A 55010-nucleotide genomic window follows, 5' to 3' on the forward strand; every position below is an offset into this window, starting at 1 on the left:
TATCAAACTTGTATCCAGTAGAAATATCGCATTTAAATCATTTATTTATAAATGAAGACAATATAAAGATGCTCTGGCTTCTGGGTATACATGGGAAAACAACTTTTAAGGCTGATTCAAAAGTTTTAGGAGGGAATAGTGTAGCTGAATCATTAGATCCTTTAGAGGATCAATCATACATGATGTCTGCTGTAAGAACTGAGATTGGGAATAATAATAAAACCATAGGATTAAATCCTTTCAAATCGTCCGTCTGGAAAGGCCCATGTAAAGACTGGGATACGTTTGAAAAAAATGTTATCGAAATACTAGATATGTTGAATTCTAACAAGCAAAACAACACTACTCCAATTAGCATTCTTGCCAGCCCTATTAACGATCTTAATAATGTCCAAGACGCATATGATTTTTCTGTAATCGATCCAGATTTCGTCCCTTATGAAATGAGTTCCACAAAGGTAGATTTACTCAGAAAGATTGCTACTAAATATAGAATAGAGATTTCGCCAATAATGAACTCTGCTTTTTCTCTAAAAGTTTTTTATGAAAATGTTCATTGTGGAGAGATTAGTGTAAGACCAGTAATAAAAGATTACGAGATTAGTTTCGAAATTAATAACCAACAGCCAGTTTCACAAAAAAAAGACATTCTTAACAATTATGCGAAAATATTTAGATATCCAGAATTAATAAAGTGTTGGTATGAGTCAGGTCACGCAGTAGTGAACTCTTGGATATTTAAAACTGATTATAAAGATGTTACATATAATGGATTCATTTGGGCAGACTTTGAGAAATTTGATGTATGTAAAGAGAAACCACTTGTATCAGATAAACTTGATCTAACAAAAATTGGATCGCAAAACTCTCTTTTCTGTTGGATAAAAAATAGGTGGAATAGCCGTTGGGATTCTTCAGATAACTTTAATACAACTGAGAAACCTACGGGATGGCTCTACTGCGATGATGGAGCGGGTGAGAAAGCAGATTTTATTCATATTGATGATCATAATGATAAGACGATAATATCTCTTATTCATATCAAAGCAGCTAATAGCAGTAGTATAAGTAGAAGAATATCCGTGGGTGCACATGATATTGTTCTAAGCCAAGCAGTTAAAAACTTGAGATATTCTAACCGTAAAAACCTTATACAGGATCTGACAGAAAGAGCCTCTGTCTCTCAAAATAAAATGTGTTGGCATGAGAATAAGATGATAAAGCCCTCAGATTTTATATTACAACTTTCATCATTGAACTCCAACCCTAATAAAATAAAAACAAGGGTAATAGTAATACAACCTCATACAACAAAAAGTTATTATACAAAGTCGCAAAATAGTAATATCAAGCGTCAGTTAGATGTATTATTAGTTAGTTCGGATAACGCTATAAAATCCTCAGGAGCAGAGTTCCATATAATAGGTTTTAATGATGAATAAAATTACAAAAAATCTAACCATTAGGTTGGATTCCTTTGGACCTTAACGCCTCCCTCGCCAGTTCCTTCAACCAGCTGGCGAGACTAACCCCTTCCTCAGCCGCCACAGCATCCAACTGCTCCTTCAATGCCGGATCAATACGCATCTTAAACTGGGGAGACTGCCCACCGCCTTTTGGTTTTTTTTCGCGCGATATGATTGACATGAGGCCACCTATCCATCTACTCTGACACACATAGGAGGCCACCTAAACCTCCTGTTTTTGCAACGCCCCGATGTGCGGGAACACAACCGGAGCGTCTAACCTCACCAACTATCAAGGAGTTGATTATGGCTGATACGCATTCTACCCCAGACACCGACCAATCCGGAACCGAGCGTTCGTTAATTGTGGGATACCGCCCGAATGTTTTCGACAAATCGACACCGAAAATCATCCTGTCCGGAAAGTGGCTACGTGCGGCGGGGTTTGATACCGGGCATCAGGTTACGGTAAAAGTGATGAAAGGGTGTATCGTTCTGGTGGCCCATAGCGAGAACGAACAAAGACTCCTGGACGAGAACAAGCGGGTAAAGGAGAGACTGACTCAAATCGATCAGCAGCTGTTAAAGCTTAAATCAACTTTATAGACGCTCTTACCATACAATCCTCTGAACAAAGCGCCTCAAAAGGCGCTTTTTCCTTTCAATCGTATAGCCATTTCTCCGCTTTGACAGACTCGATGATCATCCCAACTGTCAGCGGTTTTATCACGGGTTCTGGGGACGGTTTCTTTTGCCAGAAGGGATATTCGTACTCAAAGTAGTTCCTGCCGTCAAAAGTGGAATAATCCACGCCGAAACGTTCAAAAACATCTACCAGAAAATCATGCGCATCTTCCGGAAGAAACTTAAAATCATCCTGTAGCGTCCATTCCTTGGTGACCTGTTTAACACCGGGCTTAAACCAGCGTTCTCTAATCGGATACTTTTCCATAATGTATCCGATAACCTAAGCTTCAATGTTTCTCATCAGAAGGATGTCCATTGAATACGGTCTTTTAGACTGGCAATGAGATTATATTTCTCTCGGGTACGCTTGCTGACCGTATAAATGATAGTGATTAGTTGAGCATAGCCAATAAAGGGAATCCAGCGTCCTATAAACGTAGCTATCTTAGTCGTTGGCACCATCTTCAACTTTGCAAATTTCCCATCGGGCAATTTGGTTTACCCGTCATATTATCGGAAGGGATGCTCAGATTATGGTGGAAGCCTTTAGACTCGATACTGTAGTCGCGGTCCTGGACATCGCAACCCCCTTTGATCAATGCACCACCATCATCGTAAAGCCACATGTTGCCTGGAATAGCCATTTATAAAACTCCGTTTCATTTGAAATCTTCCATGAATTGTAAGCAGATCGTTTGCGTTAGGGGAATATATACATATTTATAAATTCTGATAATTCAGTTAATTAGTTGAGATCAATCTTTATATTGCCGAAAAAAATTTGGATCCCTGCGCGAGTGTTTTCCATAAAGCTACCTCCAAATTCTTTCCGGCAGGGGATTGCAGGACGATTACAAATGGACGAAAACCAAACTCATTGAGATAGAGGACGCGCTTACAGCGATCCAAACTCAGCATCCTGGAAAGCGCCTCGCAAAATCAAATACAAACTACCTGGCATAGCGGTTGTTTCTGGCATACTACGCGCTTAAAACGTTAAACGCAGAGGATGTGGAGGCGACATGGCAGATAAAGGCGTAATCCAATCTCCGGCAGGGGAATTTATTATGTTTGCCAGCGGTGACGGAAGAGTACGTGTCGAATGTCGCTTCGAATCAGACACCCTCTGGTTATCTCAAGCAGCAATGGCCGAACTGTACGGTAAAGATGTTCGCACCATTAACGAGCATCTTATGAATATAATTTCCGATGGCGAAATCGATCAACACTCAACTATCCGGAAATTCCGGATAGTTCGTCAGGAAGGAAAACGTCAGGTTTCCAGAGAGATCGAGCACTACAATCTTGAAGCAATACTTGCCGTCGGCTACCGTGTCCGCTCGCCTCGCGGCGTCCAGTTCCGCCAGTGGGCTACCCAAACGCTTCAGGAATACCTGGTTAAAGGCTTCGTTATGGACGACGAACGCCTGAAAAATCCGCCTGTCGGATCTTCCGCCGTTCCCGACTATTTTGATGAAATGCTGGAACGCATTCGCGATATAAGGGCCAGCGAACGCCGGGTCTATCTCCGCGTGAGGGAGATTTTTGCACTCGCCGCCGACTATCAGCCATCGCTCAAAGAAACCACGCAATTCTTCCAGACCATCCAGAATAAACTCCATTTTGCCTGCACGGGCTACACCGCTGCCGAGTTGATTCACCAGCGCGCGGATGCCAGCCAACCGCATATGGGGCTGACGAGCTATAAAGGTGAAGACGTCCGCAAAAGCGATGTCACCACAGCAAAAAATTATCTGTCTCAGGATGAGGTGAGCGAGCTTAATCGCGTCGTTACTATGTGGTTAGATTTTGCCGAAGATCAGGCCAAACGCCGCAAGCAGGTATTTTTACGAGACTGGCAAACCAAGCTCGATCAATTCCTGCAATTTAACGACCGGGACGTTTTAGAAGGGGCTGGTAAAATCAGCAAGAAAGCGGCTGATGAAAAGGCATGCTCAGAATACATTGAGTTTGAAAAAAAACAGCGCCTGCTGAAAGAAGCCGAAGGTGAGAAAGATATCATCGGCTTAGTAAAATGGGATAGGCAGGCTAAGCGCTAATCCCGCAGCTTCATATGCAACAGCGGAAACGCATTCCCCTGCCCGTCCAGCTCGGAGCGCCCAACCTGCACAAACCCCATATGGCGATAAAACGCGACGCCCTGCGGGTTTTGCTCGTTGACGTCCACCTCGTTCGCGCCGCACTGATTAATCGCATAGTTCAGCAGGAGTTTCCCCACGCCTTTTCCCCGGCTGGCGTCATCAACAAACAGCATTTCAATCCGGTTTTCATCCACGCCTAAAAAGCCGTGAATGTTTCCCGCCCCATCGCGGGCGATTACAACCCTGAGGTTGGGCAAATAGGCGTTGAGCAGCAGCGGGCGCAGCGCCGCAATATCGCTTTCCTGCAGGAAATGGTGAGTCGCGCGAACGGCGGATTCCCAAATCGCGACGAGACGTTCAAACTGTTCAGGCACTGCGGTTTCAATTTTCATACGGGGATCATCTTCGGCTCGCCGCGATAAATCAACCACTTCTCCGCAGCCTCGCACTTAACTTTTCCCCCCTCCGTGTCGCTCTTGATCGTTAACGACACGGAGCGCCCCGATGAAAAAACTCACCCTACTGCTGTTAACCGCATGGATGCTGACCGGCTGCGCCGCTATCGTCGGCAGCAATGAAGAAACCGTCACCATCAGCAGCACGCCGGACAACGTCCCGTTTGCGGTTATCGACCGCACCGGCGCCATCACCGCCACCGGCGTCACGCCGCAAACCGTCACGCTGAAGAAATCCGACGGCAGCTATTTCGGCAAACGCGAGTATTCGCTCACGCTCAGGCAGCCGGGCTACTACTCCGCCAGCATGCCGCTGGCGTACCGCTTTAGCCGCTGGTACACGCTGGGGAACGTCATCTTCCTGGGCGTGCCGGGCTGGCTAATCGTCGATCCGTTCTTCGGCGGCATGTATACGCTGAAGGAGGATAAGGTCCACGTCATCCTGCGTCCCTGCCCGCGCGGACCGTTTAGCGACATGTGCAGCTAGCGCGCTACTGCTTCACCCACACCAGCTGATCGACGCGGAAGCCCAGCCCGCGCGCGGTGTTCAGGTAGTCCTGCTTCACCGCGTCCGGAATGGTTGGCGTGCGCGACAAGATCCACAGGTAGTCGCGGTTCGGGCCGCTCACCAGCGCGTACTGGTATTTGTCGTCCAGCCTGATCACGTTATAGCCGCCGTAGAACGGCCCGAAGAATGATACCTTCAGCGCGGCGGTCGTTGGCTCGCCGGTAAAGTAGGCTTTCCCCTCGCTCTCGCTCCACTTATTTTTCTTCGGATCGTAGCCGCGGTTAAGCACGCTAATGCCCCCGTCGCTGCGCTCGCCGTAGGTGGCGGTAACCTTCTCCAGCCCGCGCTCGAAGCGGTTTTCCAGACGGGCGACTTCATACCATTTGCCGAGATAGCGGCTGGCATCAAAGCCGGTGATAGGCTGCACGCCTTTCGGCGGCGTAGGCGATTTACAGGCAACCAGCGTCAGCGCAATAGCGACGCCGGTCACAACAGGCCATAGTTTCATGAGAGCTCCTTTCACTGTCGTTTGGTTTTTTAGTGTAGTGCACCCGGCAGATGCTTCATTCAGGCTGCGATAATTCGTAGTATATTGAGATTATTCCTCCTCACGGGCGCAGACATGGCTTACTCCATCGGCGAATTTGCAAGACTCAGCGGCATCACCGCCACCACGCTCCGCGCCTGGCAGCGTCGCTACGGCCTGCTCAAGCCCCAGCGCACGGACGGCGGCCACCGTCTCTACAGTGAGAACGATGTGCAGCAGGCGCTGAAAATCCTCGACTGGGTTAAAAAAGGCGTCCCCATCGGCCAGGTCAAATCCCTCCTGGAACGCCCGGAGCCGCGGCGCACCAACAACTGGCAGACGCTACAGGAAACCATGCTCGACCGCCTCAAGGCGGGAAAAATCGACGCCCTGCGCCAGATGATTTACGACGCAGGCCGCGAATACCCAAGGCCGGAGCTGGTCGCCCACGTGCTGCGCCCGCTGCGCGGCCAGGTGTCGGCCAACGTGCCCGCCGTGATGACCCTGCGCGAAATCCTCGACGGCATCATCATCGCCTACACCTCGTTTTGCCTTGAGGGTGACAAAAAAGCGCCGGGCGATAACCTTCTCCTGTGCGGCTGGCACCTGAGCGATCCGTGTGAAGTCTGGCTCGAAGCCCTGACGCGAACCGGTCAGGGACACCGCATCGACGTACTGCCAATCCCTCCCGCCGCGCTGGCGCCGGAAATTTTTCCCGATCGCAACTGGCTGCTGGTCACCAGCGGCAAGCTCAACGCCGCGCGCAAAAAGCAGCTCGAGCAATGGCAGGCCTTTATCTCCATTGACGTAATTATTCTCTAAAGCCTTACGCCGTCGCGAGTTATCACGAAAAATTGAAGTTTTTATCGCGACGCGAGTGCTAACGTTTTCCTGTGACTTAACGCCAAAAAGGAAAACACGATGAAAAAGACGTCCCCCCTGCTGCTCCTGGCCGCGATGGCCTTCGCCCCTGCCGCCTTTAGCGCTCCTGTCGGCACCCTGAGCGTGCACGTTCTCAACCAGCAAACCGGCCTTCCAGGCCAGGACGTGACCGTGATGCTGGAAAAACAGCAGCAGGATAAATGGACCCAGGTTGCCAGCGGCAAAACCGATCGCGACGGCCGCATCAAGTCTCTTTACCCGGAGAATCAGGATATGCAGCCGGGCGTGTACAAGGTGACGTTCAAAACCAGCGAATACTTCAAGGCCCAGAAGCAGGACTCCTTCTTCCCGGAAGTGCCGGTGCTGTTCACCGTTACCGCCACGAATGAAAAGCTGCACATCCCGCTGCTGCTGAGCCAGTACGGTTACTCAACCTATAAGGGCAGCTAAACCCGCTGATATCCTTAAACAAATAAAAATACCACCGCTAATACTTGGACAAAATAGTCATATTGTGTAAGTTTTAAAGGAGAGAAACGGGAGGTACACATCATGACAACCAAACCTGTGCTGGGTATTAGCGGATGTTTGACCGGCTCCGCCGTACGATTCGACGGCGGGCATAAACGCATGGGCTTTGTCATGGATGAGCTGGCCCAGTGGGTGAATTTCAGGCCCGTCTGCCCGGAAATGGCAATTGGCCTGCCGACGCCGCGCCCGGCCCTGCGCCTGGTTATGATGACCGACGGCGACACGCAGATGCGCTTCAGCAAGCCGCCGCACGAGGACGTTACGCAGAAAATGGCGGATTTCGCCGCCGATTATCTGCCGAAAATGGGCGATCTTGCCGGGTTTATCGTCTGCGCGAAATCGCCAAGCTGCGGGATGGAGCGCGTGCGCCTGTACGACGAAAACGGCAACCGGGGCCGCAAGGAGGGCGTCGGCCTGTTCACCGCTGCCCTTCTTAAATCCAGGCCGTGGCTGCCCGTCGAGGAGGATGGCCGCCTGCACGACCCGGTGCTGCGCGAAAACTTTATTGAGCGCGTGTTTGCCCTGCATGAGCTAAATACCCTGCGCGCCAGCGGCCTGACGCGCCGCAAGCTGCTGGATTTTCACAGCCGCTACAAGCTCCAGCTGCTGGCACACCACCAGGCAGGCTATCGCGAGATCGGCCCGTTCGTGGCCTCGCTGCACGAGTGGGAAGATCTGGACGCCTTCTTCGTCGCCTATCGCGAAAAGCTGATGACAATCCTGAAAAAACCGGCCTCGCGGAAAAACCACACCAACGTGCTGATGCATATTCAGGGCTATTTCCGCCCGCGCCTGAACAGCCGCCAGCGCGGCGAGCTGCGCGACGTGATCCTGCACTACCGCGACGGGCTACTGCCGATTCTCGCGCCGCTCACGCTGCTGAAGCACTATCTGGCGGAATACCCGGACCGTTATCTGCTGACGCAAAACTACTTCGATCCCTATCCCAATGATCTGGGACTCCGTCTGGCCGTAACCTGAGCCGTAAAATCGAAGGCCCTTAATCAAAAGAGGTCGAATGCAGTACCCCGTGTTTAGACGACGCCTCACTGTCGTCTTTTTTTTGCATTTCGCCCAAAAATACTGGCATTATATACAGGTCTTTTACTGCGCATTAGGCCTGCCAGATGATCAAAACGCTGCACATTGAAAATTATCGCTCCATTCGCCGGATGTCTTTGGATCTGGAGCAGCTGAATATCGTCTTCGGGCCGAACGGCACGGGTAAATCCAATATTTACAAGGCGATATACCTGATGCACAGCGCGGCGCAGGGGCAGTTTTCGCAGGCGCTGGCGAACGATGGCGGGATTTTAAAGGTCTTCTGGGCGGGCAAAACGCGAACCGACCAGCTGCGGCGCGTGAACCTGGCGGTGGAGACGGAAACGTACGAATACGAACTGCAGGTTGGGTTTGTTGAAAGGCTGCCTTACCCCTCGCAGTTTCAGCTCGATCCGGTGATTAAAGAGGAGAGCATCTGGCTCAGCGACCAGCACCGCCGTCCCTCTGCGCGCCTGATGCAGCGCAAAAACCAGACCGTATTTCTCAATAACATCCACCATGAGAAAGTAACGCACAGCGGCACGCTGTATGAGAACGAATCGGTGTTCGGACAGCTCGGCGAGCCGCATCTCTACCCGGAAGTCTCGCAAATGCGCGAATCCCTGCGCAACTGGCGTTTTTACCATGAATTCTCCGTGTCGTCGGGTTCCGCCATCCGCGCGCCGCAGGTGGGCTTCCGCTCCCCCGTGCTGACAAGCGACGGCGCAAACCTGGCGGCGGCATTTCAAACCATCGTTGAGATCGGCGACGAGATGCTGCTGATGCGCATCCTCGACCAGGCCTTCCCCGGCTGCGTGTTTTACAGCGACAATTCGGGCGGGCGCTTTCGGATGATGATGCAGCGCGAGGGCCTGGGCCGCCCGCTGGAACCGGCAGAGTTTTCGGACGGTACGCTGCGCTTTTTGTGCCTGGCGGTAGCGCTGCTCAGCCCGCGTCCGCCCGCTTTTATCGCGCTCAACGAACCCGAAAACAGCCTGCATCCGCAGATGCTGCCCGCGCTGGCAAGCCTGATCGCCGAGGCCAGCCGCTACACGCAGATCTGGCTCACCAGCCACTCGCCGGAGCTGGCGAACTTAATTGAAAAGCACCGCTCGTTTTCGCTCTACCAGCTGTCGATGGACGAGGGCGAGACGCGCATGGCGCGGCTGGGCTAGCGGCCTACCAGCCCGGCACCGCGCCGCCGTTGAAAAGAGTTTCCGCCGCTTTCGCCACTTCAGGCGACTGATAGGACTGAATAAATTCCTTCACGTTTTCGGCATCTTTGTTGTCTTCACGGGTGACGATAATGTTCACGTAGGGCGAGTTTTTGTCTTCGATAAACACGCTATCGTGCACCGGCGACAGCCCGGTTTGCTGAAGATAGGTGGTGCTGATGATCGCCACGTCGACCTTCGGGTCGTCCAGCACGCGCGGCAGCTGCGCGCCTTCCAGCTCCATAATCTTCAGGTTTTTAGGGTTGGCGGTGATATCCAGCGCGGTCGGCAGCAGCCCCACGTCCGGCTTGAGGGTAATCAGCTTCTCTTTTTGCAGCAGCAGCAGCGCGCGGCCAAGGTTAGTTGGATCGTTTGGAATGGCGACGGTTGCGCCGTCCTTCAGGTCAGAGACCGATTTCACCTTGCGGGAATAGCCTGCCATCGGGAAGACAAACGTATTGCCCACCGCGACCAGCTTATAGCCGTGCGCCTTGTTGTCCTCCGTCAGGAAGGGACGGTGCTGGAAGACGTTGGCATCCAGCTCGCCGCTGTTGGTAGCGTCGTTCGGCAGCAGCGAGCCGCTAAAGCCCACCAGCTCCACGTCCAGGCCATACTTCTCTTGCGCCACCTTTTTCGCGACTTCCGCCACCTCCTGCTCCGCGCCGTTAATCACGCCGACCTTAATGTGTTTGGCGTCTTTATCGCCCCGATCGCAGCCTGCCAGCAGCAGGCCAGCGAGAAGTAATGCGCTGAATTGACGTTTCACTGAGGTGTCCTTTTGAAAGATGTTTCAATGACTATATCCACAACGAGGCGGCGCGCTAAAAATCGAAAAGGAATCAATAAGAAGGATAGGTTATATGCCTTACAGCGCCTTCGTCAGATAATGCCGCTGCATCCCCCGATACGGATAGTCCTGTAGCGACATCTGCAGCCGATAGCCCTGCTTTTCATAGAACGGGCGCGCCTGAAAGCTCACGGTATCCACCAGCGCGTGCCTGCATCCTTTACGCCTGGCTTCCTCTTCTGCGGCGTTGATTATCCGGCTGCCCACGCCCGTGCCGCGCACGCTTTCGCTGACCCAGAGAAAATCGATGTTTAGCCAGTCGCCTTTGCGCACGCCGATTAACCCGCCGAGCATCTTCCCCTGTTCGTCCCGCACGTAAACGCCCACGTCGCCGCTAAAATTTGCCAGATCCAAAAATTGCGCGTTGTAGGCGCGCAGCCCGGTTAGCAGTTCGTCTTTCTCCTGCGGAGTGACGTTATCGGTAATATTCAGGTACATAGGGTTCTCCTTGTCGTTTGTGCGTTTCACTATCGCATAGCCCGATTTCGCCGCCTACCCCAGTTTCCGGTGGGCCGCGGCGCACGCTCCCGTGTTATGCTGGAAAAAAATCAACATCGCAGGGGAGAACATGGGTTCGACACGTAAAGGAATGCTTAACGTCCTGATCGCCGCCGTTTTATGGGGAAGTTCAGGAGTTTGCGCGCAGTACATCATGGAGAAAAGCCACATTTCTTCGCCCTACCTGACCATGATTCGCCTGCTGTTTACCGGCGTGATCCTGCTGACGCTCTCCTTCGTCCACGGCGACAAAATTTTCTCGGTCATCAAAAATCGCAAGGACGCTATTAGCCTGCTGTTTTTCTCGCTGGTCGGCGCGCTCACCGTGCAGCTTACCTTCCTGCTGACGATTGAAAAATCCAACGCTGCCACCGCCACCGTGCTGCAGTTCCTGTCGCCCACGATCATCGTGGCGTGGTTCGCGCTGGCGCGAAAAACGCGCCCCGGCGCATTTGTGCTGGCAGCGATCGTGACCTCGCTTATCGGCACCTTCCTGCTGGTGACGCACGGCGATCCGACCTCGCTCTCCATCTCGCCTGCCGCGCTGTTCTTCGGTATCGCCTCGGCGTTTGCTGCGGCGTTCTATACCACTTATCCGTCAACGCTGATCGCCCGCTACGGCACGCTGCCGATCGTCGGCTGGAGCATGCTGATTGCGGGATTGGTGCTGACGCCGTTCTACGCAGGGCGCGGCACCGCGTTTGCATTCGACGGTAGCCTGCTGCTGGCATTTTTCTACCTGGTGGTGATCGGTACGGCGCTGACGTTCAGCCTGTACCTGAAAGGGGCGCAGATGATCGGCGGACCGAAGGCGAGCATTCTGAGCTGCGCCGAGCCGCTGAGCAGCGCGCTGCTGTCGGTGATCCTGCTGGGCGTGGCGTTCACCCTGCCGGACTGGCTGGGCACGCTGCTTATCGTGTCGTCGGTGGTGTTGATTTCGATGGATTCAAGAAGGCGGGTGAAGGCATCGGCATAGCCTAATCACCCCTCACCCTAACCCTCTCCCCATAGGGGAGAGGGGACAGCTCGGAGCGGTCTTTTCACCCTCTCCCCTATGGGGAGAGGGCCGGGGTGAGGGGGGTAAATTTACTATTTCGCCTTCACCTTTCCCAGCACCAGCAGCGCGGTCAGCAGCATCAGCGTGCCGGAAATCACCAGCGGCGACGTCAGCCCCAAATGGTCCAGTGCAACGCCGCCCACCGCCGCGCCGCAGGTATTTGCCAGCTGGATAACCGCCACCTGAATCGACCCGGCTTTTTCCGCCTGATCGGCCAGCGAGCGGGTGATCCACGTTGACCAGCCCACCGGCACCAGCGCAAAGGCAAATCCCCAGACGATTGCAACGGCAGACGCGACCCACTTGTCGCTTCCCCACAGCACCAGCACCGCCGCGCTGGCTGCCAGCACCAGCGGCGCGCCCGCCAGCGCCACCTTCAGGGAGCGTTTCAGGAACTGGGACGACAGCGAGGTGCCGATAAAGCTGGCGATACCGAAGCTCAGCAGCACCAGCGTCAGGCCGTCAACGTCAAAGCCCGCCATGGTCATAAAGACCGGGCGGATGTAGGTAAAGAAGGCAAACTGCCCGGCGAACGCCAGGAAGATGGCGGTCATCCCCGCCAATACGCCAGGGCGCTTGAGCAGGCTGAACATGTTCTGCTTGTGATGCGCCGCTTCGCCCGGCAGGGACGGCAGCGCCTTCCACACCCAGATAATGCAGAGCAGGCCCATCACCGCCGCCGCGTTAAACACGTTGCGCCAGCCGATAATCCCCCCGAGGAAGCTGCCCAGCGGCGCGGCAATCACCAGCGCGATCGACACCGCGCCAAAGATGACGGAGAGCGCTTTCGGCACCGTACGCGCGGGCACCAGGCGCATGGTCAGCGAGGCGGACATCGCCCAGAAGCCACCGAGCCCCAGGCCCAGACAGGCGCGCCCGAGCAGAAGCAGGGTAAAGCTGTTAGCAAAGGAGACCAGCAGGCAGGAGGCGGTCAGCAGCACGCTGAACAGAATCACCACTTTGCGGCGGTCGATCGCACCAATGACCTGGGTGATAAACAGGCTGGCGAACATCGCCACAAAGGCGGTCACGGTAACGGACTGCCCCGCCACGCCTTCAGAAATGCCCAGATCCTGCGCCATCGGCGTCAGCAGGCTCACCGGCAGAAACTCCACGGTAATCAGGCAGGCGACGCAGAACGCCACGGAGAAAACCGCCGACCAGTTAGGGCGCGAGACCTCTTTAATAGGGGGAGCGGTTTGAATGTGTTCTGTCATGGCGTCACCTGAAGATATAAACGTGCGGAAAAGTCGCGCAGTTTATCATCAAAAGTGTGACGTATTTAACGTTTAGACAACTTTTGCAGTTTTTAGTGTCGTGCCCTCTCTCACGGAGAGAGGTATTCCCACAGAGTACCGCCTTGCGCAGAACACTCCCCTTTCCTTGAGGGAGAGGGCTGGGGTGAGGGAGAACGGTTACGCACTTGCGTTACGAGCCACATCCAGCCCGATGACACTCTATTAGTGCAGGTAAAACACGCCCTCTTCCGGCAAAAAAAGCTGGTTATAGCGCAGCTGGAAGGCGTTAAGCTCCTGCGGGTCTGGCTCTATTTCGCGCATAAAGCCGAGCGCGAGGCGGATTTGCGCATCGGTAATCGGCGCGGCAAGGCGGGCTTTACGCAGCATGCGGTGCCAGGTGTGCAGATTCTCTTCGCTGCCGTCAACGATGCAAACCTGCCAGATGAGCAGCACCTGAGCGGCGTTTTGCAGATGCGCCTCGTCCGGGCGCTCAAGGTAGCGGATAAACTCATTGCCGGACGACTTACCAAACTGATCGATCATCGACTCGACCGGCATCGGGGTGATCCCCAGCCGTTCGCTTAAGCGTTTGATGGCGCGGCGGGAATCCGAGGTCAGGACGCGAAACCCAACCACAAACACCACGGCAAGCGTTGCCAGCATTATCCAGACCATGCGTTCTCCTTAGACTAGCCGCTTATCATAGCGGGAAACTCATGGCCTCGACAGCTGGCAAAACGCTATTAGTGCAGTGAAAAGAGGTGGAAAATCATTCTGAAAGCGGATCGCTACGCTTCAGCCCTTTCAGCAGCGCCTCGTGGAAGCGCACCGGATCCTGCATCTGCGGCGCGTGGCCCATATCGTTAAACTCGACCAGCGTGGCGTGCGGAATGCGTTTTGCCGCCTCCTTCCCCAGCACCGCGTAGTTGCCGAGCGTTTTACGCACCTCCGGCGGGGCGAGATCTTTGCCGATGGCGGTGTTGTCCTTCGTGCCGATCATCAATAATACCGGCATCTTCAGCTCGCTAAACTCGTAGACAACCGGCTGGGTATAAATCATGTCGTAGAGCAGCGCCGAGTTCCACGCCACGCGCGCTTTGCCCGGGCCGTTGTTCAGCCCGGCGAGCATGGTGACCCAACGCTCGTACTCCGGCTTCCACTCTCCGGCATAGTAGGTGTTTTTCTCATACTGCCGAATGCCGTCCGCGCTGGTTTTCAGCTCACGCTGATACCACTGGTCGACGGTAATATGCGGCACCCCGCGTGCCTTCCAGTCCTCCAGGCCAATCGGGTTGACCATCACCAGTTGCTCCACCTGCTGCGGCCACATCAGCGCGTAGCGCGTCGCCAGCATGCCGCCGGTGGAGTGCCCGATCGCCGTCACGCGTTCTACGCCCAGGGATGTGAGCAGCGCATGGGTATTATCGGCCAGCTGCTGGAAGGTGTACTGATACCGCTCGGGCTTGGTGGATTTGCAGAAGCCGATCTGGTCCGGGGCGATCACCCGGTACCCGCTCGCCGTCAGCGCGCGAATGGTGCCGTCCCAGGTACCGGCACAGAAGTTTTTACCGTGCATCAGCACCACGGTGCGGCCGTTGGCTTTTTCCGGCTTCACGTCGAGATAGGCCATGTCCAGAGACTGGTTTTGCGAGGTAAAGGTAAAGTGTTTAACCGGCCAGCCGTAGTCAAAACCTTCCAGCTTTTCACCGTAGGTGGGGGCATCCGCCGCCATCGCGGGAGACGCCAGCGCCATCAGCAGCGCAAGGCAGGATAATCGTCGGGTTAACATGCAAGCTCTCCATAACAAAACGGTCAAATGCCGCGCAGCGCGGCGGCAAAAATAAACTGTAGAGCATGCAGGGGAGCGGGTCTGTAAAGCGGGGTAAAGGTGGGCTGTAAAAAAAAGCCCGGCCATCACGCCGGGCAAAAAGTCACCTGCACACTCAGGCTGCTTTCAATTTCTGCGCGCGATTTTCACGGCGAATTTTGCGTTCTTCCAGCACCGCAACCATCGCCATCAGGACGATACAGCCGATGGCGGCGGCGTCCAGCGCGGCGAAGGTGCCCGCCCAGCCGGTGAGGCCGAAGATGGGCGTGCCGTCGGCGATCATCCCCAGGCCCAGCTTGGCGAAGCTGTCGCCAATCAGGTAGGCGAAGGTGCCCTTAATACCGTCAGCCGCGCCGATCGCTTTTTTCGGCACGAAGCCAACGGCGGCCACGCCGATCAGCAGCTGCGGGCCAAACACCAGGAAGCCGAGCGCGAACAGCGACGCCAGGTACACGTACTGGTTGCTCGCATGCTGATACACGCCGAGGGTGGCGATAATCAGCGCCAGCGCAACGCAGGCCACCAGCGCGCGACGGCCGTTGGCGAGGTCCGAGAGCCAGCCCCACAGCAGCGTGCCGACCAGCGCGCCCACTTCAAACAGCGTAAAGCCCTGAATCGCCACCTCTTTAGAGAGCTTCAGCTCCTGGAAGGCGTACACGGTGGACCACTGGTCAATGCCGATACGCACCACGTACAGGAAGATGTTCGAGAAGCACAGCAGCCAGATCACTTTGTTCTTCAGCACGTACTCCACGAAGATCTGCCATTTGGTCATCTCGTTTTCTTCGGTCTCTTTGTCCTCTTCGCTGATCTCCTCGCCGAACAGCTCTTCGGCTTTGCCGAGGCCGTAGGATTCCGGAGAGTCGCTGCCGAAGCGCAGGCCGATAAAGCCAACGATCAGCGCGATAATCGACGGGAAGATGAACATGCCGATCACGTGACCGTCGAACAGGTAGTTCGCACCGAACAGCGCCACGCCCGCCGCGCCCGCGCCGCCGAGGTTATGCGAGATGTTCCACAGGCCGAGATATGACCCGCGCTTGCGGCGCGGGGTCCATTTGGTGATGGTCGAGTAGCTGCACGACCCGCCGGTGCTCTGGAAGAAGCCGCTCAGGGCGTAGAAAGCGATCATCAGGAACAGGCTGACGGAGCCGGAACCCATGCTGGCGCTGAAGCCGAGCATGCAGATGGCGGAGAGGATCAGCATAAACGGCAGGAACTGCTTGGTGTTTTTGCCGTCCGCGTAATAGGACACCAGCGTTTTACCTACGCCGTAGGTGATGGAGAAGCCCAGGCCGATCATCCCCAGCTGCGTCATGCTCAGGCCGTAGGTCGAGATCATGTCGTTCTGAGCGATGTTAAAGTTCTTGCGGATCAGGTACATGGTCAGGTAGCCGATGAAGACCACCAGATAGGACTGCATGAACGGTTTGAACCACATCTTGCGCCGCACGTCGAGCGGCAGATCCAGGGTCGGCTTGCGCACCTGGTTGAGGAAGGCCAGCATGGTTTGCTCCTGAGCTGATTTTTATACCTGCGAATGGCAGGCATTGTAAAAATCAGCCCGGCGCGACGCCTGAGACAGCGTCCAGGTAAAACCGGGAAAATTTCCTAGTTTTGCGCCCTTCGGGACGAAAAGGTGAGGCACATCACGCTTCGCGGGCCTCGCGCGGCGCCTGGGCGTGCAGGAACGGCAGCAGCAGCAGGGCGGAGATGCCCGCCGCGATGGCGATCACCGCGAAAAAGCCGCTCCAGTGCCAGATGTCGATCACCCGCGCCAGCGGCCAGCCGGAGAGCGACGCGCCTAGGTAGGCAAACAGCCCGACGAAGCCCGTCGCCGCGCCCGCCGCCTCCTTGTGCGAGCACTCTGCCGCCGCCATGCCGATCAGCATCTGCGGGCCAAAGACGAAGAACCCGGTGGTGAAAAAGCACGCCGCCTGCATCACGTAGCTGGCGAACGGCATCAGCCACAGCGAGCCGACGGAGAGCAAAATCCCGGCGGCGAAAATCAGGTTCATCGGCCCGCGGTTGCCGTTAAACAGCTTGTCCGAGCCCCAGCCCGCCACCAGCGCGCCGATAAATCCACCGAGTTCGAACATCGTCACCGCCGAGTTGGCGGTCACCAGATCGACGCCGAGCGTCTCGGACATATACAGGTTGCCCCAGTCGTTGATCGCCGCGCGCACCACGTACACCAGCACGTAGCACAGCGACAGAAGCCAGATATAGGGGTTCAGCAGCACGTATTTGGTGAGAATTTCTTTGCGCGTCAGCCCCGCGCCCTCCTGCTGCTGGGCGATCTCCATCTCGTCGTGCCGCCAGTCCCCCACCGCGGGCAGGCCCACGGTTTGCGGCTTATCGCGCAGCCGCCAGCAGATAAACAGCCCGGCAAGGATCGCCAGGCCGCCCGCAATCATCATCCCCGCGCGCCAGCCGTAGTGCAGCGCCGCCGCGCCGACCACCATCGGGATCAGCGCCCCGCCCACGTTGTGCGCGGTGTTCCAGATCGCCCACCAGCCGCCGCGCTCGTTGCGCGAATACCAGGCGGTGAGCAGGCGGGCGCACACCGGCGCGCCCCAGCCCTGGAAAAAGGCGTTCAGCGCCCACAGCAGCGCGAAGGCCCAAAGCGAGGTCGAGAAGCCAAACAGGATATTCACCACGCCGGTCGCGATCAGCCCGAAGCCCATAAAATAGCGGGCGTTGGAGCGGTCGCTGACGATGCCGGAGAAGAACTTCGACAGGCCGTAGGTGATGTAAAACAGCGTGGCCAGCAGGCCGATATCGGTGCGCATCATCACGCCGCTGGCGAGGATCTCCGGCGCGGCGGCGTTGAAGCTTTTGCGCGTGAAGTAGAACAGCGCGTAGCCGAGCCAGATAGTCATCAGGATGTGGCGTCGCCAGTAGCGGTAGCGAGCGTCGATTTCCGCTTTATCGCCCAGCGGCGCGGCGTTGGCAGGCGTGTTAAACATGGTGGCTCCGTAGCGGTAAGCTGACGCTGACGCGCGTCCCGTGGGTGCAGGAGATGCTTAGCGTGCCGCCCAGCGCCTTCACGCGCTCGCGCATCCCCGCCAGGCCAAACCCCTGCTGGCCCGAGCCCGGCGGCAGGCCGCAGCCGTCGTCCTCAATCACCAGCATCAGGCGTTCGTCCTGCTGCCAGCCCTGGATCGTGACCGCGCTGGCGCTGGCGTGCTTCACGATATTGTTCAGCCCTTCCTGGCACACGCGGAACAGCGTAACGCGCTGGCCTTCGCTCAGCGTCCGTTCATCAATACCCCAGTCGAGATGGCTGACGATGCCGCGGCCTTCCAGCTCCATCTCGCGCATCAGGGAACGGACCGCCTGCTCAAGCGACAGATCGTCCAGCTGGCGCGGGCGCAGCCTGCCGAGCAGGCGGCGCACCGAGTCGTAGACGCCAAGCGAAAGCTGCTCGATATGCGCCCCGCCCTGCTTCACGCCCGGGTTCTCCGCCGCCAGGCGCTGAACGATGCCCGCCTGGGTGCGAATGGCGGTGATGGTCTGGCCGATATCATCGTGCAGCTCGCGGGCGACCTCCTGGCGCACGCTCTCTTCGGTCTCCAGCAGGCGCTCCGCCAGACGTCGGTTGCGCGCCAGCTCGGTTTGCAGGGACTGGTTCAGCTCGCGCAGCCGCTGAATGCCCGCCCCCAGCAGCAGCCCGGTCAGGCTCTGGGCCAGCAGCGAGAGCAGCAAATCAACGGGGTGATCGTGCCAGGTCTGGCTGGCGATCAGCGCGATGGCGTTCATCAGGGTGGCGATCAGCGCGCCCTGCCAGCCGTAGTGCCAGGCCAGGGCGATGATCGGCAGCGCCAGGCAAAACGGGGTAAAGCGGGAAAGCTCGGCGGGCAGGCCAAGCTGCAGCCACAGGCTCACCACAAACAGCAGCAGATACCAGATCAGGTGCCGCGCGCGCCAGTTCACCGGCTGCGAAACCAGCGCGGGCCCGAGCGGCTGCCAGACGGTGCTGGTGAGGTAGTGCCAGATGACGAGGCAGGTCGGCGCGAGCGTCAGGCCGCCCGTAAGCGTGAGGAGCAGCGCGTTCAGCATCTCCTTTTCGCCCACCCACGGCAGGGACTGCAGCAGCGCGGCGGCAATCAGCGCCGCCCCCTGGCGCAGCAGCGTGCGCCAGTCCCGCTGGTGACGATAGCGGGAGATCAGCGCAACGGGAATCAGCGTCAGCACGCTTCCGGTCATCAATAAGGCCAGATGCGCGAGCGCAACTTCCTGTGCCAGCCAGACCAGCATCAGCCATTCCGCCCCCAGCAGCACCGGCCAGTAGCTGCGCGGACATTGCAACATCAGCCCAAGACGCAGGCCGAAGGGGAACAGCAGCACCGCCAGCTCCGGGCGCTCCACCAGGTGCAGGCTGATGCTCCACAGGCAAAACCACGCGGCGGAAAAGATAAAAAAGCTGGCAACCACGGCGATCAGCCGCGAAAAGACGGCGCTCATTGCCAGCCGTCAAACATGCGGCGCGCCAGCTCCACGTCGTTGCTGACGCCGAGCTTTTCCATCAGGTTGGCGCGGTGGACGTGTACGGTTTTCGGCGACAGGCCCAGCTCGGCGGCAATCTCCTTCACCGCCATGCCCTGCGCGAGCTTTTCCGCCACCTGCCGCTCGCGCCTGGTGAGCGGGTCCTGGCGGCCCGCCGCCAGCTTGATGGCGATATCCGGCGTTAAATAGCAGCCGCCGGTCGAGACGGTGCGCACGGCGGCGATCAGCTCGTCCGGGCTACAGCGCTTGGAGAGAAACCCGCGCGCGCCCGCGTTCAACGCCTGCTCCACCAGCGCCGGGCTGTCGTGAACGGAAAGCATGATGGTCGCCATCCCTTTCGGCAGCTGGTTCAGCAGCTCCAGCCCGGAAAGATCGGGCATCGAAATATCGCAGATACAGACCTGCACGCCGCGACCGGGCAGACCCGCCAGCGCCTCGCGGCCGGAACCGAACTCCGCCACGACCTGAAAATCCGGCTCAAGGTTCAGAAGCTGGGCAAATCCGGAGCGGACGATAAGGTGGTCATCAATAAGGGCGATGGTGGTCATGGCGCGTTCCTGGCGGGCGGATAAAAAAAACGCGCTTACCTTAACGATAAGCGCGCGGGCGTTCAAGCAATGAGCGATTTTACTCGAAGAACACCGCAATTTTATTAAACATGGTGGGATCGGACTGGTTACGCACCACTTTGGTGACGTCTTCCAGCTTGTCGATTTGCGCCATCATCTGCTCCAGACGCTGGTCGTCGTTGACCAGCAGCCAGATGCGGCTGTGCTCGCTGCCCTGAATCGGCAGGCAGAGAATGCCCTCTACGTTAAACGCGCGGCGGGCAAACAGCCCGCAGACGTGGGTCATGACGCCAGGATGGTTGCGGACGGTGAGTTCCAGAATGACGTTATCACATTGTTTCTGCATGGCTTATTCCCCCACCATATCAGTATTGGCCGCGCCCGGCGGCACCATCGGATACACTTTTTGTTCAGGGTCGATACGCACGTGGATCAGCGCCGGACCGGGGCGAGAAATCGCCGCCTGCAGCGCCGCCTGCGCGTCTTCTTCGGCGTTCAGATCGCAGGTATGCAGGCCAAAGCCGGCGGCGATCTGCATAAAGTTAATCATTCCCGGATAGGTTGCGGCAAAGACGCCCTGCTTGTAGAACAGGCTCTGCTGCTGGTGCACCAGCCCCAGCGCCTCGTTGTTCATCAGAATGATTTTCACGTCTAACTGGTTTTCGGCGGCGGTCGCCATTTCCTGAATGTTCATCATCAGGCTGCCGTCGCCGGAGAAGCAGATAACTTTGCGATCCGGGTTCGCCAGCGCGGCGCCAACCGCCGCGGGCAGGCCAAAGCCCATCGTGCCGAGGCCGCCGGAGGTCAGCCACTGGCGCGGACGGTTCAGCGGATACGCCTGCGCGGTCCACATCTGGTGCTGGCCCACGTCGGTAGTGATAATCGCGCTGTCGTCCACGCAGGCGGCCACGGCGTTGATCAGCCCGTAGTGGCTCAGCGGATCGCCCTCGGCTGGGATGGCGCTCGGGAACTCGTTTTGCAAATCAGCTACCAGCTGGCGCCATTCCTGACGCGGGTTGGCGTCCGTTTGCGGGATCAGCTGCGCCAGCACCTCGGCCACGTCGCCCTGAATCGCCACGTGCGGCTGCTTGATTTTGCCCAGCTCGGCGCGGTCGATATCCACGTGAATGATTTTCGCATTCGGGCAGAACTGCTCGGTTTTGCCAATCGCCCGGTCATCAAAACGCGCGCCCATCACGATCAGTAAATCCGCCTCCTGCAGGATGAAGTTGGTGCTGCGCGCGCCGTGCATCCCCAGCATGCCGAGAGAGAGCGGGTGCGCTTTTGGCAGCATGCCGAGCGCCATCAGGGTCATGGTGGTCGGCAGATTCGCTTTTTCGGCGAACTGACGCGCTTCCTCAGCGGCGTTGATCGCCCCGCCGCCCAGATAGAACACCGGACGTTTGGCGGCGTTAATCATCGCCGCCGCGTCCCGCACGCTCTCGGCGCTGAATTCCGGCGCAGGGGCGCGTTCGCCCGGCTCCGGCAGCACGTCGATTTCGATCTCTGCGGTCTGAACATCCTTAGGAATGTCTATCCACACCGGGCCGGGACGGCCGGACTGGGCAATGCGGAACGCATCGCTGATAACCTGCGGAAGCTCGGCGATGTCGCGAACCAGGTAGTTATGCTTGGTGATGGGGATAGAGATGCCGTAGGTGTCCACTTCCTGGAACGCGTCGGTGCCGATCATCGAAGAAGGCACCTGCCCGGTAATGCAGACCAGCGGAATGGAGTCCAGACGCGCGTCGGCGATGGCGGTCACCAGGTTGGTCGCGCCCGGACCGCTGCAGGCCATACACACCGCCGGTTTGCCCTGGGTGCGCGCCATGCCCTGCGCGATAAAGCCCGCACCCTGCTCGTGGCGCGCCAGCACGTGGCGGATTTTCGTGCTCTGGCTTAACGCATCGTACAGCGGCAGCACCGTTCCGCCCGGAATACCCGCCACGGTGGTAATGCCCTGTCGTTCCAGTAAATGCACGATTAACTGCGCGCCGGTAAAACGCGTTCTGGTGGATGTTGTGCCCGAACTTGCCATGCTCCAGTCCTTTTCTTCTGGGCCGACTTTCCGGGGAGGGTTCTAAACTAAAAACCCCGCCCGGTTTGCGCCGGCGGGGTTTTGGATTCGTGTGTTGATCCAGTCCCTACGGCGCACTGCCGACGACCACCACCACACGCACGACGACCACTGCGGCTGGTTGCGCAGTTTTTAGTAGGGTCGAGGTGAACAGAGATGGAGTCATTAGGAACCTGTTTCTGGAATCATTGATGGAATTTATACAACCACAGGTTTTTCGGCATGACAATGGAAAAATTTTCATCTGGACAAAAATGCGTCTGGGATCACGTTTTGTTTGTTGGCTTCCAGACCGTGTTTCATTGCAGGGTTAAAAACAATTCAACCAGTAAGATTAATCACTTATCAATGTGTTAAGAAAATCTGAAAATGTGCGGAAATCATTTAACCTCGCGCAGGTAGTGGTTATTCTTTGTTCTCATCAACGGGGTAATTTGCGTTAGGGAAAACAGGTGAAACTACATCACATTGCGTTAATCACCGCGCTTGCGCTTCTTAGCGGATGCGACAAGCCCGCTAAAACCGAGCCCGTACCGCCCGGCGGGGGCGGCACCATCGAAGCCATCAACCACACCAGCTGGGCCATCAACCGCTTCAGCGTTAACGGCCAGTCCGGCCTCGATATTATTAATCCTTATTCCGGCGGCGGCGGAGGCTGCTGCTTTGGCGTGAAGGGCCCATGGCAGCCCGGGATGACCGTGCAGGTCGACTGGGAAACCGGCGTTGCCTTTGCCAGTGATGTGCCGGAAATTCCTGAGCCTGAAAGGCCTGATCTGAGCGGAGTTAGTGAGAAAGAGGCAGATGAATTAGCGCAGATATACTCAGATAAATATCACGAGTGGTATGAAAAGATTAAAGCCTACAGCAAAAAACACACCCAGACGGTGCCTCTGCCCGACTACACCGGCCAGAAAACCTGCGGTATCACCGTGCATTTCCTGCCCTGTGACCAGGTAAAGGTCACCACCAGCTGCGCCCGCTACGGCAGCCCGGATTACCCAATCAAAGAACGCGTGCAAATGGAGAAGCCGAAAGTATGCCCTCAATGAACTCGATCATCCTTCTGGCAGCCATTCTGGTGCTGACCGGGTGCGATAAGCCCGCTAAAACGGAGCCCGCACCGCCCGGCGGAGGCGGCACCATCGAAGCCATCAACCACACCAGCTGGGCCATCAACCGCTTCAGCGTTAACGGCCAGTCCGGCCTCGATATTATTAACCCTTATTCCGGCGGCGGCGGGGGCTGCTGCTTTGGCGTGAAGGGCCCGTGGCAGCCCGGGATGACCGTGCAGGTCGACTGGGAAACCGGCGTCGCCTTTGCCAGCGATGTGCCGGAAATTCCTGAGCCTGAGGAACCAGATACAACCGGAATGAACAGGGATGAACGCTATAAGGCTTGGCAGGCTTACGCTGAAAAACGCCGCGAATGGCGAAAAATAATAAAGGCCATGAATAAACAACACTCACTAGTTGTTCCCCTGCCCGACTACACCGGCCAGAAAACCTGCGGTATTACCGTGCATTTTCTGCCTTGCGATCAGGTGAAAGTCACCACCAGCTGCGCCCGCTACAGCAGCCCGGATTACCCCATCAGGGAACGCGTGCAAATGGAGAAGCCGAAAGTCTGTCCCAATTAAGCGACTGCAGCATAACGGCACTGCCGCGAAACCTTTAAATCTGAATGCCGCCCAGAAAACAAAAAACCCCGCCTAAGCGAGGTTTTTTTTCAGGGTTTTGCGGCTGGTGACCGCAGAACACACTGTGTTACGTCAACGCAAAAAGTATACGCGATCGCAGACGAACGCGCAATTCAGGCACGGATTTTGACGTTTTTGAGTATGGATCGCCTTCACGATTTTGTCCATAAAATACTGTTCATGCATACAGCATTTATCTATACTGAGGGTGTTCGCAGTGAGCGAGGGGGCCGCAGTTCTACCGGCGCAACGAAGTCCTGGCTGAAACGGGTGGTGCCGTCAGTGCCTTAACCCCCGAAGTGAGCACACTGTGTTACGTCAATCCAGGTGCTGGCCACAGGCGGCGGAAAGGTACGCCAGCATCGTGCTCCTTTTAACCAAAAGGAGACGCGTATGGGCGTCGTGGATATGGTTGTACTTATCCTCAAACTCATTGTTGCTGTACTGCAACTGCTTGATGCTGTCCTGAAATACGTTCGGTAATTCAGGTTCAAGTCGCACCTGAGAGGGGCGGGCAACCGCCCCTCTTTAATAACGAGGGAATGCTATGTCGCGTCTGTTAATTGAGCCTGTTACGCCGGATGAACCCGGCTATATCGCCCTGAAGGCAGAAAGTATCGCGTTGAATTTCAACATGCTGCGCAGGCTGGAAGAGAACTGGCTGCGGGGTGAGAACCGCTTTAACGCGCCGGGGGAAAAGCTGCTCGGGGCGTTTCTTGGCGGCAAGCTGGTCGGCGTGTGCGGGTTAAACCGCGATCCGTTCAGCCAGCAGCCGCGCGCCGGACGCATCCGCCATCTTTACGTCAGCGAAAAATGTCGCGGGCTGGGCATTGGCAAACAGCTGTTAACCGTGGTGACGGCCGATGCCAGCATCTGGTTTGATTTTCTTAATACCCATGCGCCGGACGCTGCCAGTGGGTTCTATCATCGCGCTGGTTTTACGCAGGTGTCGGATGAACCGCGGGTGACGCACCGTCTTTTTTGCGCGGTGTAAGCGGTGGCGGCTTAAGAATGCGAATGTTACAGTTGGATGACAATTCACCATCTGACGCGCCATGACCATCACCGTTTTCTGCATCCTGCTGTTTGCCGCGCTGCTGCACGCCAGCTGGAACGCCATCGTCAAAGCCGGAACGGACAAACTCTACTCCGCCATTAGCGTGAGCGGCTCCGCCGCGCTTATCGCACTGCTCATGCTGCCGTTCTCGCCGCAGCCCTCGGTCGAAAGCTGGCCCTTCCTGATCGTCTCCTGTGCGCTGCAGGTGGTGTACACCGTGCTGGTGGCAAAGACCTATCAGGTCTCTGATATGAGCCAGACCTACCCGCTCATGCGCGGCACGGCTCCGCTGCTGGTCGCCCTGATTAGCGTGCTGGTGCTGGGAGATAGCCTGTCCTGGCTGGCCTGGTCGGGCATTGGCGTGATTTGCCTGTCCATTCTGGCGATGGCGATGAACGGCAGAATGCAGTCGCGCAAGGGGATCTGGCTGGCGCTGATCAACGCCTGCTTTATTGCCGGGTATACGCTGGTGGACGGCACCGGCGTGCGCCTGTCGGACACCGCGCTGGGCTATACGCTGTGGACGTTCTTCATGAACGGCTTTTGCCTGCTCTGCTGGGCAATGGCGGCGCGCCGCCGCGAAGCCTCCCGCTATCTGCGTCAGCACTGGAAAAAAGGGCTGCTCGGCGGCGTCGGCACCATGGGCTCCTACGGGCTGGCGCTATGGGCGATGACCCAGGCACCGCTGGCGGTAGTAGCGGCCCTGCGCGAGACCTCCATCCTCTTTGGCGCGCTGATCGCGTTTCTGCTTTTAAAAGAGAAGGTTGCTGGCATCCGCATTGTTGCGGCGCTCGGCATAGCGGGCGGGGCGATCCTGCTGCGCCTGGCGTAAAACAATGGCAACATATGTTGCCGATGTTGTTTACAAATCCTGCCTTTCCCCCGTCTTTCATTCATCGCACCAATGCTTAACTTGTCATCTGAGTGTGGTAGATTCCTCGCGCATTTATGGGAATGCGTAGTCACTTGTTCTTTATTTCTCTCTTTTGGCAAAAGTATTCAGCGACATGAAAAAACACAGGAACGTTAACTTATTGTTGATGCTGGTGTTACTGGTGGCCGTCGGTCAGATGGCGCAAACCATCTACATTCCGGCGATTGCCGATATGGCAAAGGAACTTAACGTCCGCGAGGGCGCAGTGCAAAGCGTGATGGCGGCCTATCTGCTGACCTACGGCGTCTCGCAGCTCTTTTACGGCCCGCTGTCCGATCGCGTTGGTCGCCGCCCGGTGATTCTGGTCGGCATGAGCATTTTTATGCTGGCGACCGTCATTGCAATGACCACCTCCAGCCTTACCGTGCTGATTGCCGCCAGCGCCCTGCAGGGCGTCGGAACGGGCGTGGGCGGGGTGATGGCGCGCACGCTGCCGCGCGACATGTACCAGGGCACGCAGCTTCGCCACGCCAACAGCCTGCTTAATATGGGTATTCTGGTCAGCCCTCTGCTGGCACCGCTGATCGGCGGCCTGCTGGACACGATGTGGTCCTGGCGCGCCTGCTACGCCTTCCTGCTGGTGCTGTGCGTCATTGTCACCTTCAGCATGGCGCGCTGGATGCCGGAAACCCGTCCGGTGGACGCGCCGCGCACGAAGCTGCTCGCCAGCTATAAAACGCTGTTCGGCAACGGGTCGTTCACCTGCTACCTGCTGATGCTGATCGGCGGTCTGGCGGGCATTGCGGTGTTCGAAGCCTGTTCCGGCGTGCTGCTGGGCGCGGGGCTTGGCCTGAGCAGCATGGTGGTGAGCATTCTGTTTATTCTGCCGATCCCGGCGGCATTTTTCGGCGCATGGTTTGCCGGACGCCCCAACAAACGGTTCTCCACGCTGATGTGGCAGGCGGTGATCAGCTGTCTGCTGGCGGGCGTAATGATGTGGGTGCCCGGTCTGTTCGGCGTGATGTCGGTCTGGACGCTGCTGATCCCGGCCGCGCTGTTCTTCTTCGGCGCGGGGATGCTGTTCCCGCTCGCTACCAGCGGCGCGATGGAGCCATTCCCGTTCCTCGCGGGCACGGCGGGCGCGCTGGTGGGTGGTTTGCAGAACATCGGTTCCGGCGCGCTGGCGTGGCTCTCGGCGATGATGCCGCAAACCGGTCAGGCTAGCCTGGGCCTGCTGATGACGCTGATGGGGCTGCTGATTTTACTGTGCTGGCTGCCGCTGGCGTCGCGCGTCCCGCATCACGAGCAGCCTGTTTAACCGCATGATGGCCCGGCTTCTCGCCGGGCTTTTCACAGACGGGGGCGATCATGGCCTGTAATAACGGCTCTGGCGCGGGCCGCCAGGCGCCCTCTTCCCCATCGTAAAACTGAAAGTCCGCGTTAATTGCGTACGGCATTTTCGCTTTTTGCAGCTCGCAGGCCATAAACGTGGCGAACGCCATTTGCGACGCGGTCGGCGTAAAGCGCATCGACTCGCCCACGCCCCAGCCGCCAACCCAGCTGACGTGCCCGGTTTTTTGCTGCCAGCGCAGCGCGGTATTGATTCGGCTGCGGATAGCCGCTTTTTCCGCTGCCGTTCCCGACGTCCACGGGTATTTACCGCCGTTCTTCAGCGGCCCCCACGGGAAGATATGCCACTCTGCCAGCAGATAGGATTGGCTGTGCGCGGGCAGCTTAAGGCCGGACAGCTCCTCCGGCGCGGCGCGCAGGCGGGGCGCGACAAAGATCATGCGCTGCCCGTCAATCTCGTGAACGGCTTTGATCGTTTTTTCATAGACGCGGTTAAGCGAGGCAAGGTTATGGTTGAGCTTGTCTGCGGGTTCGTAGATCAGATCAAACCCCAGCAGCGGCGCGCTGTTCCCGAAATAGTGCGCCACGGCGATCCACCAGTTAACCACCTCTTTTTCGTTATCGGCATTCGGCTCGCTTTTATACTCGTCGGCCTGGTAGGCAATTATGGGGATCACGCCGTACTGCTCGCAGGCTTCTACCAGCTTGCGCAGGTGGATTAGCCGCGCTTCGGTCGGTTCACCGGCGACGCGGATACGCACGTGCGTGATGCCCTTCGCGCGAAAATCACGGACCACCAGCGGATCGAACTCGCGGATGCCGCGGTCGGTGCGCGCCCAGTCCACGTCCATACCCACGCCGAGCTGCTGCGCGTAGCGCGCAGCCGTCAGCGGCGGCTCTGCGGCGATGGCCCAGCCGGAAGACAACACGAGCGCAGCGGCAATGAAAGGCTTTAACACGGCGTACCTTGCGAGAAATCGAAAGCAATAATCTGTATTTAGCACGCTTTTTCACATTTGGTGTAGAGCCAAAGCGTAATAATTCTTCAGCTCGCCATCGCTTTTAGCCAGCCGATAAAAGCGTCAATTTTCGGCCACTGCCTGCCGGGTAGCGTTGCAACGTAATAATGCTGGTGGCATTTCAGCGCCTTTTCACCGAAAGGCGCAATCAGCTCCCCGCGCTCAAGGCGCTTCTGCACCAGACGTTTTCGCCCCATTGCCACGCCGACGTGGTTCATCGCGGCGATAATAGCTAAATCAGAGCGATCGAACCCAATGCCCGATGATGGCGGCATGTTTACCGCAAACTGCTGCGCCCAGCTGCTCCACTCATCCGTTCCGGAATCATTGCTCCAGGCCTGACGGTCATGCAGAAGCGTACAGTAGCTGAGATTTTGCGGGTCTTTAAGCAGCTCGCGTTCTTGGGCATATTCCGGCGAGCAGACGGGAAAAATCGCCTCATCCATGAGAAATTCATGAGAAAGAGGGTTTGGCGGCGTATCGTCGAAATATAATGCAAGATCGACACCCGTTCGCTGCATATTGACGTAATCATTGCCGGTGAGAAGGGTGAGCGAGATAGAGGGGTAGCGTCGGGTAAAGTCGCCCAGCATCGGCACCAGCCAGCACTGGGCAATCGACGGGCGCGAGTAGACGGTGAGCGTACCGGACAGCGCCTGGTTTTTGATATCCAGGATCTCCTGGTTCAGGGTATCCAGCGACGCTTTGAGCGTCCAGTAAACGCGCTTTCCCTCCTGCGTCAGCTCCACTTTTCGGTGCGAGCGCACAAACAGCTTAATGCCCAGCTCCTCCTCCAGCAGGTTGATACGGTGGCTGACCGCGCTGGGGCTGAGGGACAGCTCCGCCGCCGCCAGCGCAAAGGACTCATGCCGTGCGGCGACCTCAAAGGTGTACATTTTTGAAAGCTGCCAGCCGTTAAGCAGCCGATTTTGGGCATCCGTCACGCCTTTCCTCCGGGTTTGATCCAATCTGGCTCACCTGAAACGCAATATATATCATTTGTCAGTATGTCTCTTTTTTTATCCAATACCCCACACGACCCGATTGCGACGAGATGAACAATGGCAAACGCACGCGCAGCGGCGCTGACCGCACAGTACCCTCTGATTGAGAATTTGATAGCCCTTAAGGACGTCACCTGGCCTAACCCGCGCGCCACCTCGGTTGCGGAAGGGCTTCCGTACGTTGGGCTAACCCAGGCCGATATCGATGACGCCCGCGCGCGACTGGCCCGCTTCGCGCCGTACCTGGCGAAAGCGTTCCCGGAAACCGCGGCAACGGGCGGGATTATTGAATCCGAACTGGTGGCCATTCCGGCGATGCAGGCGCGGCTGGAGAAAGAGTCTGGCAAATCCATACCCGGCACGCTGCTGCTGAAAAAAGACAGCCATCTGCCGATCTCCGGCTCGATTAAAGCGCGCGGCGGCATCTACGAGGTGCTGACCCACGCGGAGAAACTGGCGCTGGAGGCAGGGTTGCTGAGCGTTGAAGATGATTACAGCATCCTGCTGGAGCCGCGCTTCAAGGACTTCTTCAGCCGGTACAGCATTGCGGTAGGCTCCACCGGCAATCTTGGGTTGTCCATCGGCATAATGAGCGCGCGCATTGGCTTTAAGGTGACGGTACATATGTCCGCCGACGCCCGCGAGTGGAAAAAAGCGAAGCTCCGCAGCCACGGCGTCATCGTTGTGGAGTATGAGCAGGATTACGGCGTGGCGGTGGAACAGGGGCGAAAAGCGGCAGAAAACGACCCGAACTGCTTCTTTATCGACGATGAAAACTCCCGCACGCTGTTCCTCGGCTACGCGGTGGCGGGCGAGCGGCTGAAGGCGCAGTTTGCCGCGCAGGGGCGCACGGTGGATGCAGAACATCCGCTGCATGTTTACCTGCCGTGCGGCGTCGGCGGCGGCCCCGGCGGCGTGGCGTTTGGCCTGAAGCTGGCGTTTGGCGACCACGTTCACTGCTTCTTCGCCGAGCCAACGCACTCGCCGTGCATGCTGCTGGGCGTGTATACCGGCCTGCACGACGAGATTGCCGTGCAGGATCTGGGTATCGATAACGTCACGGCAGCGGACGGGCTGGCGGTAGGACGCGCCTCCGGCTTCGTGGGCCGCGCGATGGAGCGGCTGCTCGACGGGTTCTACACGCTTTCCGACCAGAGCATGTACGACATGCTCGGCTGGCTGGCGCAGGAGGAGGGCATTCGCCTGGAGCCGTCCGCACTCGCGGGAATGGCCGGACCGCTGCGCTTCCCTGCGGGGGCCAGCGTTACCCATCTGGTCTGGGCAACCGGCGGCGGCATGGTGCCGGAAGGCGAGATGGCTGCGTATCTGGCTAAAGGGAATTAATGATAGCGGGTGGCGGCTGCGCCTTACCCGGCCTACAGGTGCAAAATTTGCTGAATGTGGGTAACGGCAAAGAGTAAGGACAGCAGCAGCACCGCCAGCGCAATCAGAAACTTATCCCGCACCGCCTTCGGCTGGACAAAATCATCCTGCGCCACGTCCATCAGGTTGCGGCTGCGGGTATAGCGCCACAAAATGACCGCCACCAGCGCCAGCACAACGATTGAGATCCAGAACGGCGCCCCGGTGCGGTGCCAGTTGTGCTTAATCGCCAGCGCGATCAGCGCGCCGTACCCCAGCAGCGTGCGCAGCCAGGCCAGCGAGGTGCGCTCCGGCTGCAGGCCGGGGTCGGCTTCGCGTCGCGCCCTGCGGCTATCCGGCATAGAACACCAGCACCATCACCACGCCCGCCACCGCCAGCAACAGGACGCTGATAATGAGCAGCCCGCGCGTATAGGGCAGATCCTGCTTCAGACGCATCGCCTTCTCGTTGCGCAGCCAGCGCAGGTAACCGTAAATCGCCAGCACGCCCGCGAACAGGCACAGCAGCAGCGCCAGCACTTCGCGGATCAGCGGGGTGGCGAAGTCGGGCGCCAGCTGGTCCAGGCCAACGCCCGCGGCGAGAAAGCCTAACGCGGTGCGGACCCAGGCTAAAAAGGTGCGCTCGTTGGCCAGAGAAAAGCGGTAGTCCGGCGCTTCGCCGAGGCGGGAAATTTTCATGGAGGTTCCTTGTCGTGCTGCGGGCAGGCTTCAGCATAGCGTAAATCGACAGGGACAAAAAACCGGCATCGGGCGATGCCGGGTATGAGAGTTAGTGCAGTTCAGGCCAATAGTCCTTATTCGCCTCGATCAGGTCATCCAGAATCGCTTTCGCGACGGACGCGCTCGGCACGGTTTTCGACAGCGTAATCGCCTGCCACAGCTTCTGGTACGAACGCTGCTCCCAGGCATCTACCACCAGTTTTTCCACCGCGACCTGCTGGCTCATCAGCCCCTTCTGGAAGTGCGGAATGTCCCCCACCGTGAGCGGCTCCGGCCCGTTATGGCCCACCAGGCACGGAATTTCCACCATCGCGTCGGCGTCGAAGTTATGAATGGCCCCGTTGTTGGGCACGATCAGCAGCATCCGCTCCTGGGTGTTGAAGGCTATTGCCGTCGCCAGATCGACGATGTAGGACGCATGTTCGTCGATTTCCAGCTCGCCCGCGGAGGATTTCCCGGCTTCGATAATCGCCCGACAGGAGCTGAACACGTGCTTCTCGCGGTGATCCATCACCTCGTTGGCGCGCGTGCGTTCCGGGTTCGAATGCGCCACCACGTAGTCCGGGAACAGGTAATACTTCAGGTAGGTGTTCGGCATGGTGTCCGGATCCAACGCCTGCACGTCTTTGGCTTTGGCGAAGGTGTCGTTCCAGCTCGCCTCGGTGTGCGCATCTTCCGACGGCGGAACATAGCCGTTTTTCGCCACGTATTCACGCAGTTTAGGCATCAGATCGTTGCCGTTAAGGTCTTCAATCGACGTCCACCAGCCGAAGTGGTTCAGGCCGTAGTAGCGCACGCGCATCTCTTTACGATCCTTCAGGCCGACGATCTGCGCCATCCGCCCTTCAATGCCGATCGGCATATCGCAGATGTTGAGGATTTTGGCGTTAGGCCGAAGGCGGCGGGTGGCTTCCGCAACGATGGCCGCCGGGTTGGAATAGTTAAGCATCCACGCGTTCGGGGAGTATTGCTCCATGTAATCCACCAGCTCCAGCACGCCGCCGATGGAGCGCATGCCGTAGGAGATCCCGCCCGGGCCGCAGGTTTCCTGGCCCAGCACGCCGTGGCGCAGCGGAATTTTCTCATCTTTTTCACGCATCGGGTATTTGCCCACGCGGATGTGCGCCATCACGAAATCCACGTCGGTAAAGGCCGCTTTTGGATCGGTGGAGTAGCTGAACTCAATCTCCGGCGCCTGCTCCTGAAGAATGATTTTGCACGCCTCGGCGATGGTCTCCTGACGCGCGCCGTCGTTGTCATAGAACTTCAGGGCGCGCAGCGGGAAACGGTCACGGTTGGCTAACAGCATCAGGACGATACCCGGCGTAAAGGTGCTGCCGCCGCCGGCAATGACAACTGAGAATTTTTTCATGATATAGCCTCTGTCAGGGTGGTTTGTTCGTGGGTTAAAGGGGTTTTCATCAGCGATTCAAGCTGGTCGCGCACCTGGGGAACGTGCAGGCCGACGATCACCTGGATGCCGTTGCCGCGCCGCACCACGCCGTGTGCGCCGAGGGCTTTAAACACGTCGTCGCTTTGGGTTTTCGCCATGTCCACCAGCGCGATGCGCAGGCGGGTGGCGCAGTTGTTAACGCTTTCGATATTGGATGCGCCGCCGAGCGCCTGCAGGAATCCGGCGGCCTGGCCAACCTGCTGGCTGGCCGCCGCCGGGGCGGTGGTTTGCCCGCGCGCCGCTTTATAGTCCGCCTTGCTGTAGAGCTTGATTTCGCTCTCTTCGCGGCCCGGCGTTTTCAGGTTCAGCCGCTCAATCAGCGTTTTGAAGACCAGAAAGTAGAGCCCGGTAAAGCACAGGCCGATGCCTATCTGGGTAAACATCATCGACGCGTGGTTATGGAACATCGGGATCCAGTTCTGCGGCAGGAACTGGTCAAGCAGGCCGCCGCCCATGTTGCCTACCACGCCGAAGGCGTACATTACCGTCGCCATGCTCGCCGCCAGCACGGCGTGAACGGCAAACAGCAGCGGAGAGATAAACAGGAAGGTAAACTCCAGCGGCTCGGTAATGCCGACCAGCACGGCGGTAAGCGTCGCGGGGATCAGCAGGCCCGCGACCTTGACGCGGTTTTCCGGCGACGCGGTGTACCACAGCGCCAGCGCAATGCCGACGGAGCCAAACACCTTCGAGTTGCCGTGCAGCGCAAAGCCGCCTTCCGGGAACAGGGTTTTCAGCGGTTCGGTACTCTGGCTGAAGGCCTGCAGGTGCTGCGCCCAGTAAACCTGAATGCCGCCCTCGACCGCCGCCGGGCCAAAGATAAACGGACCGTAGACGAAGTGGTGCAGCCCGGTAGGGATCAGAATGCGCTCGAGGAAGGTATAGACCCACACGCCCAGCGCCCCGGCGGAGCGCAGAAACGCCTGCAGGGATTCAATGCCCATCTGCACTTTCGGCCACCCCAGCAGCGTCAGCCAGGCGCAGGGGATCATCACGAAAAAGGCGAGGATGACGACAAACGAGGTGCCCTGAAAAATGCCCAGAAAGACCGGCAGCGGCTTGTCGAAATAGCGGTTGTGGATCGCGGTGACGATGCCCGAAATGACGATCGCCCCGATGATGCTGGTATCGAGCGTTTTGATGCCGGCAATCATCGCCAGCCCGCTTCCGGCGGTCGGTTCGGCGGAGAAATCGACGCCAAAGAAATGGCCCCAGGTCATCCCCATCGCATTGATGAAGTAGTTCCAGGTCAGGAAGCTAATCAGCACCGCCAGGCACGCCCGACCCTGCGCCTGCTTCGCGAGGCCAATCGGCAGGCCGACGGCAAAAATCAGCGGCATGTTGCGAAAGACCGCCCATCCGCCCTCTTCAATGATGTGAACAATTTGCGCGAACAGATGATCGGGGGCGGTTAAGGCTTCGCCCACAAAAAGCGGGTTGCGAAGCATGATGGCGATTCCCACCACGATCCCGGCGAACGGAAACAGCAACACCGGGGTAAACATGGCACCGCCAAAACGTTGTATTTGACTGAGCATTTTTAAATCCTCACGTAACAACCTGTAGGGGAGAGTGGCCTTTGTATTTTTTTGCTGGCCTGAAGGGAGCATAAGAATTTACTAATGCGCGAACATGGCGTGCCGCTGCGATTCGTGATCGCATTCATGGTTTTATTTTGACCAATCAGGTCTACTTTTTGTGGTAAATATGGACATGTCAGGATCCAATCCACGCCCTGATAAAGGCAGAAAGGTCTACTGGTGATCTACAAATCTATCGCCGACAGGCTACGGCTGCGGCTGAATTCATCGGACTACAATGTTGGTAGCCCGCTGCCCGGAGAGAAGGCGCTGGCGCATGAGTTTGGCGTGGCGCGGATGACCATCCGCAAGGCGCTGGATCTGCTGGTAAGCTGGGGGCTGGTTGAACGCCGCCACGGCAGCGGGACGTTCGTCGCGAGAAAGGACGTTCACCATGAAACCACCAACCTGACCGGGCTGGTGGAAGTGCTGCGCCAGCAGGGAAAAGAGGTGCAGAGCAAGGTGTTGCAGTTTGAGGTGATGCCCGCCCCGCCCGCGATCGCCAGCCAGCTGCGCATTCAGGTCGATGAGCGGATCTACTTTTCACGGCGCGTGCGCTACGTAGAGGGGAAGCCGCTCATGCTGGAAGACAGCTTTATGCCGGTGAAGCTGTTCCGCAACCTCTCGCTGGCGCATCTAGAAGGGTCGAAGTTTGACTACATCGAGAAGGAGTGTGGGATAACCATCAGCGGCAACTACGAAAGCCTGACGCCTGTGCTGGCGGACAGGCAGCTGGCAAGCTACATGAACCTGCCGGAACAGACGCCGCTGCTGCGCATTACCTCACTTTCCTACAGCGACAGCGGCGAGTTTCTCAATTATTCAGTCATGTTTCGTAATACCAGCGACTATCAGGTGGACTATCACCTGCGGCGCATTCGCCCGGACGCGGTTTTAGCCTATCCCCCAGAACAGCACCGCCAGTAGCTGCGGGGTGATAATGCGCAGGAACATCACCAGCGGATAGACCGTGGCGTACGACAGCGCCGCCGCGCCGCTGGTCGAATGCAGGTTATTGGCAAAGGCCAGCGCGGGCGGATCGGTCATGGAGCCCGCCAGCATCCCGCACAGCGTCAGGTAGTTCATTTTGGCGAACATCCGCGCCAGTATTCCCACCGTCAGCAGCGGGATCGCCGTGATAAAGATGCCGTAACCGACCCAGCTCATCCCCTCGCCCTGAATCAGCGTGTCGACAAAATCGCCGCCGGACTTCAGCCCCACCACCGCCAGGAACAGCACGATGCCCAGCTCGCGCAGCGCCAGGTTAGCGCTCGGCGGCATAAACCAGTAGAGCTTGCCGATGCAGCCGATGCGCCCGAGGATCAGCGCCATGATCAGCGGCCCGCCCGCCAGACCTAGCTTGAGCGCGACCGGGAAGCCGGGCACGTACAGCGGAATAGAGCCGAGCAGCACGCCAAGCCCGATGCCGATAAATACCGGCAGCATCTGCACCTGCTGCAATTTCTGCTGGGCGTTGCCAACCATATCCGCCACGGCGTCGATGGAGGACGGCCGGCCGACAAGGTTGAGGATATCGCCAAACTGCAGGCTGGCCTCCGGGCTAGCGACCAGCTCAACGCCCGCGCGGTTAAGCCGGGAGATCACCACGTCGTAACGTTCTTTTACCTGCAGATCGCGGATTTTCCTGCCCAGTACCTTTTCGTTCGTCACCACGACGCGCTCGACGCGCATGTCGGTACCGCGCGTCGAAAGCGACGTATCGACCTCCTGGCCAATCACCAGCCGGGCGTTATTGAGGTCCGCCGGCTGCCCGACCAGATGCAGCAGGTCGCCGTGCTGGATCACCGTGCCCGGCGAGGGCACCATCAGCATATCGTCGCGCTTCAGGCGCGAGCAAATGATGGTGGCGCTGTTCAGGATGGGCACATCCTGAATCGCCATATTGTTCAGGTTGGGATTTTCCACGCGAATGTTGATGGTTTTAATCAGCGCGTGGCCGTTGGTCAGCGTGCTTTCGTGGTCCTTTGCTTCTTTATCCACGTTAACGCGAAACAGGACGCGCACCAGCCACATGGAGAGCAAGATGCCGCAAATGCCAAACGGGTAGGCCATGGCGTAGCTCATTCCCATCTGGTCAACGACGTCCGGGGCGATGCCTAAATCACGCAGGATTTGTTGCCCCGCACCCAGCGCGGGCGTGTTGGTAACCGCACCAGAGAAAATGCCGAGCACCACGGGAAGCGGGATCGCAAAAAGCTTGTGCAGGACGGCGGTGACCAGCCCGCCCATCACCACAATGCCGAGGGCGAAGAGGTTTAGCCGCAGCCCGGAGACGCGAAGCGAGGCGAAAAAGCCCGGCCCTACCTGGATGCCAATGGTATACACGAAGAGGATCAGGCCAAATTCCTGAATAAAGTGGAGCATATCGGCGCTGAGCGTAAGCCCAAGCTGCTCGGCAAAATGGCCGACAAAAATCCCGCCAAACAGCACCCCACCGATGCCAAACCCGACGCCGCGAATTTTGACATTGCCAATCCATAGCCCAACCACCGCGACCAGGGCCAACACGCTAACGGTTAACGCGATATCACTCATGATCATCTTCCTTGCCATAACCTTAGTTATGGTAAGGATTCTCTCAGAGCCGATAACCGTTGTATGGGCGATGGCGCACAAAAAAGCCCTGCCGAAGCAGGGCCTTATCTTTTCACCCTTTCCCTGTGGGAGGGGGCCGGAGTGAGGGCACCAGCCCGCACAAAATTAGCTATTCAACGCCGGACGCTCGCTAATGGCGATGCGCTGCGGCGCAATGGCTTCAGGCAGGTTACGGGTGACGTCGATATGCAGCAGCCCGTTGCTGAACGTTGCGCCGGACACTTCCATATGGTCCGCCAGGGTAAAGCTCAGGCTGAACGGCTGGATGACCAGGCCCTGATGCAGCCATTTGCTGTCGGTCTCTTGTTTCTCAGGCGTTCCTTTCACCGTCAAACGCGTGCCTTCAAGCTGGATATCCAGGTCTTCCTGGCGGAAACCGGCCAATGCCAGCGTGATGCGGTAGTGGTTATCGTCGCTTTTTTCGATGTTGTACGGCGGAAATGCCTGTTGATCAGGGGTGCTTTGCAGGGCGTTAGCCAGCTTGTCAAAACCAATCCACTGACGCAGAAGTGGGGATAAATCGTAGTTACGCATAGGTGTTCTCCTTCTAAGAAGCGAGTTGGCGCAGGTTATTTTTGTGCGCGGTTGTTCCTGCAAATCCAGCTGGATTCGCATATGCTCCCGTTACGGCAAGCAATTCTGGGTGGGCCGCTCGTGCGGCCCGCGACATTAGTTGATTTCGATACGGCGCGGTTTTTTCTCTTCCGGAATCACGCGTTCCAGCTCGATAAACAGCAGGCCGTTCACCAGGTTCGCGCCTTTAACGTGAATGTTTTCAGCTAACTGGAACTTGCGTTCAAAGTTGCGCTCGGCGATGCCCTGGTACAGGTAGGTACGCTCTTTCTGCTCTGCCGTATGGGAACCTTTCACCAGCAGCAGGTTGTCCTGCGCGGTGATTTCCAGTTCGCTTTCTGCGAAACCGGCTACGGCGATAGCGATGCGGTAATGGTTTTCGTCAACCAGCTCAACATTGTATGGAGGGTAGCCGTTGCTCTGGCTCTGGTTATTTTCTAAATGGTTGAACAGGCGGTCAAAACCAATTGCAGAACGGTATAGCGGAGAAAGATCGAAGTTACGCATAGATAAAAACTCCTGAAATCAGCGAGAAATTTAGCCTTCCACCATGGACAGGCTTCTGCATCCCCTGAACACCCATCAGGCGCGTCCATCATCGGGCTACATTCCTAAAATGGGTCTGGTTACGGATTTTTCAAGCGTATTTATTTGAGATTTTTTTGCACTTTGCGGGTTGTCGCATAGACTGGGACAACAGCACAAAGGGTTAAATTGCGATGGCTGCCACAGTGCGGGGTTTATGCGCTATTCATTTTGAACAGGGCTGATATAACCCTGAGTTGCAGGTCTATGTAGTGCCATTAACGATGACTGAGTGATGATGAAAAATGTTCTGATAAAGCTGACAACGTTCAGCGGGGTGGTTTTACTTTGCGGGTGTTCGAGCGTGATGTCTCACACCGGCGGTAAAGAAGGAACATATCCGGGGACGCGCGCCAGCGCGGCCATGATCTCGGATGACGATACGAACTGGGGAACAAAATCTCTGGCGATCCTCGACATGCCGTTCACGGCAGTCGCCGACACGCTCCTGCTGCCGTGGGATCTGTTCCGTACGGACAGCTCCGTGCGTTCGCGCGTTGAGAAAAGCGAGCGGCAAAATCTGGCAACCAATGCCGTAATCCCCCCAGCCGATATGCCCTAGCGCTTTTCGGTTTCCGTTAGCCAAAGCTGGCGGAAACCGTCCGCCTCCGCCATCCAGGCAATTTTCTTACCGTCAGGGGAAAAGATGATCGCGTCCGCCGACGGCGAATTGCCGCGATCGGACGTCAAAAACGTCACCTCTCCGCTCTGCGCGTCGCACAGCGCAATCCTGTTTTTAAGCACAAATCCCAGCATTTTCCCTGAAGGATGCCAGTTAAATGCCGACTGAATGTCGCTGTTATTATGGGTTAACTGACGCGGCTCGCCGCCCTGCGGCGAAATCAGCCAGAGCTGCACAATGCCGTGATCATCGCGCATCAAAAAGGCGATCTGCGTGGCCTGCGGATTGCTGCGCACCCAGTGGCGCGGCGCGTTCACCAGCCCAGGATACGCCCGCTGATGGGTAAAGGTTAAACGACGCTGCGCGATGCCCGCCGGCGGCGCGGGAAGGGTTTCAGACGTTCCCTGCAGCGGCGCATCGCCCGCGCGCTTCCAGCCCTGCTCGTCTTTCGGAAGGTCGACAATAAACAGCTCAGGCACTTTCACGCCCGTGGCGGACAGCGTATCGCCGATAAACGCCAGCCTGTCGTTGCCCACCCAGCCTTCTTCGTAGGCGCGGTTGATCTCATCGCTGCCCGGTATTGGCGTCGGCGTCGTGCGGCTAACCAGCACGCTCCAGAAGGTGCCAGCATAGTTACGCGGATGGTTGCCGCGCGGCGTGACCGGGCCAAACGGCGACGCGACGCCGACGTTGCGTAAGTCCAGCTTTGGGTCGCGCGCGTGCAGCACGTGGTCATTATAGGTAAAGCTGACGAACTGCCCGTTTGGGCTGAAGACGTGCACGTGGCTGCCGCCGCGCAGCGCGCCCGGCGTGTAGGGTGCGGTGATATCCATCGCATCAAGGTTTTCGACCGCGCCGTTATGTGCAATGACCCCCTGACGGTGGTGAAAATCATACTGCCACGCCGCGTCGGGGTTTTCCGGCCCGTGAATAAACACGTACTTATCTTCTGCAGGATGAACGGTCACCACGCCAACGTGCGCGCCGCGGCAGGCGCGATAAATCACCTCCACCTCGCCGGTATTCACGTTGACCCGCTCGATGGTTTCACCGGTGAACGACGCGCCCGACGGGCGCACGTCAAATGCCAGCCACTGGCTGTCCGGCGTCCAGGTGTTGATGTTGGTGAGCTGGTGGTTGCGGGAAGCGAAGGTGATTTGTTTCATAAGGATACCCTGATGCGCGGTTATCGCATCAGGGTATCGCAAGCTGATTTTTAGTTCAGCACAAACTTCTCAATGGCGTACGCCACGCCGTCTTCCAGGTTAGATTTGGTGACGAAGTTAGCGACTTCCTTCACGGACGGAATGGCATTCTCCATCGCCACGCCCATACCCGCGTATTCGATCATTGCGATGTCGTTTTCCTGATCCCCCAGCGTCATGATCTCTTCTGGCTTGATGCCCAGCGCGTCGGCCAGGGATTTCACGCCCGTGCCTTTATTGACGCGTTTATCGAGGATTTCGAGGAAGTACGGCGCGCTTTTCAGCACGGTGTATTTCTCTTTTACCTCTGCCGGAATGCGCGCGATGGCTTTATCCAGGATCTCAGGCTCGTCGATCATCATCACTTTCAGGAACTGGGTGGCAGGGTCCATTTTCTCCGCTTCGCAGAACACCAGCGGGATGGTCGCAACGTAGGATTCATGCACCGTGTAGTAGCTGATGTCGCGGTTAGCGGTATACAGCGTGTTGCGGTCGAGCGCGTGGAAGTGAGAACCCACCTCGCGGGACAGTTTTTCAAGATACAGGTAATCATCATAGCTCAGCGCGGTTTGCGCCACCGTGCTGCCATCCGCCGCTTTCTGCACCAGCGCGCCGTTGTAGGTAATGCAGTAATCACCCGGCTGGTTCATGTGCAGCTCTTTCAGGTAGCTATGCACGCCCGCATACGGACGCCCCGTGGTCAGCACTACGTGCACGCCTTTTTCGCGCGCGGCAGCGATGGCATTTTTAACGGCGGGAGAGATAGTGTGGTCCGGCAGCAGCAGCGTGCCGTCCATATCGATTGCAATGAGTTTGATGGCCATGAGATCCCCAGATTAAGTGAGTCTGGACTCATGCTAACGCGATTCGGCTCAAAAAACACGGTAAGAAAGGGGGATTGGGTGTGAGGAGAGGATTCCTCTTTTGCGCAGTTTTTTTCCCCGAGAGGAAGAAAAGACGGTACCGGGCATTCCCCTCTCCCCTATGGGGAGAGGGTTAGGGTGAGGGGATATTACTTAGATATCGATATTCGCCGCTTTCAGGGCGTTTTCTTCGATAAAGGCGCGACGAGGCTCAACCGCGTCACCCATCAGAGTGGTGAACAGCTGGTCGGCGGCAATCGCGTCCTTCACGGTCACTCGCAGCATGCGGCGGCTTTCCGGATCCATGGTGGTTTCCCAGAGCTGTTCCGGGTTCATTTCGCCCAGACCTTTATAGCGCTGGATAGCGAGGCCACGACGGGACTCTTTCACCAGCCACTCCAGCGCCTGCTCGAAGCTGGCTACCGGCTGGCGGCGCTCGCCGCGTTCGATGAAGGCATCGTCTTCGATCAGGCCGCGCAACTTCTCGCCGAGCGTGCAGAGACGACGATATTCCGGACCGGTCACAAACTCGTGCTCGAGCGGATAATCGGTATCAACGCCGTGGGTACGCACGCGGATAATCGGCTCAAACTGCCCGTCAGCGTTCTGCTGAACGTCGCACTTCCACATGCTGCCGTGCTGCTCTTTCTCGTTCAGCTCGCTCACCAGGGCATTGACCCAGCGGGAAACGGTCTGTTCGTTGCTCAGATCGGCCTCGGTCAGCGTTGGCTGATACACCAGCGCTTTCAGCAGCGTCTTCGGATAACGACGCTCCATGCGCGTAATCATTTTCTGCGCGGCGTTGAACTCGGAGACCAGACGTTCCAGCGGCTCGCCGGCCAGCGCAGGCGCGTGGGAGTTGGCGTGCAGGGTGGCACCGTCAAGCGCGATCGCGATTTGGTACTGATCCATCGCTTCGTCGTCTTTGATGTACTGTTCCTGCTTGCCTTTCTTCACTTTGTACAGCGGCGGCTGCGCGATGTAGACGTGGCCACGCTCAACGATTTCCGGCATCTGACGGTAGAAGAAGGTCAACAGCAGCGTACGGATGTGCGAACCGTCGACGTCCGCATCGGTCATGATGATGATGCTGTGATAGCGCAGTTTGTCCGGGTTGTACTCGTCGCGGCCAATGCCGCAGCCCAGCGCGGTGATCAGCGTTGCCACTTCCTGAGAAGAGAGCATCTTGTCGAAGCGCGCTTTCTCAACGTTGAGGATTTTACCCTTCAGCGGCAGGATCGCCTGGTTCTTACGGTTACGGCCCTGCTTCGCAGAACCGCCCGCGGAGTCCCCTTCCACGAGGTACAGTTCGGACAGCGCCGGGTCGCGCTCCTGGCAGTCCGCCAGCTTGCCCGGCAGGCCAGCCAAGTCCAGCGCGCCTTTACGACGGGTCATTTCACGGGCTTTACGCGCCGCTTCGCGCGCGCGCGCCGCGTCGATAATTTTGCCCACGACGATTTTCGCGTCGGACGGGTTTTCCAGCAGGTATTCGCTCAGCAGCTCGTTCATCTGCTGCTCTACCGCCGATTTCACCTCGGAAGAGACCAGCTTGTCTTTGGTCTGCGAGGAGAACTTCGGATCCGGCACCTTAACGGAGACAACGGCAATCAGGCCTTCACGGGCATCGTCACCGGTGGCGCTGACTTTCGCTTTTTTGCTGTACCCTTCTTTGTCCATGTAGGCGTTCAGGGTACGGGTCATCGCCGCGCGGAAGCCCGCCAGGTGCGTACCGCCATCGCGCTGTGGAATGTTGTTGGTGAAGCAGTAGATGTTTTCCTGGAAACCGTCGTTCCACTGCAGCGCCACTTCTACGCCAATGCCGTCTTTTTCGGTGGAGAAGTAGAAGATATTCGGGTGAATTGGCGTTTTGTTCTTGTTCAGATACTCAACGAACGCCTTGATGCCGCCTTCGTAATGGAAGTGGTCTTCTTTGCCGTCGCGCTTGTCTTTCAGACGGATAGAGACGCCGGAGTTCAGGAACGACAGCTCACGCAGGCGCTTCGCCAGGATGTCGTATTCGAATTCGGTGACGTTGGTGAAGGTTTCCAGGCTCGGCCAGAAGCGCACCAGGGTACCGGTTTTGTCGGTGTCGCCGGTCACGGCCAGCGGGGCCTGCGGCACGCCGTGGGTGTAGAGCTGGCGGTGAATTTTACCTTCGCGCTGGATAACCAGCTCCAGCTTCTGCGACAGGGCGTTTACCACGGAAACGCCAACGCCGTGCAGACCACCGGACACTTTATAGGAGTTATCGTCGAACTTACCGCCCGCGTGCAGCACGGTCATGATAACTTCCGCAGCGGATACCCCTTCTTCCGGGTGAATACCGGTTGGGATGCCGCGACCATCATCGGTGACGGAGACGGAGTTGTCCGCATGGATCGTGACCACGATGTCTTTACAGTGACCCGCGAGCGCTTCGTCGATAGCGTTATCCACAACCTCGAATACCATGTGGTGCAGACCGGTGCCGTCATCCGTGTCGCCGATATACATACCCGGGCGCTTACGCACCGCATCCAGCCCTTTCAGGACTTTGATACTGGAGGAGTCATAAGAATTCGACATCAACGTTTCTCGCTCATTTAAACTTGGGTTAATCCGTTATTTTACCCTTTTCCACGGTAAACATCTTCGAATTTTCGTCCGACATGTCTATAACGTGTTCAGCGCTAATCGCGCTGACGAAAACCTGCGACTGCGTGGCTTTTAAGCGGCTGGCAAGCAGCCCGCGCCGCGCGTCGTCAAGTTCCGAGGCAAAATCATCTATCAGATACAGGCAGCGCCGCCCGCTCTCGCGGGTGAGGAACTCCCCCTGCGCCAGGCGCAGCGCGCACATCAGGAGCTTAAGCTGCCCGCGCGACAAGGTATCTTCAACCGGTGCGCCGTCTGCACGAATGCGAAAATCCGCCTTGTGCGGACCGTGCGCGGTGTAGGTCAGCATGCGATCGCGCTCGAAGTTTCTCTCCAGCACGTCGGCATAATCCGTCTCTTTCTCCCAGCCGCGCTGGAAGGAAAAGGTCAGGGAAAACTCCGGTAAAAACTGTTTGCAGGTATCGGCCATGTCTTCGGCGATGCCTGCGCTGTATTCGGCACGCCAGCGGCTGATTTGTTCCGCCAGCGGGATCAGTTCCCTATCCCACGGACGCAGCTGGGCGTAGCGGGTGACCTGGCGCAGCGCGGCGTTGCGCTGCTTAAGCAGGCGCTTCAGGTTGCTCCAGGCGTTAAAGAACCCGGCTTCATTGTGAAAGCATCCCCAGTCGAGGAACGCTCTTCTGTATTTGGGGCCGCCGTTGAGTAAAGTAAACCCCTCGGGCGTGATCAGCTGCATCGGCATCAGCAGCGCCAGCTCGGCCACCTTATGGCCGTCTGTGCCGTCGATGCGCACCTTGCTGTCGCCCTGCTTGTCTTTGGTCAGACCGATGGCGGTTTCGCGCTCTTCGCCCTGCAGGCGCCCGTGAAGCACAAAGGATTCCTGCTCGTGGCGAATGACGCGACCAATCTGCAGGCTGCGAAACGCCCGGCCGTGGCCAAGCGTGTAGATGGCTTCCAGCACGCTGGTTTTGCCGCTGCCGTTCGCGCCAACCAGGAAGTTAAAGCCGGGGGATAAAGCAAGATCCGCATTTTCAATGTTACGGAAGTCTTTGATTAAAAGGCGCGTCAGTGACATATCTGAGTTTCTTCGGGCCAGGGCGTAATCGGCGCAGCCAGTTTCAACGCGGACTGCGCGCAGACCCTGGAGCGTACACGCAGTACGTGACAGGGGCGAGCACAGCCCAGGTTGAAAATGGCAAGTAAGATAGCCCGATAGTTATCACTACAGTCTCATTGGCATGACAACATAAGCCGCCGACTGTGATGCGGCATCTTCAATCTGTACGCTCGAAACGGAGTCAGTCAGCAGGATGCGAACGTTCTCGCATTTCAGCGCGTTCAGCACATCCAGCACATAGCTGACGTTGAAGCCGATTTCCATCTCAGCCCCGGCGTAGGTGACGTCCAGAATCTCTTCCGCCTCTTCCTGCTCTGGGTTGTTGGCGGTGATTTTGATCTGATTTTCGCTTACGTACAGGCGCACGCCGCGGAACTTCTCGTTAGAGAGGATTGCAGCACGGGCAAACGCCTGCTTAAGCGTATCGCAGCTTGCTTCCAGATGCTTATCCGGGTTTTTCGGCAATACGCGGCGATAATCCGGGAAACGACCGTCAACCAGCTTCGAGGTGAAGACAAAATCGCCCACGTGGGCACGAATGTTGTTGCTGCCGATCTGCACGCGCAGCGGAGTATCGCCGCCGTCGAGCATGCGCATCAGCTCAATCACGCCTTTACGCGGCACGATCACCGAATGGTTTGGCAGGGAATCGCCAATCGGCATGGAACAGACCGCCAGACGGTGGCCGTCAGTGGCCACGGTACGCAGCTCTTCACCTTCGGTTTCGAACAGCATGCCGTTTAAGTAGTAACGAACGTCCTGATGAGCCATGGAGAACTGCGTGGCCTCAATCAGACGCTTCATCGTCGCCTGCGGCAGGGTAAATTCAACTTCGCTCTGCCAGTCGTCGAGGTTCGGGAAGTCTGCGGCAGGCAGCGTGGAGAGCGAGAAACGGCTGCGGCCAGAGCGCACCAGCATGCGGTCGCCTTCGAGCTGCACGGCAATTTCTGCACCTTCCGGCAGCCCGCGGCAGATATCAAAGAATTTACGTGCCGGAACGGTAGTCGCGCCCGCGTCATGCGGCTGAGACAGCGTAACGCGCGCGATCATTTCCATTTCCAGGTCTGTGCCGGTCAGCGACAGCGTGCCGTCCGCGACCTGAAGCAGCAGGTTTCCAAGAATAGGCAACGTTGGGCGGCCACCTAATGGGCCACTTACCTGCTGCAGCGGTTTTAATAAATGTTCACGTTCAACAGTAAATTTCATAGCGTCACGATGATAGAGTTCTGATTAAATTGGAAAAATCTTCTTTTATGTCGTGGCTTTCTTCGCGTAACTGCTCAATCTTACGGCACGCGTGCAGCACGGTCGTATGGTCACGGCCACCAAACGCATCGCCAATTTCCGGCAGGCTGTGGTTGGTTAACTCCTTTGCCAACGCCATTGCCATCTGACGCGGACGCGCCACGGAGCGGGAACGACGTTTAGACAGTAAATCGGCCACTTTGATTTTGTAGTACTCAGCCACCGTCTTTTGAATATTATCAATGGTGACCAGTTTTTCCTGCAATGCCAACAAATCACGCAGGGCTTCACGTACAAAATCGATGGTGATCGCACGGCCGGTAAAGTTGGCATTGGCAATAACGCGGTTCAGCGCCCCTTCCAGCTCACGAACGTTGGAACGCAGACGCTTGGCGATAAAGAACGCCACTTCACCCGGCAGGCGAATGTCGTTTTCATCGGCTTTTTTCATCAGGATCGCGACGCGGGTTTCCAGCTCCGGCGGCTCGATCGCCACGGTCAGGCCCCAGCCGAAGCGGGATTTCAGACGATCTTCAACGCCGTTGATCTCTTTTGGATAACGATCCGAGGTCAAAATGATCTGCTGATTTCCTTCAAGCAGGGCATTGAAGGTGTGGAAAAACTCTTCCTGCGATCGTTCTTTATTGGCAAAGAACTGGATGTCATCGATCAGCAGCGCGTCAACGGAACGGTAGTAGCGTTTAAACTCTTCGATCGCATTGTTTTGCAGGGCTTTTACCATGTCCTGAACGAAGCGCTCGGAGTGCATATACACCACTTTCGCATTGGGCTTGCGCGCCATAATGCCGTTACCCACCGCGTGAAGAAGGTGCGTTTTACCCAGGCCCGTGCCGCCATAAAGGAACAGCGGGTTGTAGGCGCCACCGGGATTATCCGCAACCTGGCGAGCCGCCGCGCGCGCCAGCTGGTTCGACTTACCTTCAACGAAGTTATCAAACGTGTGTTTTACGTTAACGTTAGAGCGATAGGTAGGTTCTGCCGGAGCGGGAACATTATCCCAGCCCTGGCGAGCAGGTGCCACGCGAGGTGCAGGAGCGGGCGCCGCCTGCGCGGGTGCGGCCACGTTAACGGTCTCACGAACGGTTTGCGTGACCGGCTTGGTGCCCACTTCAAAACGTAGCTGTGGCGCGTCTGAGCCGCAAAAATCGTTCAGCAATCCATTGATATTATTAAGGTACTTATCCCTTACCCAATCGAGCACAAAACGGTTTGGCGCATACAAAGCCAGCGTGTTATCGCTCAGCTCCGCCTGCAATGGGCGGATCCACATACTGAATTCTGTGGCTGGTAACTCATCCTGCAATCGGGCAAGACACTGCTGCCAAAGCGAAAGTGACACGGCGGACTCCACTCGAACAATAAAAGAAAACTATTGAATATTCATGATTGTTGACGCACATCGACAAGACCCTGTGCAAAGGGGGACGTGCGAATTGCTATCTGCAATTTTATCCAGACCAGGATCCGTGGATCCCGATCGGGACCGCGGATCATAGCCTAAACTGAGCCAGAGATCTTCTGTTTCTCACAGATTCTTCCCGATTTATCCACAGGAAGATCCGGAACCGGGTAAGTGTAATCGATCCAGGCGCGCATGCCCCACGATTTAGCCCGCATATTGGAAAAATTAATGAGTACAGGCAAATTTTTGCTTAAATGATCTAACGAAGATCCGGCACGATCCTTGCGCTTTGTCGGTGAGCCCGTATAATCCTCGACCCGGCGCGTGATGCTCATCTTCCTGCGTCGTCCGTTGCTCATTTTCCACACGAAAACGTGCGGAAATACGCGGGAAATAAGGAAAGAGAATTGACTCCGGAGTGTACAATTATTACAATCCGGCCTCTTTAATCACCCACGGCTTCGGCGTCCGTCATTCGAAACTCGGTCGGGCATCCGCAAAAGTCATGAATTTATTCAAGTTTAGGTAGAAATCGCCATGAAACGCACTTTTCAACCGTCTGTACTGAAGCGCAACCGTTCTCACGGCTTCCGTGCTCGTATGGCTACTAAAAATGGTCGTCAGGTTCTGGCACGTCGTCGTGCTAAAGGCCGCGCTCGTCTGACCGTTTCCAAGTAATAAAGCTAACCCCTGAGTGGTTAAGCTCGCATTTCCCAGGGAGTTACGTTTGTTAACTCCCACTCATTTCACTTTCGTCTTCCAGCAGCCACAACGGGCTGGCACGCCGCAAATCACCATCCTCGGCCGCCAAAATTCGCTGGGGCATCCCCGCATCGGTCTCACTGTCGCCAAGAAAAACGTTAAGCGTGCGCACGAACGCAATCGGATTAAACGTCTGACGCGTGAAAGCTTCCGTTTACGTCAACACGAACTGCCTTCAATGGATTTCGTGGTGGTGGCTAAAAAAGGGGTTGCCGACCTCGATAACCGTGCTCTCTCGGAAGCGTTGGAAAAATTATGGCGCCGCCACTGTCGCCTGGCTCACGGGTCCTGATAGCCCTGATAAGGGTCTATCAACGCCTGATTAGTCCGCTACTCGGGCCGCACTGCCGTTTCACACCAACATGTTCAAGCTACGGAATTGAGGCATTGCGCAGGTTTGGAGTGATAAAAGGCAGTTGGTTGACGGTGAAACGCGTATTAAAATGCCACCCTTTACACCCCGGTGGAGACGACCCCGTCCCCCCAGGACCATTTGATACCAGAGAACACTAACGATGGATTCGCAACGCAATCTTCTTATCATCGCTTTGTTGTTCGTGTCTTTCATGATCTGGCAGGCTTGGGAGCAGGATAAAAATCCTCAACCTCAGCAGCAGACCACGCAGACCACGACCACCGCAGCGGGTAGCGCCGCCGACCAGGGCGTACCGGCCAGTGGCCAGGGGAAACAGATTACGGTTAAGACCGATGTGCTTGAGCTGACTATCAACACCCGTGGTGGTGATATTGAGCAGGCGCTGCTGTTGACCTACCCGAAAGAGCTGAAGTCTACCGAACCGTTCCAGTTACTGGAAACCACACCTGAGTTTATCTATCAGGCGCAAAGCGGCCTGACCGGTCGTGATGGCCCAGATAACCCGGCTAACGGTGCGCGTCCACTGTATAACGTCGAGAAAGATACGTTTGTCCTGGCTGATGGTCAGAACGAAATCGCTATCCCGATGACCTACACCGATGCCGCAGGCAACACCTTCACCAAAACCTTCACCCTGAAACGCGGTGAGTATGCGGTGAACGTGGGCTACAACGTGAAGAACAGCAGCGAGAAGCCGCTGGAGCTGTCTACCTTCGGCCAGCTGAAGCAGTCCATCAACCTGCCGTCTCACCGTGACACCGGAAGCAGCAACTTTGCGCTGCATACCTTCCGTGGCGCGGCATACTCCACGCCTGACGCGAAGTATGAGAAATACAAATTCGACACCATCGCTGATAACGAGAACCTGAACGTTAGCGCGAAAGGCGGCTGGGTTGCGATGCTGCAGCAGTATTTCGCCACCGCATGGGTTCCGAATAACGACGGCACGAATAACTTCTACACCGCGAATCTCGGTAACGGTATTGCAGCCATCGGCTACAAATCTCAGCCGGTTCTGGTTCAGCCTGGTCAAGCCGGTACGCTGGCAAGCACCCTGTGGGTCGGCCCGGAAATTCAGGATAAAATGGCTGCAGTCGCGCCGCATCTGGATCTGACCGTCGATTACGGCTGGTTGTGGTTCATCTCTCAGCCGCTGTTTAAGCTGCTGAAGTTCATCCACAGCTTCCTGGGCAACTGGGGCTTCTCCATCATCGTTATCACCTTCATCGTTCGTGGCATCATGTACCCGCTGACTAAAGCGCAGTACACCTCCATGGCGAAGATGCGCATGCTGCAGCCTAAGATTCAGGCGATGCGTGAGCGTCTGGGCGATGACAAACAGCGTCAGAGCCAGGAAATGATGGCCCTGTATAAAGCAGAGAAAGTGAACCCGCTGGGTGGCTGCTTCCCGCTGCTGATTCAGATGCCAATCTTCCTTGCGCTGTACTACATGCTGATGGGCTCCGTTGAGCTGCGCCATGCGCCGTTCGCCCTGTGGATCCATGACCTGTCCGCACAGGACCCGTACTACATCCTGCCGATCCTGATGGGCGTGACGATGTTCTTCATCCAGAAGATGTCGCCGACCACCGTGACCGACCCGATGCAGCAGAAGATCATGACCTTTATGCCGGTCATCTTCACCGTGTTCTTCCTGTGGTTCCCGTCAGGTCTGGTGCTGTACTATATCGTCAGCAACCTGGTGACCATCATCCAGCAGCAGCTGATTTACCGTGGTCTGGAGAAGCGTGGCCTGCATAGCCGCGAAAAGAAAAAGTCCTGATACTCTTCATTTTTCAAGCCGCAGGCGCGTTGGCTGCGTTTGATTGCCCCAGTCACTTACTTCAGTAAGCTCCTGGGGCGCACAAACTTGCCGCCTTCCTGCAACTTGAATTATTTCGAGTATTCACGGTAGAGTTATGCCAGAGAAGGCGGTCATTAGACCGCCTTTTTCACATTTACAAAGAGACCAACCATGAGCCATAACGACACTATCGTCGCCCAGGCAACCCCACCGGGACGCGGTGGTGTAGGCATTCTGCGCATCTCCGGCCTGAAGGCGCGCGAGGTGGCCGAAGCGGTGCTGGGTAAACTGCCAAAGCCGCGCTACGCGGATTATCTGCCGTTTAAAGACAGCGACGGCACGCCGCTGGACCAGGGCATTGCGCTGTGGTTCCCCGGCCCGAACTCCTTTACCGGTGAAGACGTGCTGGAGCTGCAGGGCCACGGCGGACCGGTGATCCTCGACCTGCTGTTAAAACGCATTCTGACCCTGCCGGGCCTGCGCATTGCGAAGCCGGGTGAGTTCTCCGAGCGTGCCTTCCTCAACGACAAGCTCGATCTGGCGCAGGCCGAGGCGATTGCCGACCTGATCGACGCCAGCTCCGAGCAGGCGGCGCGCTCGGCGCTGAACTCTCTCCAGGGCGCATTTTCCGCGCGCGTGAATCATCTTGTCGAAGCACTGACTCACCTGCGCATCTACGTCGAAGCGGCCATCGACTTCCCCGACGAAGAGATCGACTTCCTCTCTGACGGCAAAATCGAAGCCCAGCTTAATAGCGTCATGGCCGATCTCGACGCCGTGCGCGCCGAAGCGCGCCAGGGCAGCCTGCTGCGAGAAGGGATGAAGGTCGTTATCGCCGGACGCCCCAACGCCGGGAAATCAAGCCTGCTGAACGCCCTCGCGGGCCGTGAAGCGGCGATCGTCACCGATATCGCCGGCACCACGCGCGACGTGCTGCGCGAGCACATTCACATCGACGGCATGCCGCTGCACATTATTGATACGGCAGGGCTGCGCGATGCCAGCGACGAAGTTGAGCGCATCGGTATCGAACGCGCCTGGCAGGAGATCGAGCAGGCCGACCGCGTGCTGTTTATGGTGGATGGCACCACGACCGACGCCGTTGACCCGGCTGAGATCTGGCCAGACTTTATCGCCCGCCTGCCGGCCAAGTTACCGATCACCGTGGTGCGCAACAAGGCGGACGTCACTGGCGAAACCCTCGGCATCAGCGATGTAAATGGTCACTCACTGATTCGCCTGTCGGCCCGCACGGGCGAAGGCGTGGACGACCTGCGCAACCATCTCAAGCAGAGCATGGGCTTTGACACCAGCATGGAAGGCGGCTTCCTGGCGCGCCGCCGTCACCTGCAGGCGCTGGAAGAGGCGGCGAACCACCTCGTTCAGGGTAAAGCGCAGCTGATCGGCGCGTGGGCGGGTGAGCTGCTGGCGGAAGAGCTACGGCTGGCGCAGCAGAACCTGAGCGAGATCACCGGCGAATTTACGTCGGACGATCTGCTGGGAAGGATTTTCTCGAGCTTCTGTATTGGCAAATAAGTTTTAGTCCATCCTCGTCCGTGAACGACCACTAACCCGCATTAACTGCCTGTTAATGCGGGTTTTTATTTTTAACGGATTATTTTCCTACCGATATCCGTATCGTTTCGGGCATTGCTATCACAACATCAGGCTGCTAAAAGTTAATTATTTGTTATTGGTGATAGTCATGACTACCGAACACACCGTTGTTGAGTCCGTTCCCTCTGCCGAAGATTTTTGCCGTTTACGAAGTATATCGGGGTTATCAGCACGACCGCTTGAGGCTGCCAGGGTGGGTCTGCCGCGAAGCTGTTATGGCGTACACATTCTCTGGCAAGGAGTGCCTGTCGGCATAGGGCGTATCGTTGGCGATGGTGCATTAAACTTCGAGATAGTCGATATCGCCGTCGACCCCGCCCATCAGGGGCGTGGACTTGGCCGAATCATTATGGAAAACATTATTCGATGGCTGGATAGCAACGCTTATAAAGGCGCTTATGTCTCTCTGGTGGCTGACGTACCGGAACTCTATGCGAAGTTCGGTTTTGAGTTAGTCCGGCCGGAAAGCGAAGGAATGGCGAGAGTCTGGGGGTAGTGTTGTCATCTGGGTCAGCAAAGATACCGCTTTTGTATCCTTAAATGCGCCCAGGGCCGTGTTTTAAGACCGATTATCTTAAATGTATTAATGGGTTAGCTTGATTTCCCAGCTTCTGTACTGTAGCTAATTCAAACAACTCTTAAAATGCTGGCGACGGGTGAAAGCGCTGAAACTCTGATTGTCACCAGCTGATATATTACCCTCGATGAATAATGGCGTTGTTTAAGGAGTTAATAACATCATCAATATACTGTTTATCTGTACTGGAGAGTGCTTGTGATTCACCAGAAGAACTATTTAAATATACAATATATTCTGGCTTGATTGCTTTAAACCATGCAATGGCTGCAATAACCATAACTACACCGATCGCTTTGGCCAAAAAACCGGTGACTAAAAACACCATCACGAATCCAATAAGCGCCATAACAACAGGGCCAACTTTAGAGGGATCTGTTTGGCCACGTTTCACTGAAGTGACACCATTCATCGCATAGGTTGTTGAATCAACAATAAATCTAGCATTAGTGATACTTACATTACCATTTCTATAAAATTCAGTTTCTTCCATTTTAAAATCCTTAACTCTTAGCTATATGTAATAATAAAGGGTATGAGTTTATTTTCGGAAAAATATCTCAAAGCTTTAGCATTTTGGTGAAAATATTAACACTGTTTTCATCCAGGCTGACAGGGAAAGGCGATTGCGAAACAAAAATATTATCTCAGAAATCAAAGATAATATGGAAAGCTTTTAAACCGTAATACCAATTCGCCCCGTTTTGCTTTAACTTGATCCCATTAAATGCCGCCAACCAGCCTCTTTCCTCCCAGGAAATCACTATTGTCCAAATGGCAACTCGCCTAATCCACTTCATCCCCCTATTCTGCATGCCTGCATCTATGGGGGGTTTATGGCGCGTTTTCTGTTTTGTAGTTTCGCATTAGTTCTGCTTTATCCGTCAGGCATCGATATGTATCTGGTGGGATTACCGCACATCGCCCAGGATCTCGGGGCCAGCGAAGCGCAGCTGCACATCGCATTTTCGGCCTACCTCGCGGGGATGGCGTCGTCGATGGTCTTTGCCGGGAAAATTGCCGATAAGGCCGGTCGTCAGCCCGTCGCAATAACGGGCGCGGTCATTTTTGCCCTCGCCTCGGTGCTTTGCTCGCTGGCGCACGGCAGCACGACGTTTCTTGCGGGTCGTTTTATCCAGGGCATTGGCGCCGGCGGCTGCTACGTGGTGGCGTTTGCGATTCTGCGCGACACCCTTAGCGCCCAGCGGCGCGCGAAGGTGCTCTCCATGCTGAACGGCATTACCTGCATCATTCCGGTGCTGGCCCCGGTTGTGGGATATCTGATTATGCTGAAACTCCCCTGGCAGAGCCTGTTCTGGACGATGGCGAGCATGGGCATGTTGGTGTTTCTTCTGTCGATCGCGGTATTGAAGGAGACTCACCCCGGCGCGCAAAACGCGGGACACACGTCATCAATTCATCCTGCCGAAAAGCTTCTTAACCGATTCTTCCTGAGCCGCCTGGCGGTCACCACCCTGAGCGTGGCGGTGATCCTGACCTATGTAAACGTTTCCCCTGTGTTAATGATGGAAACCATGGGCTTCGATCGCGGGGAATATTCGACGGTGATGGCGTTAACCGCACTGGTTAGCATGGCCGTCTCTTTCTCAACGCCGTTTGCGCTGAACGTCTTCCGTCAGCGCACGCTCATGCTGGCCTCGCAGGTTTTATTCCTGACGGCGGGCGTGATTCTGGCAACCGCCAGCTCGCACGCGGTGATGCTGGTGGGCATTACGCTGATATGCGCTGGCTTCTCCGTCGGGTTTGGCGTGGCGATGAGCCAGGCGCTCGGCCCGTTCTCGCTGCGCGCGGGGGTCGCCAGCTCGGTGCTGGGCATCGCACAGGTCTGCGGGTCATCGCTATGGATATGGCTGGCAGCCGTTATCGGACTCAACGCGCTGAATATGCTGATCGGGATTCTGATTGGCTGTAGCATGCTCTGCATTCTCTTACTTATGGTCATCCAGCCCGCAGCGCATTATGAAGAAGCCCATCAGCAGCCTCGATCTTAACCTGTTACTGTGCCTGCAGCTTTTGCTGCAGGAGCGTAGCGTCACCAAAGCCGCAAAGCGGATGAACGTGACGCCGTCCGCGGTCAGCAAATCACTGGCGAAGCTGCGCGACTGGTTCGAAGACCCGCTGTTTGTGAAAACGCCGCTGGGGCTGCTGCCCACGCCCCTGACGGTTAGCCTGGAGCAGGATCTGGCCGACTGGATGCAGATAGGCAATCAGATCCTCGATAAATTTCACCATGATTCCCCGGGCAATCTAAAATTCGAGCTGGCGGCGGAAACCCCGCTGATGCTGATCCGCCTTAACGCGCTGCTGGAGCAGGTGAACCAGCGCTACCCACAGGCAACGGTGAAGATGCGCCACTGGGATTACGACTCGCTGGACGCCATCACGCGCGGGGAAGTGGACCTTGGTTTTACCGGACGGGAAACGCATCCGCGCTCGCGCGAGCTGCTCAAGCTGATGCCGTGGTTTATCGACTACGAAATTCTGTTCAGCGACCGGCCGTGCGTTTACGTTCGCGAGGATCACCCTGCGCTACAGGAAGAGTGGAACCTGGAGACGTTCCTGCGCTACCCGCACATCAGCATTTTCTGGGAGCGTAGCGATACCTGGGCGCTGGATGAGGTGTTAAGAGAAATGGGCCGCGAGCGTAACATCGCCATGAGCCTGCCCGGCTTTGAGCAGTCGATGTTCATGGCGGCTCAGCCCGGCCACCATTACATTGCCACGGCGCCGCATTACTGCCATCACTACAATCAGCTCCACCAGCGAAAGCTGGTCACCTTGCCCATTCCGATTGATGAAGCGCAGGCAGAAAAGCTGACCGTTCCCTTCACGCTCATCTGG

The 55010-nt window shown here is 57.0% G+C and carries 58 protein-coding genes, 2 pseudogenes and 1 other annotated feature (2 of these 61 only partly in view); of the genes and pseudogenes, 26 read left to right on the forward strand and 34 right to left on the reverse strand.

The window, feature by feature from the left end; translation table 11 throughout:
• Positions 1–1442 carry the 3' portion of a hypothetical protein gene (locus V1599_RS02260; RefSeq protein ID WP_112012322.1) on the forward strand. The gene continues 358 nt to the left of window position 1, outside the view, so 1442 of the gene's 1800 nt are visible here — the last part of the coding sequence; its start codon lies off the left edge, out of view; the stop codon is at positions 1440–1442.
• A gap of 13 nt (positions 1443–1455) precedes the next feature.
• Here the strand turns inward: V1599_RS02260 and V1599_RS02265 are convergent, their stop codons facing one another.
• On the reverse strand, positions 1456–1647 hold the full coding sequence (locus tag V1599_RS02265) for a toxin-antitoxin system HicB family antitoxin (protein WP_112012406.1): 192 nt from the start codon (positions 1645–1647) through the stop codon (positions 1456–1458).
• A 125-nt stretch (positions 1648–1772) separates the two neighbouring features.
• Here V1599_RS02265 and V1599_RS02270 point away from each other — a divergent pair, with 125 nt between their 5' ends.
• A complete protein-coding gene (locus tag V1599_RS02270) occupies positions 1773–2072 on the forward strand; it encodes a SymE family type I addiction module toxin (RefSeq protein ID WP_112012323.1) in 300 nt (99 codons plus the stop codon).
• 55 nt (positions 2073–2127) lie between these two features.
• Here the strand turns inward: V1599_RS02270 and V1599_RS02275 are convergent, their stop codons facing one another.
• From V1599_RS02275 to V1599_RS02285, 3 genes and pseudogenes are all read right to left on the reverse strand, one after another.
• A complete protein-coding gene (locus V1599_RS02275) occupies positions 2128–2418 on the reverse strand; it encodes a DUF1493 family protein (protein WP_395300958.1) in 291 nt (96 codons plus the stop codon).
• 35 nt (positions 2419–2453) lie between these two features.
• Positions 2454–2642 (reverse strand): annotated as a pseudogene (locus V1599_RS02280) (hypothetical protein); the annotation flags it as partial.
• Positions 2643–2647: 5 nt separating this feature from the next.
• A pseudogene (locus V1599_RS02285) lies at positions 2648–2797 on the reverse strand (type VI secretion system tube protein Hcp); the annotation flags it as partial.
• Between the two features lie 378 nt (positions 2798–3175).
• Here V1599_RS02285 and V1599_RS02290 point away from each other — a divergent pair.
• On the forward strand, positions 3176–4213 hold the full coding sequence (locus tag V1599_RS02290; RefSeq protein ID WP_395300959.1) for a virulence RhuM family protein: 1038 nt from the start codon (positions 3176–3178) through the stop codon (positions 4211–4213).
• On the opposite strand, the gene V1599_RS02295 is transcribed toward V1599_RS02290, so the two are convergent.
• On the reverse strand, positions 4210–4647 hold the full coding sequence (locus V1599_RS02295; RefSeq protein ID WP_112012329.1) for a GNAT family N-acetyltransferase: 438 nt from the start codon (positions 4645–4647) through the stop codon (positions 4210–4212). The two genes, V1599_RS02290 and V1599_RS02295, sit on opposite strands and share 4 nt — an antisense overlap.
• A gap of 112 nt (positions 4648–4759) precedes the next feature.
• Between V1599_RS02295 and V1599_RS02300 the strand changes: the two genes are divergently transcribed.
• Positions 4760–5197, forward strand: coding sequence for a hypothetical protein (locus V1599_RS02300; RefSeq protein ID WP_112012330.1), 438 nt, complete (start codon positions 4760–4762; stop codon positions 5195–5197).
• A gap of 4 nt (positions 5198–5201) precedes the next feature.
• On the opposite strand, the gene V1599_RS02305 is transcribed toward V1599_RS02300, so the two are convergent.
• Positions 5202–5726 carry a lipocalin family protein gene (locus tag V1599_RS02305; protein ID WP_112012331.1) on the reverse strand — a complete coding sequence of 175 codons (525 nt, stop codon included), beginning with the start codon at positions 5724–5726 and terminating at the stop codon, positions 5202–5204.
• 114 nt (positions 5727–5840) lie between these two features.
• Here V1599_RS02305 and V1599_RS02310 point away from each other — a divergent pair, with 114 nt between their 5' ends.
• The 4 genes from V1599_RS02310 (at position 5841) to V1599_RS02325 (ending at position 9373) form a co-directional block, all read left to right on the forward strand.
• Positions 5841–6566, forward strand: coding sequence for a MerR family transcriptional regulator (locus tag V1599_RS02310; RefSeq protein ID WP_112012332.1), 726 nt, complete (start codon positions 5841–5843; stop codon positions 6564–6566).
• Positions 6567–6665: 99 nt separating this feature from the next.
• A complete protein-coding gene (gene uraH / locus V1599_RS02315; protein WP_112012333.1) occupies positions 6666–7076 on the forward strand; it encodes a hydroxyisourate hydrolase in 411 nt (136 codons plus the stop codon).
• 102 nt (positions 7077–7178) lie between these two features.
• Positions 7179–8138, forward strand: a complete 960-nt coding sequence (locus V1599_RS02320) for a DUF523 and DUF1722 domain-containing protein (protein ID WP_112012334.1) — start codon at positions 7179–7181, stop codon at positions 8136–8138.
• Between the two features lie 146 nt (positions 8139–8284).
• Positions 8285–9373, forward strand: coding sequence for an AAA family ATPase (locus V1599_RS02325; RefSeq protein ID WP_395300960.1), 1089 nt, complete (start codon positions 8285–8287; stop codon positions 9371–9373).
• A 4-nt stretch (positions 9374–9377) separates the two neighbouring features.
• Here the strand turns inward: V1599_RS02325 and nlpA are convergent, their stop codons facing one another.
• Positions 9378–10178, reverse strand: a complete 801-nt coding sequence (nlpA, locus tag V1599_RS02330; protein WP_395300961.1) for a lipoprotein NlpA — start codon at positions 10176–10178, stop codon at positions 9378–9380.
• 99 nt (positions 10179–10277) lie between these two features.
• Positions 10278–10697 (reverse strand): GNAT family N-acetyltransferase, encoded by a 420-nt coding sequence (locus V1599_RS02335; RefSeq protein ID WP_395300962.1) that lies wholly within the window; start codon positions 10695–10697, stop codon positions 10278–10280.
• 130 nt (positions 10698–10827) lie between these two features.
• On the opposite strand from V1599_RS02335, the gene V1599_RS02340 reads away from it, so the two are divergent.
• Positions 10828–11733, forward strand: coding sequence for an EamA family transporter (locus tag V1599_RS02340; RefSeq protein ID WP_112012338.1), 906 nt, complete (start codon positions 10828–10830; stop codon positions 11731–11733).
• Between the two features lie 113 nt (positions 11734–11846).
• Here V1599_RS02340 and nepI read toward each other — a convergent pair whose 3' ends face one another.
• The 10 genes from nepI to ivbL form a co-directional block, all read right to left on the reverse strand.
• Positions 11847–13031, reverse strand: a complete 1185-nt coding sequence (gene nepI / locus V1599_RS02345; protein ID WP_395300963.1) for a purine ribonucleoside efflux pump NepI — start codon at positions 13029–13031, stop codon at positions 11847–11849.
• Positions 13032–13274: 243 nt separating this feature from the next.
• Complete coding sequence (locus V1599_RS02350) at positions 13275–13727, reverse strand: DUF1198 domain-containing protein (RefSeq protein WP_089598308.1); 453 nt, start codon at positions 13725–13727, stop codon at positions 13275–13277.
• Positions 13728–13821: 94 nt separating this feature from the next.
• Positions 13822–14841, reverse strand: a complete 1020-nt coding sequence (locus tag V1599_RS02355; RefSeq protein WP_112012341.1) for an alpha/beta fold hydrolase — start codon at positions 14839–14841, stop codon at positions 13822–13824.
• A gap of 154 nt (positions 14842–14995) precedes the next feature.
• A complete protein-coding gene (uhpT, locus tag V1599_RS02360; RefSeq protein WP_112012342.1) occupies positions 14996–16387 on the reverse strand; it encodes a hexose-6-phosphate:phosphate antiporter in 1392 nt (463 codons plus the stop codon).
• Positions 16388–16529: 142 nt separating this feature from the next.
• A complete protein-coding gene (locus V1599_RS02365; protein WP_112012343.1) occupies positions 16530–17849 on the reverse strand; it encodes an MFS transporter in 1320 nt (439 codons plus the stop codon).
• Entirely contained in the window at positions 17842–19347 is a 1506-nt protein-coding gene (uhpB, locus tag V1599_RS02370) for a signal transduction histidine-protein kinase/phosphatase UhpB (protein WP_395300964.1), read from the reverse strand. The genes V1599_RS02365 and uhpB overlap by 8 nt, the downstream gene beginning before the upstream one ends.
• Entirely contained in the window at positions 19344–19937 is a 594-nt protein-coding gene (gene uhpA / locus V1599_RS02375) for a transcriptional regulator UhpA (protein WP_297115235.1), read from the reverse strand. Before uhpA ends, uhpB begins: the two co-directional genes overlap by 4 nt.
• Before the next feature lie 79 nt (positions 19938–20016).
• Positions 20017–20304, reverse strand: coding sequence for an acetolactate synthase small subunit (ilvN, locus tag V1599_RS02380; protein ID WP_112012346.1), 288 nt, complete (start codon positions 20302–20304; stop codon positions 20017–20019).
• 3 nt (positions 20305–20307) lie between these two features.
• The gene (gene ilvB / locus V1599_RS02385) at positions 20308–21996 is read right to left on the reverse strand and encodes an acetolactate synthase large subunit (RefSeq protein ID WP_395300965.1); all 1689 of its coding nucleotides are present in this window, start codon (positions 21994–21996) and stop codon (positions 20308–20310) included.
• Positions 21997–22102: 106 nt separating this feature from the next.
• Positions 22103–22201 carry an ilvB operon leader peptide IvbL gene (gene ivbL, locus V1599_RS02390; protein WP_112012348.1) on the reverse strand — a complete coding sequence of 33 codons (99 nt, stop codon included), beginning with the start codon at positions 22199–22201 and terminating at the stop codon, positions 22103–22105.
• Positions 22202–22487: 286 nt separating this feature from the next.
• Here ivbL and V1599_RS02395 point away from each other — a divergent pair, with 286 nt between their 5' ends.
• From V1599_RS02395 to emrD, 6 genes are all read left to right on the forward strand, one after another.
• Positions 22488–23084 carry a DUF3304 domain-containing protein gene (locus V1599_RS02395; RefSeq protein ID WP_112012349.1) on the forward strand — a complete coding sequence of 199 codons (597 nt, stop codon included), beginning with the start codon at positions 22488–22490 and terminating at the stop codon, positions 23082–23084.
• Positions 23072–23671, forward strand: a complete 600-nt coding sequence (locus V1599_RS02400) for a DUF3304 domain-containing protein (protein WP_395300966.1) — start codon at positions 23072–23074, stop codon at positions 23669–23671. The genes V1599_RS02395 and V1599_RS02400 overlap by 13 nt, the downstream gene beginning before the upstream one ends.
• Positions 23672–24124: 453 nt before the next feature.
• Positions 24125–24214 (forward strand): type I toxin-antitoxin system toxin TisB, encoded by a 90-nt coding sequence (tisB, locus tag V1599_RS02405; protein ID WP_112012353.1) that lies wholly within the window; start codon positions 24125–24127, stop codon positions 24212–24214.
• Between the two features lie 64 nt (positions 24215–24278).
• Positions 24279–24725: a GNAT family N-acetyltransferase gene (locus V1599_RS02410; RefSeq protein ID WP_395300967.1), complete on the forward strand. Its 447-nt coding sequence runs from the start codon at positions 24279–24281 to the stop codon at positions 24723–24725.
• A gap of 61 nt (positions 24726–24786) precedes the next feature.
• A complete protein-coding gene (locus tag V1599_RS02415; protein WP_395300968.1) occupies positions 24787–25620 on the forward strand; it encodes an EamA family transporter in 834 nt (277 codons plus the stop codon).
• Between the two features lie 175 nt (positions 25621–25795).
• Positions 25796–26980 (forward strand): multidrug efflux MFS transporter EmrD, encoded by a 1185-nt coding sequence (gene emrD, locus V1599_RS02420; RefSeq protein WP_112012407.1) that lies wholly within the window; start codon positions 25796–25798, stop codon positions 26978–26980.
• Here the strand turns inward: emrD and V1599_RS02425 are convergent.
• Together V1599_RS02425 and dsdC are read right to left on the reverse strand one after the other, a co-directional pair.
• Positions 26883–27971: a cellulase family glycosylhydrolase gene (locus V1599_RS02425; protein ID WP_395300969.1), complete on the reverse strand. Its 1089-nt coding sequence runs from the start codon at positions 27969–27971 to the stop codon at positions 26883–26885. The two genes, emrD and V1599_RS02425, sit on opposite strands and share 98 nt — an antisense overlap.
• An 86-nt stretch (positions 27972–28057) precedes the next feature.
• Positions 28058–28975, reverse strand: a complete 918-nt coding sequence (dsdC, locus tag V1599_RS02430; RefSeq protein ID WP_395300970.1) for a DNA-binding transcriptional regulator DsdC — start codon at positions 28973–28975, stop codon at positions 28058–28060.
• A 117-nt stretch (positions 28976–29092) separates the two neighbouring features.
• Between dsdC and dsdA the strand changes: the two genes are divergently transcribed.
• Positions 29093–30379, forward strand: a complete 1287-nt coding sequence (gene dsdA / locus V1599_RS02435) for a D-serine ammonia-lyase (protein WP_395300971.1) — start codon at positions 29093–29095, stop codon at positions 30377–30379.
• 32 nt (positions 30380–30411) lie between these two features.
• Here the strand turns inward: dsdA and V1599_RS02440 are convergent, their stop codons facing one another.
• The 4 genes from V1599_RS02440 to V1599_RS02455 all read right to left on the reverse strand — a co-directional run bounded on the left by V1599_RS02440 (position 30412) and on the right by V1599_RS02455 (position 34129).
• Entirely contained in the window at positions 30412–30759 is a 348-nt protein-coding gene (locus V1599_RS02440; protein WP_112012359.1) for a DUF202 domain-containing protein, read from the reverse strand.
• Entirely contained in the window at positions 30749–31096 is a 348-nt protein-coding gene (locus V1599_RS02445) for a YidH family protein (protein WP_112012360.1), read from the reverse strand. Before V1599_RS02445 ends, V1599_RS02440 begins: the two co-directional genes overlap by 11 nt.
• Before the next feature lie 91 nt (positions 31097–31187).
• Positions 31188–32510: a 6-phospho-alpha-glucosidase gene (locus V1599_RS02450; RefSeq protein WP_395300972.1), complete on the reverse strand. Its 1323-nt coding sequence runs from the start codon at positions 32508–32510 to the stop codon at positions 31188–31190.
• Positions 32507–34129 carry an alpha-glucoside-specific PTS transporter subunit IIBC gene (locus V1599_RS02455; RefSeq protein WP_395300973.1) on the reverse strand — a complete coding sequence of 541 codons (1623 nt, stop codon included), beginning with the start codon at positions 34127–34129 and terminating at the stop codon, positions 32507–32509. Before V1599_RS02455 ends, V1599_RS02450 begins: the two co-directional genes overlap by 4 nt.
• 222 nt (positions 34130–34351) lie before the next feature.
• On the opposite strand from V1599_RS02455, the gene V1599_RS02460 reads away from it, so the two are divergent.
• Positions 34352–35098: a GntR family transcriptional regulator gene (locus tag V1599_RS02460; RefSeq protein ID WP_395300974.1), complete on the forward strand. Its 747-nt coding sequence runs from the start codon at positions 34352–34354 to the stop codon at positions 35096–35098.
• On the opposite strand, the gene V1599_RS02465 is transcribed toward V1599_RS02460, so the two are convergent.
• The 3 genes from V1599_RS02465 to ibpA form a co-directional block, all read right to left on the reverse strand.
• A complete protein-coding gene (locus V1599_RS02465; RefSeq protein WP_112012364.1) occupies positions 35066–36727 on the reverse strand; it encodes a putative transporter in 1662 nt (553 codons plus the stop codon). The two genes, V1599_RS02460 and V1599_RS02465, sit on opposite strands and share 33 nt — an antisense overlap.
• Positions 36728–36892: 165 nt before the next feature.
• Positions 36893–37321, reverse strand: a complete 429-nt coding sequence (ibpB, locus tag V1599_RS02470) for a small heat shock chaperone IbpB (RefSeq protein ID WP_112012365.1) — start codon at positions 37319–37321, stop codon at positions 36893–36895.
• 135 nt (positions 37322–37456) lie between these two features.
• On the reverse strand, positions 37457–37867 hold the full coding sequence (gene ibpA, locus V1599_RS02475) for a small heat shock chaperone IbpA (protein ID WP_112012366.1): 411 nt from the start codon (positions 37865–37867) through the stop codon (positions 37457–37459).
• Positions 37861–37933: a sequence feature (ROSE (Repression Of Heat Shock gene Expression) occurs in the 5'-region of heat shock genes and acts as an RNA thermometer to modulate expression.), on the reverse strand. It overlaps the preceding gene by 7 nt.
• 247 nt (positions 37934–38180) lie before the next feature.
• Here ibpA and V1599_RS02480 point away from each other — a divergent pair.
• A complete protein-coding gene (locus V1599_RS02480) occupies positions 38181–38507 on the forward strand; it encodes a YceK/YidQ family lipoprotein (protein ID WP_112012367.1) in 327 nt (108 codons plus the stop codon).
• Here the strand turns inward: V1599_RS02480 and V1599_RS02485 are convergent.
• The 6 genes from V1599_RS02485 to dnaA all read right to left on the reverse strand — a co-directional run bounded on the left by V1599_RS02485 (position 38504) and on the right by dnaA (position 46949).
• Positions 38504–39733: a DUF3748 domain-containing protein gene (locus V1599_RS02485; protein WP_395300975.1), complete on the reverse strand. Its 1230-nt coding sequence runs from the start codon at positions 39731–39733 to the stop codon at positions 38504–38506. The two genes, V1599_RS02480 and V1599_RS02485, sit on opposite strands and share 4 nt — an antisense overlap.
• Before the next feature lie 50 nt (positions 39734–39783).
• Positions 39784–40596 (reverse strand): sugar-phosphatase, encoded by an 813-nt coding sequence (gene yidA, locus V1599_RS02490; protein WP_395300976.1) that lies wholly within the window; start codon positions 40594–40596, stop codon positions 39784–39786.
• Positions 40597–40788: 192 nt separating this feature from the next.
• Positions 40789–43200, reverse strand: a complete 2412-nt coding sequence (gene gyrB / locus V1599_RS02495) for a DNA topoisomerase (ATP-hydrolyzing) subunit B (protein WP_112012370.1) — start codon at positions 43198–43200, stop codon at positions 40789–40791.
• A gap of 28 nt (positions 43201–43228) precedes the next feature.
• Positions 43229–44302, reverse strand: coding sequence for a DNA replication/repair protein RecF (gene recF, locus V1599_RS02500; protein WP_395300977.1), 1074 nt, complete (start codon positions 44300–44302; stop codon positions 43229–43231).
• A gap of 147 nt (positions 44303–44449) precedes the next feature.
• On the reverse strand, positions 44450–45550 hold the full coding sequence (gene dnaN, locus V1599_RS02505) for a DNA polymerase III subunit beta (RefSeq protein ID WP_112012372.1): 1101 nt from the start codon (positions 45548–45550) through the stop codon (positions 44450–44452).
• A 4-nt stretch (positions 45551–45554) separates the two neighbouring features.
• Positions 45555–46949 carry a chromosomal replication initiator protein DnaA gene (gene dnaA / locus V1599_RS02510; RefSeq protein ID WP_010426558.1) on the reverse strand — a complete coding sequence of 465 codons (1395 nt, stop codon included), beginning with the start codon at positions 46947–46949 and terminating at the stop codon, positions 45555–45557.
• 600 nt (positions 46950–47549) lie between these two features.
• Here dnaA and rpmH point away from each other — a divergent pair.
• From rpmH to V1599_RS02540, 6 genes are all read left to right on the forward strand, one after another.
• Positions 47550–47690 (forward strand): 50S ribosomal protein L34, encoded by a 141-nt coding sequence (gene rpmH, locus V1599_RS02515; protein ID WP_000831330.1) that lies wholly within the window; start codon positions 47550–47552, stop codon positions 47688–47690.
• Between the two features lie 16 nt (positions 47691–47706).
• The gene (gene rnpA, locus V1599_RS02520; protein ID WP_014072458.1) at positions 47707–48066 is read left to right on the forward strand and encodes a ribonuclease P protein component; all 360 of its coding nucleotides are present in this window, start codon (positions 47707–47709) and stop codon (positions 48064–48066) included.
• Positions 48030–48287: a membrane protein insertion efficiency factor YidD gene (yidD, locus tag V1599_RS02525; RefSeq protein ID WP_001307474.1), complete on the forward strand. Its 258-nt coding sequence runs from the start codon at positions 48030–48032 to the stop codon at positions 48285–48287. Before rnpA ends, yidD begins: the two co-directional genes overlap by 37 nt.
• Before the next feature lie 2 nt (positions 48288–48289).
• Entirely contained in the window at positions 48290–49933 is a 1644-nt protein-coding gene (gene yidC, locus V1599_RS02530) for a membrane protein insertase YidC (protein WP_112012374.1), read from the forward strand.
• A gap of 192 nt (positions 49934–50125) precedes the next feature.
• A complete protein-coding gene (gene mnmE / locus V1599_RS02535) occupies positions 50126–51490 on the forward strand; it encodes a tRNA uridine-5-carboxymethylaminomethyl(34) synthesis GTPase MnmE (RefSeq protein ID WP_112012375.1) in 1365 nt (454 codons plus the stop codon).
• A gap of 169 nt (positions 51491–51659) precedes the next feature.
• Complete coding sequence (locus tag V1599_RS02540) at positions 51660–52067, forward strand: GNAT family N-acetyltransferase (RefSeq protein WP_395300978.1); 408 nt, start codon at positions 51660–51662, stop codon at positions 52065–52067.
• A gap of 199 nt (positions 52068–52266) precedes the next feature.
• Here V1599_RS02540 and V1599_RS02545 read toward each other — a convergent pair whose 3' ends face one another.
• Positions 52267–52641, reverse strand: a complete 375-nt coding sequence (locus tag V1599_RS02545) for a DUF6232 family protein (protein ID WP_112012377.1) — start codon at positions 52639–52641, stop codon at positions 52267–52269.
• A gap of 343 nt (positions 52642–52984) precedes the next feature.
• On the opposite strand from V1599_RS02545, the gene V1599_RS02550 reads away from it, so the two are divergent.
• A complete protein-coding gene (locus V1599_RS02550) occupies positions 52985–54160 on the forward strand; it encodes an MFS transporter (protein WP_395300979.1) in 1176 nt (391 codons plus the stop codon).
• Positions 54129–55010: the 5' portion of an HTH-type transcriptional regulator YidZ gene (gene yidZ, locus V1599_RS02555; protein ID WP_112012379.1), read on the forward strand. Its footprint extends 81 nt past the window's final position; 882 of the gene's 963 nt are visible here — the first part of the coding sequence; it begins with the start codon at positions 54129–54131; the stop codon falls past the right edge of the window. The genes V1599_RS02550 and yidZ overlap by 32 nt, the downstream gene beginning before the upstream one ends.

It is taken from the genome of Enterobacter sp. ECC-175 (assembly GCF_043968675.1).
Classification (GTDB): Bacteria; Pseudomonadota; Gammaproteobacteria; order Enterobacterales; family Enterobacteriaceae; genus Enterobacter.

Excerpts from the sequence above, each read along its gene's own strand:
- uhpA (WP_297115235.1), bottom strand. The coding sequence starts at position 19,937 with ATGACCACCATCGCCCTTATTGATGACCACCTTATCGTCCGCTCCGGA.
- mnmE (WP_112012375.1), top strand. The coding sequence starts at position 50,126 with ATGAGCCATAACGACACTATCGTCGCCCAGGCAACCCCACCGGGACGC.
- dsdA (WP_395300971.1), top strand. The coding sequence starts at position 29,093 with ATGGCAAACGCACGCGCAGCGGCGCTGACCGCACAGTACCCTCTGATT.
- V1599_RS02325 (WP_395300960.1), top strand. The coding sequence starts at position 8,285 with ATGATCAAAACGCTGCACATTGAAAATTATCGCTCCATTCGCCGGATG.
- dnaN (WP_112012372.1), bottom strand. The coding sequence starts at position 45,550 with ATGAAATTTACTGTTGAACGTGAACATTTATTAAAACCGCTGCAGCAG.
- ibpA (WP_112012366.1), bottom strand. The coding sequence starts at position 37,867 with ATGCGTAACTTCGATCTTTCTCCGCTATACCGTTCTGCAATTGGTTTT.
- V1599_RS02365 (WP_112012343.1), bottom strand. The coding sequence starts at position 17,849 with ATGTTTAACACGCCTGCCAACGCCGCGCCGCTGGGCGATAAAGCGGAA.
- nepI (WP_395300963.1), bottom strand. The coding sequence starts at position 13,031 with ATGACAGAACACATTCAAACCGCTCCCCCTATTAAAGAGGTCTCGCGC.
- yidC (WP_112012374.1), top strand. The coding sequence starts at position 48,290 with ATGGATTCGCAACGCAATCTTCTTATCATCGCTTTGTTGTTCGTGTCT.
- V1599_RS02410 (WP_395300967.1), top strand. The coding sequence starts at position 24,279 with ATGTCGCGTCTGTTAATTGAGCCTGTTACGCCGGATGAACCCGGCTAT.
- V1599_RS02295 (WP_112012329.1), bottom strand. The coding sequence starts at position 4,647 with ATGAAAATTGAAACCGCAGTGCCTGAACAGTTTGAACGTCTCGTCGCG.
- V1599_RS02265 (WP_112012406.1), bottom strand. The coding sequence starts at position 1,647 with ATGTCAATCATATCGCGCGAAAAAAAACCAAAAGGCGGTGGGCAGTCT.
- V1599_RS02290 (WP_395300959.1), top strand. The coding sequence starts at position 3,176 with ATGGCAGATAAAGGCGTAATCCAATCTCCGGCAGGGGAATTTATTATG.
- emrD (WP_112012407.1), top strand. The coding sequence starts at position 25,796 with ATGAAAAAACACAGGAACGTTAACTTATTGTTGATGCTGGTGTTACTG.
- V1599_RS02310 (WP_112012332.1), top strand. The coding sequence starts at position 5,841 with ATGGCTTACTCCATCGGCGAATTTGCAAGACTCAGCGGCATCACCGCC.
- V1599_RS02450 (WP_395300972.1), bottom strand. The coding sequence starts at position 32,510 with ATGAAAAAATTCTCAGTTGTCATTGCCGGCGGCGGCAGCACCTTTACG.
- gyrB (WP_112012370.1), bottom strand. The coding sequence starts at position 43,200 with ATGTCGAATTCTTATGACTCCTCCAGTATCAAAGTCCTGAAAGGGCTG.
- rpmH (WP_000831330.1), top strand. The coding sequence starts at position 47,550 with ATGAAACGCACTTTTCAACCGTCTGTACTGAAGCGCAACCGTTCTCAC.
- V1599_RS02545 (WP_112012377.1), bottom strand. The coding sequence starts at position 52,641 with ATGGAAGAAACTGAATTTTATAGAAATGGTAATGTAAGTATCACTAAT.
- V1599_RS02415 (WP_395300968.1), top strand. The coding sequence starts at position 24,787 with ATGACCATCACCGTTTTCTGCATCCTGCTGTTTGCCGCGCTGCTGCAC.
- V1599_RS02445 (WP_112012360.1), bottom strand. The coding sequence starts at position 31,096 with ATGAAAATTTCCCGCCTCGGCGAAGCGCCGGACTACCGCTTTTCTCTG.
- uraH (WP_112012333.1), top strand. The coding sequence starts at position 6,666 with ATGAAAAAGACGTCCCCCCTGCTGCTCCTGGCCGCGATGGCCTTCGCC.
- uhpT (WP_112012342.1), bottom strand. The coding sequence starts at position 16,387 with ATGCTGGCCTTCCTCAACCAGGTGCGCAAGCCGACCCTGGATCTGCCG.
- V1599_RS02275 (WP_395300958.1), bottom strand. The coding sequence starts at position 2,418 with ATGGAAAAGTATCCGATTAGAGAACGCTGGTTTAAGCCCGGTGTTAAA.
- V1599_RS02335 (WP_395300962.1), bottom strand. The coding sequence starts at position 10,697 with ATGTACCTGAATATTACCGATAACGTCACTCCGCAGGAGAAAGACGAA.
- V1599_RS02340 (WP_112012338.1), top strand. The coding sequence starts at position 10,828 with ATGGGTTCGACACGTAAAGGAATGCTTAACGTCCTGATCGCCGCCGTT.
- V1599_RS02440 (WP_112012359.1), bottom strand. The coding sequence starts at position 30,759 with ATGCCGGATAGCCGCAGGGCGCGACGCGAAGCCGACCCCGGCCTGCAG.
- yidD (WP_001307474.1), top strand. The coding sequence starts at position 48,030 with ATGGCGCCGCCACTGTCGCCTGGCTCACGGGTCCTGATAGCCCTGATA.
- uhpB (WP_395300964.1), bottom strand. The coding sequence starts at position 19,347 with ATGAGCGCCGTCTTTTCGCGGCTGATCGCCGTGGTTGCCAGCTTTTTT.
- V1599_RS02550 (WP_395300979.1), top strand. The coding sequence starts at position 52,985 with ATGGCGCGTTTTCTGTTTTGTAGTTTCGCATTAGTTCTGCTTTATCCG.
- V1599_RS02270 (WP_112012323.1), top strand. The coding sequence starts at position 1,773 with ATGGCTGATACGCATTCTACCCCAGACACCGACCAATCCGGAACCGAG.
- V1599_RS02320 (WP_112012334.1), top strand. The coding sequence starts at position 7,179 with ATGACAACCAAACCTGTGCTGGGTATTAGCGGATGTTTGACCGGCTCC.
- recF (WP_395300977.1), bottom strand. The coding sequence starts at position 44,302 with ATGTCACTGACGCGCCTTTTAATCAAAGACTTCCGTAACATTGAAAAT.
- ilvN (WP_112012346.1), bottom strand. The coding sequence starts at position 20,304 with ATGCAGAAACAATGTGATAACGTCATTCTGGAACTCACCGTCCGCAAC.
- V1599_RS02300 (WP_112012330.1), top strand. The coding sequence starts at position 4,760 with ATGAAAAAACTCACCCTACTGCTGTTAACCGCATGGATGCTGACCGGC.
- V1599_RS02540 (WP_395300978.1), top strand. The coding sequence starts at position 51,660 with ATGACTACCGAACACACCGTTGTTGAGTCCGTTCCCTCTGCCGAAGAT.
- V1599_RS02305 (WP_112012331.1), bottom strand. The coding sequence starts at position 5,726 with ATGAAACTATGGCCTGTTGTGACCGGCGTCGCTATTGCGCTGACGCTG.
- V1599_RS02480 (WP_112012367.1), top strand. The coding sequence starts at position 38,181 with ATGATGAAAAATGTTCTGATAAAGCTGACAACGTTCAGCGGGGTGGTT.
- V1599_RS02350 (WP_089598308.1), bottom strand. The coding sequence starts at position 13,727 with ATGGTCTGGATAATGCTGGCAACGCTTGCCGTGGTGTTTGTGGTTGGG.
- V1599_RS02400 (WP_395300966.1), top strand. The coding sequence starts at position 23,072 with ATGCCCTCAATGAACTCGATCATCCTTCTGGCAGCCATTCTGGTGCTG.
- yidA (WP_395300976.1), bottom strand. The coding sequence starts at position 40,596 with ATGGCCATCAAACTCATTGCAATCGATATGGACGGCACGCTGCTGCTG.
- tisB (WP_112012353.1), top strand. The coding sequence starts at position 24,125 with ATGGGCGTCGTGGATATGGTTGTACTTATCCTCAAACTCATTGTTGCT.
- ilvB (WP_395300965.1), bottom strand. The coding sequence starts at position 21,996 with ATGGCAAGTTCGGGCACAACATCCACCAGAACGCGTTTTACCGGCGCG.
- V1599_RS02355 (WP_112012341.1), bottom strand. The coding sequence starts at position 14,841 with ATGTTAACCCGACGATTATCCTGCCTTGCGCTGCTGATGGCGCTGGCG.
- ibpB (WP_112012365.1), bottom strand. The coding sequence starts at position 37,321 with ATGCGTAACTACGATTTATCCCCACTTCTGCGTCAGTGGATTGGTTTT.
- ivbL (WP_112012348.1), bottom strand. The coding sequence starts at position 22,201 with ATGACTCCATCTCTGTTCACCTCGACCCTACTAAAAACTGCGCAACCA.
- V1599_RS02485 (WP_395300975.1), bottom strand. The coding sequence starts at position 39,733 with ATGAAACAAATCACCTTCGCTTCCCGCAACCACCAGCTCACCAACATC.
- V1599_RS02465 (WP_112012364.1), bottom strand. The coding sequence starts at position 36,727 with ATGAGTGATATCGCGTTAACCGTTAGCGTGTTGGCCCTGGTCGCGGTG.
- V1599_RS02455 (WP_395300973.1), bottom strand. The coding sequence starts at position 34,129 with ATGCTCAGTCAAATACAACGTTTTGGCGGTGCCATGTTTACCCCGGTG.